This is a genomic window from Aquabacterium olei, from assembly GCF_003100395.1.
In the GTDB taxonomy this organism is placed as follows: Bacteria; Pseudomonadota; Gammaproteobacteria; order Burkholderiales; family Burkholderiaceae_C; genus Aquabacterium; species Aquabacterium olei.
The window spans coordinates 3568660-3625871 of record NZ_CP029210.1 but is presented as its reverse complement, the minus strand read 5'-3'; the positions used below and the strand labels follow the sequence as shown (position 1 = coordinate 3625871).

At 68.4% G+C, this 57212-nt stretch carries 51 protein-coding genes (2 of these 51 only partly in view); 21 read left to right on the top strand and 30 right to left on the bottom strand.

The window, feature by feature from the left end; genetic code table 11:
• Together DEH84_RS16275 and DEH84_RS16270 are read left to right on the top strand one after the other, a co-directional pair.
• Positions 1–880, top strand: the end of a protein-coding gene (locus DEH84_RS16275; RefSeq protein ID WP_109037834.1) for a type I restriction endonuclease subunit R. 2231 nt of this gene lie to the left of the window's left edge; only the last 880 of its 3111 coding nucleotides appear in the window; its start codon lies beyond the left edge, outside the window; the stop codon is at positions 878–880.
• The gene (locus DEH84_RS16270) at positions 880–1596 is read left to right on the top strand and encodes a M48 family metallopeptidase (protein WP_109037832.1); all 717 of its coding nucleotides are present in this window, start codon (positions 880–882) and stop codon (positions 1594–1596) included. The genes DEH84_RS16275 and DEH84_RS16270 overlap by 1 nt, the downstream gene beginning before the upstream one ends.
• Before the next feature lie 2 nt (positions 1597–1598).
• On the opposite strand, the gene DEH84_RS16265 is transcribed toward DEH84_RS16270, so the two are convergent.
• The 5 genes from DEH84_RS16265 to DEH84_RS16245 all read right to left on the bottom strand — a co-directional run bounded on the left by DEH84_RS16265 (position 1599) and on the right by DEH84_RS16245 (position 7986).
• Positions 1599–2393 (bottom strand): TniQ family protein, encoded by a 795-nt coding sequence (locus tag DEH84_RS16265; protein WP_245932623.1) that lies wholly within the window; start codon positions 2391–2393, stop codon positions 1599–1601.
• A gap of 628 nt (positions 2394–3021) precedes the next feature.
• Positions 3022–3756, bottom strand: coding sequence for a hypothetical protein (locus DEH84_RS16260; protein WP_218929737.1), 735 nt, complete (start codon positions 3754–3756; stop codon positions 3022–3024).
• 450 nt (positions 3757–4206) lie between these two features.
• Complete coding sequence (locus tag DEH84_RS16255) at positions 4207–5265, bottom strand: alpha/beta fold hydrolase (RefSeq protein ID WP_109037827.1); 1059 nt, start codon at positions 5263–5265, stop codon at positions 4207–4209.
• 25 nt (positions 5266–5290) lie between these two features.
• Positions 5291–6943 (bottom strand): flavin-containing monooxygenase, encoded by a 1653-nt coding sequence (locus DEH84_RS16250; RefSeq protein ID WP_109037825.1) that lies wholly within the window; start codon positions 6941–6943, stop codon positions 5291–5293.
• Positions 6944–7104: 161 nt separating this feature from the next.
• Positions 7105–7986, bottom strand: coding sequence for a helix-turn-helix domain-containing protein (locus DEH84_RS16245; RefSeq protein WP_109037824.1), 882 nt, complete (start codon positions 7984–7986; stop codon positions 7105–7107).
• A 383-nt stretch (positions 7987–8369) separates the two neighbouring features.
• On the opposite strand from DEH84_RS16245, the gene DEH84_RS16240 reads away from it, so the two are divergent.
• Entirely contained in the window at positions 8370–10670 is a 2301-nt protein-coding gene (locus tag DEH84_RS16240; protein WP_159099005.1) for a response regulator, read from the top strand.
• A gap of 7 nt (positions 10671–10677) precedes the next feature.
• On the opposite strand, the gene DEH84_RS16235 is transcribed toward DEH84_RS16240, so the two are convergent.
• Entirely contained in the window at positions 10678–11040 is a 363-nt protein-coding gene (locus DEH84_RS16235) for a DUF1428 domain-containing protein (protein WP_109037820.1), read from the bottom strand.
• 191 nt (positions 11041–11231) lie between these two features.
• Positions 11232–12554, bottom strand: a complete 1323-nt coding sequence (locus DEH84_RS16230; protein WP_109038458.1) for a cation:proton antiporter — start codon at positions 12552–12554, stop codon at positions 11232–11234.
• Positions 12555–12708: 154 nt separating this feature from the next.
• Here DEH84_RS16230 and DEH84_RS16225 point away from each other — a divergent pair, with 154 nt between their 5' ends.
• Both DEH84_RS16225 and DEH84_RS16220 read left to right on the top strand, forming a co-directional pair.
• On the top strand, positions 12709–14610 hold the full coding sequence (locus tag DEH84_RS16225) for a bifunctional metallophosphatase/5'-nucleotidase (protein ID WP_109037818.1): 1902 nt from the start codon (positions 12709–12711) through the stop codon (positions 14608–14610).
• Between the two features lie 26 nt (positions 14611–14636).
• Positions 14637–15512, top strand: a complete 876-nt coding sequence (locus DEH84_RS16220; protein ID WP_109037816.1) for a hypothetical protein — start codon at positions 14637–14639, stop codon at positions 15510–15512.
• On the opposite strand, the gene DEH84_RS16215 is transcribed toward DEH84_RS16220, so the two are convergent.
• The 12 genes from DEH84_RS16215 to mnmH form a co-directional block, all read right to left on the bottom strand.
• On the bottom strand, positions 15475–17991 hold the full coding sequence (locus DEH84_RS16215; protein ID WP_109037814.1) for a PAS domain S-box protein: 2517 nt from the start codon (positions 17989–17991) through the stop codon (positions 15475–15477). The two genes, DEH84_RS16220 and DEH84_RS16215, sit on opposite strands and share 38 nt — an antisense overlap.
• Before the next feature lie 179 nt (positions 17992–18170).
• Positions 18171–19904, bottom strand: a complete 1734-nt coding sequence (locus DEH84_RS16210; protein WP_245932622.1) for a bifunctional protein-serine/threonine kinase/phosphatase — start codon at positions 19902–19904, stop codon at positions 18171–18173.
• A 28-nt stretch (positions 19905–19932) separates the two neighbouring features.
• Complete coding sequence (locus DEH84_RS16205) at positions 19933–20745, bottom strand: formate/nitrite transporter family protein (protein ID WP_109037812.1); 813 nt, start codon at positions 20743–20745, stop codon at positions 19933–19935.
• A gap of 287 nt (positions 20746–21032) precedes the next feature.
• Positions 21033–22343 carry a nitrate- and nitrite sensing domain-containing protein gene (locus DEH84_RS16200; protein WP_109037810.1) on the bottom strand — a complete coding sequence of 437 codons (1311 nt, stop codon included), beginning with the start codon at positions 22341–22343 and terminating at the stop codon, positions 21033–21035.
• Between the two features lie 72 nt (positions 22344–22415).
• Positions 22416–22823, bottom strand: coding sequence for a GreA/GreB family elongation factor (locus DEH84_RS16195; RefSeq protein ID WP_109037808.1), 408 nt, complete (start codon positions 22821–22823; stop codon positions 22416–22418).
• Between the two features lie 74 nt (positions 22824–22897).
• Positions 22898–23023 carry a hypothetical protein gene (locus DEH84_RS19650; RefSeq protein WP_281262554.1) on the bottom strand — a complete coding sequence of 42 codons (126 nt, stop codon included), beginning with the start codon at positions 23021–23023 and terminating at the stop codon, positions 22898–22900.
• Between the two features lie 45 nt (positions 23024–23068).
• Positions 23069–23416, bottom strand: a complete 348-nt coding sequence (gene nirD / locus DEH84_RS16190; RefSeq protein ID WP_109038456.1) for a nitrite reductase small subunit NirD — start codon at positions 23414–23416, stop codon at positions 23069–23071.
• Between the two features lie 28 nt (positions 23417–23444).
• On the bottom strand, positions 23445–25970 hold the full coding sequence (gene nirB, locus DEH84_RS16185) for a nitrite reductase large subunit NirB (RefSeq protein ID WP_109037806.1): 2526 nt from the start codon (positions 25968–25970) through the stop codon (positions 23445–23447).
• 344 nt (positions 25971–26314) lie between these two features.
• Positions 26315–27211, bottom strand: a complete 897-nt coding sequence (locus tag DEH84_RS16180) for a putative selenate ABC transporter substrate-binding protein (RefSeq protein ID WP_109037805.1) — start codon at positions 27209–27211, stop codon at positions 26315–26317.
• Positions 27208–28929, bottom strand: a complete 1722-nt coding sequence (locus DEH84_RS16175; protein ID WP_159099004.1) for an ABC transporter permease subunit — start codon at positions 28927–28929, stop codon at positions 27208–27210. Before DEH84_RS16175 ends, DEH84_RS16180 begins: the two co-directional genes overlap by 4 nt.
• Positions 28904–29659, bottom strand: a complete 756-nt coding sequence (locus DEH84_RS16170) for a phosphonate ABC transporter ATP-binding protein (protein WP_109038455.1) — start codon at positions 29657–29659, stop codon at positions 28904–28906. The genes DEH84_RS16175 and DEH84_RS16170 overlap by 26 nt, the downstream gene beginning before the upstream one ends.
• The gene (gene mnmH / locus DEH84_RS16165; RefSeq protein ID WP_109037801.1) at positions 29649–30716 is read right to left on the bottom strand and encodes a tRNA 2-selenouridine(34) synthase MnmH; all 1068 of its coding nucleotides are present in this window, start codon (positions 30714–30716) and stop codon (positions 29649–29651) included. The genes DEH84_RS16170 and mnmH overlap by 11 nt, the downstream gene beginning before the upstream one ends.
• 45 nt (positions 30717–30761) lie before the next feature.
• On the opposite strand from mnmH, the gene selD reads away from it, so the two are divergent.
• The 7 genes from selD to DEH84_RS16130 all read left to right on the top strand — a co-directional run bounded on the left by selD (position 30762) and on the right by DEH84_RS16130 (position 37800).
• Positions 30762–31814: a selenide, water dikinase SelD gene (selD, locus tag DEH84_RS16160; protein ID WP_109037799.1), complete on the top strand. Its 1053-nt coding sequence runs from the start codon at positions 30762–30764 to the stop codon at positions 31812–31814.
• A gap of 43 nt (positions 31815–31857) precedes the next feature.
• Complete coding sequence (locus DEH84_RS16155; RefSeq protein ID WP_109037797.1) at positions 31858–32511, top strand: type 1 glutamine amidotransferase family protein; 654 nt, start codon at positions 31858–31860, stop codon at positions 32509–32511.
• Positions 32512–32525: 14 nt separating this feature from the next.
• Positions 32526–33425: an NAD(P)/FAD-dependent oxidoreductase gene (locus DEH84_RS16150; protein ID WP_109037795.1), complete on the top strand. Its 900-nt coding sequence runs from the start codon at positions 32526–32528 to the stop codon at positions 33423–33425.
• A 209-nt stretch (positions 33426–33634) separates the two neighbouring features.
• On the top strand, positions 33635–34729 hold the full coding sequence (locus DEH84_RS16145; RefSeq protein ID WP_109037794.1) for a phospholipase A: 1095 nt from the start codon (positions 33635–33637) through the stop codon (positions 34727–34729).
• 167 nt (positions 34730–34896) lie between these two features.
• Positions 34897–36027, top strand: coding sequence for an AraC family transcriptional regulator (locus tag DEH84_RS16140; protein ID WP_109037792.1), 1131 nt, complete (start codon positions 34897–34899; stop codon positions 36025–36027).
• Between the two features lie 152 nt (positions 36028–36179).
• Positions 36180–37034 (top strand): alpha/beta hydrolase family protein, encoded by an 855-nt coding sequence (locus DEH84_RS16135; RefSeq protein ID WP_109037790.1) that lies wholly within the window; start codon positions 36180–36182, stop codon positions 37032–37034.
• A gap of 28 nt (positions 37035–37062) precedes the next feature.
• Complete coding sequence (locus DEH84_RS16130; RefSeq protein WP_109037789.1) at positions 37063–37800, top strand: lipase secretion chaperone; 738 nt, start codon at positions 37063–37065, stop codon at positions 37798–37800.
• A gap of 36 nt (positions 37801–37836) precedes the next feature.
• Here DEH84_RS16130 and DEH84_RS19170 read toward each other — a convergent pair whose 3' ends face one another.
• The 4 genes from DEH84_RS19170 to DEH84_RS16115 form a co-directional block, all read right to left on the bottom strand.
• A complete protein-coding gene (locus tag DEH84_RS19170; RefSeq protein WP_159099003.1) occupies positions 37837–38013 on the bottom strand; it encodes a hypothetical protein in 177 nt (58 codons plus the stop codon).
• 24 nt (positions 38014–38037) lie between these two features.
• Positions 38038–38874: an OBAP family protein gene (locus DEH84_RS16125; protein ID WP_109037788.1), complete on the bottom strand. Its 837-nt coding sequence runs from the start codon at positions 38872–38874 to the stop codon at positions 38038–38040.
• Between the two features lie 66 nt (positions 38875–38940).
• Positions 38941–39387, bottom strand: a complete 447-nt coding sequence (locus tag DEH84_RS16120; protein WP_109037786.1) for an acyl-CoA thioesterase — start codon at positions 39385–39387, stop codon at positions 38941–38943.
• 38 nt (positions 39388–39425) lie between these two features.
• Positions 39426–40448 (bottom strand): AraC family transcriptional regulator, encoded by a 1023-nt coding sequence (locus DEH84_RS16115; RefSeq protein ID WP_109037784.1) that lies wholly within the window; start codon positions 40446–40448, stop codon positions 39426–39428.
• A 109-nt stretch (positions 40449–40557) separates the two neighbouring features.
• Between DEH84_RS16115 and DEH84_RS19500 the strand changes: the two genes are divergently transcribed.
• The 4 genes from DEH84_RS19500 to DEH84_RS16100 all read left to right on the top strand — a co-directional run bounded on the left by DEH84_RS19500 (position 40558) and on the right by DEH84_RS16100 (position 45895).
• Positions 40558–41601 (top strand): 2Fe-2S iron-sulfur cluster-binding protein, encoded by a 1044-nt coding sequence (locus tag DEH84_RS19500; protein WP_245932621.1) that lies wholly within the window; start codon positions 40558–40560, stop codon positions 41599–41601.
• Positions 41602–41643: 42 nt separating this feature from the next.
• Positions 41644–42840 carry an alkane 1-monooxygenase gene (locus tag DEH84_RS19495; RefSeq protein WP_245932620.1) on the top strand — a complete coding sequence of 399 codons (1197 nt, stop codon included), beginning with the start codon at positions 41644–41646 and terminating at the stop codon, positions 42838–42840.
• Between the two features lie 73 nt (positions 42841–42913).
• Positions 42914–44371, top strand: a complete 1458-nt coding sequence (locus DEH84_RS16105; RefSeq protein WP_109037782.1) for a flavin-containing monooxygenase — start codon at positions 42914–42916, stop codon at positions 44369–44371.
• A gap of 69 nt (positions 44372–44440) precedes the next feature.
• Entirely contained in the window at positions 44441–45895 is a 1455-nt protein-coding gene (locus DEH84_RS16100) for a SulP family inorganic anion transporter (RefSeq protein WP_109037780.1), read from the top strand.
• Positions 45896–45969: 74 nt separating this feature from the next.
• Here DEH84_RS16100 and rbp read toward each other — a convergent pair whose 3' ends face one another.
• Positions 45970–46323 (bottom strand): RNA-binding regulator, encoded by a 354-nt coding sequence (gene rbp / locus DEH84_RS16095; protein WP_109037779.1) that lies wholly within the window; start codon positions 46321–46323, stop codon positions 45970–45972.
• A 279-nt stretch (positions 46324–46602) separates the two neighbouring features.
• Positions 46603–47415 carry an exodeoxyribonuclease III gene (locus DEH84_RS16090; RefSeq protein WP_109037778.1) on the bottom strand — a complete coding sequence of 271 codons (813 nt, stop codon included), beginning with the start codon at positions 47413–47415 and terminating at the stop codon, positions 46603–46605.
• A gap of 15 nt (positions 47416–47430) precedes the next feature.
• On the opposite strand from DEH84_RS16090, the gene pyrE reads away from it, so the two are divergent.
• The 3 genes from pyrE to DEH84_RS16075 all read left to right on the top strand — a co-directional run bounded on the left by pyrE (position 47431) and on the right by DEH84_RS16075 (position 49778).
• Complete coding sequence (gene pyrE / locus DEH84_RS16085) at positions 47431–48108, top strand: orotate phosphoribosyltransferase (RefSeq protein WP_109037776.1); 678 nt, start codon at positions 47431–47433, stop codon at positions 48106–48108.
• A 63-nt stretch (positions 48109–48171) separates the two neighbouring features.
• Positions 48172–48924, top strand: a complete 753-nt coding sequence (locus tag DEH84_RS16080; protein ID WP_245932619.1) for a hypothetical protein — start codon at positions 48172–48174, stop codon at positions 48922–48924.
• Positions 48925–49043: 119 nt separating this feature from the next.
• Positions 49044–49778, top strand: coding sequence for a hemerythrin domain-containing protein (locus tag DEH84_RS16075; protein ID WP_109037774.1), 735 nt, complete (start codon positions 49044–49046; stop codon positions 49776–49778).
• 15 nt (positions 49779–49793) lie between these two features.
• Here DEH84_RS16075 and DEH84_RS16070 read toward each other — a convergent pair whose 3' ends face one another.
• The 5 genes from DEH84_RS16070 to gatC form a co-directional block, all read right to left on the bottom strand.
• Positions 49794–51170 (bottom strand): GAF domain-containing protein, encoded by a 1377-nt coding sequence (locus DEH84_RS16070; RefSeq protein WP_245932618.1) that lies wholly within the window; start codon positions 51168–51170, stop codon positions 49794–49796.
• Complete coding sequence (locus DEH84_RS16065) at positions 51167–51652, bottom strand: hypothetical protein (protein WP_109037772.1); 486 nt, start codon at positions 51650–51652, stop codon at positions 51167–51169. Before DEH84_RS16065 ends, DEH84_RS16070 begins: the two co-directional genes overlap by 4 nt.
• An 81-nt stretch (positions 51653–51733) precedes the next feature.
• Complete coding sequence (gatB, locus tag DEH84_RS16060; protein ID WP_109037771.1) at positions 51734–53212, bottom strand: Asp-tRNA(Asn)/Glu-tRNA(Gln) amidotransferase subunit GatB; 1479 nt, start codon at positions 53210–53212, stop codon at positions 51734–51736.
• A gap of 26 nt (positions 53213–53238) precedes the next feature.
• A complete protein-coding gene (gene gatA, locus DEH84_RS16055) occupies positions 53239–54795 on the bottom strand; it encodes an Asp-tRNA(Asn)/Glu-tRNA(Gln) amidotransferase subunit GatA (protein ID WP_109037769.1) in 1557 nt (518 codons plus the stop codon).
• Complete coding sequence (gatC, locus tag DEH84_RS16050) at positions 54792–55091, bottom strand: Asp-tRNA(Asn)/Glu-tRNA(Gln) amidotransferase subunit GatC (protein WP_109037767.1); 300 nt, start codon at positions 55089–55091, stop codon at positions 54792–54794. Before gatC ends, gatA begins: the two co-directional genes overlap by 4 nt.
• A gap of 384 nt (positions 55092–55475) precedes the next feature.
• On the opposite strand from gatC, the gene DEH84_RS16045 reads away from it, so the two are divergent.
• Together DEH84_RS16045 and mreC are read left to right on the top strand one after the other, a co-directional pair.
• Entirely contained in the window at positions 55476–56519 is a 1044-nt protein-coding gene (locus DEH84_RS16045; protein ID WP_109037765.1) for a rod shape-determining protein, read from the top strand.
• Between the two features lie 82 nt (positions 56520–56601).
• Positions 56602–57212, top strand: partial view of a rod shape-determining protein MreC gene (gene mreC, locus DEH84_RS16040; RefSeq protein ID WP_109037763.1) — the 5' portion only. Its footprint extends 349 nt past the window's final position; only the first 611 of its 960 coding nucleotides appear in the window; the start codon lies at positions 56602–56604; the stop codon falls past the right edge of the window.

Below are 57212 nucleotides of genomic sequence, written 5' to 3'. Positions count from 1 at the left end.
CGGCAACACCGAGATTGCTGATGATCTGAAGGCCCGTGAACCTCACCGTGTGGCGCTGTACAAGGCCGTGGTGGCCCTGGTGCGGGCCTTTGCGGGCATTGCCGATGAACTGGAGGCCGCAGGCTACACGCCAGAGCAGATCGAAAACCTGAAGGCCTTGCAGAAGCACTACCTGAACCTGCGAGAGATCATCCGCAAGGCATCGGGCGAAACGCTGGACCTGAAGCCCTATGAGGCGGACATGCGCCACCTCATCGACACCTATATCGAGGCCCAGGCGCCTCGAAAGATTTCGCCCTTCGATGGCATTGGCTTGCTCGACCTGATCGTGAAGACCGGCATTGCAGACGCGATTGCCGAGCGCCTGAGCGACATGAAGGGCAACCAGGAATCCATCGCCGAGACCATTGAGAACAACATTCGCAGCAAGATCCTGAAGGAACAGCTGACCGACCCGGCCTACTTCGCCAAGATGTCGGCCCTGCTGGACGAGATCATCCGCCTGCGCAAGGAAAGGGCCGTCGAGTACGAGGACTACCTGGCGCGTATCGCCGAGGTGGCCAAGAAGGTGAGCGCAGGCAAGGCCGACGACACGCCTCAGCAAGTGAAGACGGCGGGACAGCTAGCCTTGTACAACAACCTGAAGGACCATGTCGTCTCGGGCGAGGTTCAGCAGCCCGCGGTGCAGTACGGAGATGCCAACACGGCGTTGAACACGGCGATGCTGCTGGATGCGGCCATCAAGGCCAAGCGCCCTGACGGGTGGCGCGGTGTCGTGGCGAGAGAGCAGATGGTCAAGCAGGCGATGTTTGATGTGCTCAAGGACATCAAGGAAGTGAACCGGCTTTTTCCCATCGTGTTCGCGCAGAAGGAGTACTGATGCATGACGTGCTCGACCTGGGCGAGTTGCGCGCGGAGGTGACACGCAAGGCGATCAAGCATGTTCACTTGAGCGTGCTTCCTCCCGCGGGTAAGGTGCGAGTGGCCGCGCCCCAAGGAATGTCGCTGGATACCATTCGGCTGTTTGTCGTGTCGAAGCTGCCATGGATTCGCGCGCAACAACGCAAACTGCAGGCGCAGGAGCGGGAGACACCCCGCGAGTTCCTGAACAAGGAAAGTCATTACCTGTGGGGCAAGCGATATCTGCTGGAGATCAGTCATGCTGATGCAGCGCCTGCTGTGAGTGTCTCGCCTCGCAAGCTCACGCTTCAGATTCGACCTGGTGCAGGTCAGGCTCGCTGCGAAGAAGTGCTTGATGCGTGGTATCGGCAGCAGGTCAGGGACGCGGTGCCCGTACTACTTGCCAAGTGGGAGCCCTTGTTGCAAGTGAAGGCGCAGCGCGTGTTTGTGCAGCGCATGAAAACCAAGTGGGGTAGTTGCACGCCAGACGCGGGCTACATTCGGTTGAACACGGACTTGGCCAAGAAGCCGGTGGAGTGCCTTGAGTACATCGTGGTTCACGAACTGATGCACTTGATTGAGCCGACGCATAACGATCGATTCGTTGCGCTAATGGATCGATTCATGCCGGACTGGCAGCAGTTGAGGAAACAGCTGAACAGGCTTCCGGTGAGGCACGAGGACTGGGGCTACTGAAGCTACAGGCGCCCCTGGGAATCCGGGGCTCCTGCATGTTCGCAGTCCCAGCGTTCAGCCACGCCTTCTTTGTGATGCCCAAGCAGGAATCTCTTGAACGCCGTGAGGAGAATCAGCCCCGATTCAAGGTGATGCTGACTCATCGCCGCAATCGGGTCATACAGGAATTTTCCCGCGAGATCGTATGCCAAGAAGGCATCCGCCCAGTGGTGGCCGAGCCAGTAGCCTATGTCCATGTTGAAGGCGGCGATGTCCCCGCCATAAAGCGCGTGAGGCAGTGCCCACAGCTTTCTTCGATTGCCTATGCTGATCTCTGGAATGGGGGTGTGCAAGGCATCAACATAAAGCTTGCAGTAAGCGGCATAGCCTTCGCTGATAGGGGCGGCTTTACCGCTCGATGTTGCCGTTCCGTGGCAGTAAGGGCAAGGTTGCCCTGGCAAGAAAGGCGGGGGGGAGAAGAATGACTTTCCGCAATCTGGCTCGGCGCACCGGTCGTGCAGGAGTGTGTGGTGCTTCGTGCAGATGGCGACACCCTCGATCTGATGTTCACGCCGCCAGTGTCCGCAGCCAAAGTTCGTGATGTCATCTTGGACACATTGCGGGCACAGCTTCCGCAACATAGACCTCTGAATGAAGTCTTCTCGTAAGCTGAGATAACAGCAAGGATTTTGCCGCGCCAGAGCTTGGTATGCCGGGGCCAAGAGGCTGAGTCTCACCGGAGCCAGTGTGTGATGCAGGAGTAGTTCTTCCTCCGTGAGCGTGTTCCCGAAGACCTCTTGGGTCAGGATGCGCGGCATGCGCCAGTGCCATGTAGCCCTGGACTTCTCTCCCGACGCTGTACGTTGACTGGACACCGAATGTCCAGCCTGCGCAAAGGCGATCTGCAACGACGCGATGGTCGCGCCCCTCGGAAAGGTGGGAATCATGAGTGCTGACAGGGGCTTTTCAGACTATGTTTTGCGGCAGAAGCCGCCACGGACGGCGGACGGCAGCGTTTTTTTAAAACTTCGCAGCCCCCTGGGGTGACAAATAGTCATGCCCGACACTGGGAGGCGTCTTCAAGACTTTGTTATGCACTCCCTAGGGAGCTGATAACAAAGTATCGAACTTCGTCGTGACGGCCAAGTGCAGCGTGCTGGCAATTATCGAGCTCGTTCAATGCCAATTGTGAAGGCGTATGCGCGGCGCCCGCGGATGACTGTTTTGCGCGGGCTGTACTCCTCCGCAGCCGCTTGGGCGGTCGGCGTCAATGACTGTGAAAGGCTGGTTGCTGCCGTTCACGTTGGGCACCGCGTCTGGCAGCTCCCGACCCATTGCGGCCTTTCGCTACGCAAATCTCGTGGCCGCAAAGCGGACAGTAGTGCAACCCGATTCAGGTTCCTGCGCAACTGGCCCGCCCAATCTGTCGAGTTAAGGCCAGGGGGATCAACTGATCTCGACTTCAACCAAGTAGGCAGGCACGAACTTGTCTTCCTGCTGCAAGCCCGAAGTCATCTTAGACACGGGAATGTCGGTAATGTAGGTTTCGCGCACACGAGTTAACCTTGCGCCGCTCGCGAAAACAACTTCCTTCTCGTTGCCATGATCGCCTTCTTGGCTGTAGACGTACGCCTTAGTCTCAGGCTGCGTCACACGAACCACCATAAGGTCAACCCGGCCAGCGTCGAAGGCTTTCCCCCTCCATTCAGCATTCCTCAAGGCCACCTGGGGACAGAAGGATGTGGAGAAGGGACGAGAAGTGGTGAGCGTCGGGCTGTCGCCGGCCCAATGGCCGCCGTGGAACAACAACTGGCCCTCTGCGACCTCTACACCATGAGCTTTGATGGCCTCATCCGCAGATGCTAAACCGTCTTCCGAGAACTCACTTTGGTACGAACCAAGCGCCTCGGGCACATTCGGCGGCATCAAGTCGCGTAGGTCGCGATACTCGGCGCTCGTGTTGAGTGCAGCGTCGATATGGAACTCTAGGCCATTGTCAGCACGCACGCGGAGCATGCGGGTGGCTGCTTCAGTGTGCGTCGAAACCACTTCGATAAGCTTGTCCTTCACCTCAAGGGCGTCAATGATGGACATGCCATGGTTTTTGTGGAGATCCAATGCCTCCTCGCTGGTTGTCTTGCGTCTGGTCCAAAATTCGTACGGCGTGGCGAACACGTTCACGACGGCTGCATTCTTTCCCATTTCTCTTATCTACCCCCTCTTGGATTGGATGAAATTTTGACGTGCATTCATGTGCAGCCTGTTCCCTCCCACTAACGCAGATGCGTGAGCGCCTGGGGCAGAGCAACTCATGCTTTCAATAGTATGTGACGCTGGCGAGGCTCTCCGCCAAAGTCTGAAATAGACGCAGAGCGGGCGAAGTAATCCGTCGGAAAGCGGCCACTCAACATTGACCGTTTCTGGCCGGCAGCGGTCATAAGGCTTGTTGAGGCGACTGGCAGCAACCTCTGCAGTACGGTCGCTCACCGAGCGCAGCCAACTCAACGTTGACTATTGCAGTCGAGCATAAGTACTTCAATGCCCAACTCCGCTGTTGCGGACCCTACGTCAACAGCAGAGCGGGGCTCAACTCCGCGCCACTCAGGAGCCGCGCGGCTTGCGGCAAATGTGTCAGCCCAAGTCGGGCGCCGGCTCTGCCAGCAACGCCTTCAGATGGACATCGATCTGGCCGATCGCATCCGCGTCTGTGCCGAACAGCGCGAGGTGCCCATCCAGGCTGTCGATCGGCCTGAACGCGCTGTTGGGAATCAACTGCTGCTCGGCCTGGCAGTCGGACGGAGGGAAGAACATGTCGGTCGCGATGGGCATGACATAGGTTCTTGCGCGGATGCGCCCCAGCGCCGCAGCCTTGTCCCCGTCGGTGTGCCGGCTGATGTCGCCGCGCTGCCACTTCCACGCCATGCACAACAGGTTATTGGGGTCCATCGGGCCGAAGTAGCCGGTCATGAAGCCGTCCACGAAGGCCTGCACGGACTCGAAGCCCAGCACCCGATGGCGTCCACATCGAAAGAACTCGGTGCTCCAACCCATCACGGTCCAGAGCTTGGCGTGGCGCTTGAGGCCGGCTGCGACATCGGCCGGCGATTGATAGCGGCCTTCCTGGAAGCCCGGGTCGGTGGTGATGGCCTCGACCAGTGTTTCTGCGAAGAGAAAGTCGTGCTCGGTGTTGCAGGCCGTGCCGGCGATGGGGGCGGCGCGTTCCACCATGTCGGGGTAGCGCACGGCCCATTCGTAGGTCTGCTGGGCGCCCATGGAGCCGCCGACAACCAGCGCCAGGCGCCGTATGCCGAAGTGCTCCGTCAACAGGCGGTGCTGAGCACGCACATCGTCGCCGATGCGCACCTTCGGAAAGTTCGGCCCGCCCTGGTCACCGGTGGTGTTGTGCGGTGAGACAGACAGGCCGTTGCCAATCTGGTTGACCACGACGATGAAGTACTTGGTCGGATCCAGGGCGCGCCCGGGCCCGATGTAGACCTGCTCCATGATCTTGCTGGTGCCCGAGTACCACGTGGGGACCAGGATGGCGTTGTCCTTGGCCGCGTTGAGCTGGCCATGGGTGGCCACGGCCAGCTCGCAGTGCGGCAGCACGCCGCCCTCTTCGAGTTCCAGTCGCCCGATGTCGATCAGCTGAAAGGGGCCGTGGTTTTCTTGTGTGTAGTAGGTGTTCATGCTTGTCTCCGTGTGCGGGGGCGCTTCAGCGAATGTCGAAGCCGGGATAGCCGGTGCGTGCCAGTTCATCGCACTTCGCGTGGTAGGTGCCTGCCCCACCGATGTACGACACCAGGCGACGTGGCTTGCCCTCGACGTTCGAGCCCATGTACCAGGAGTCGGTCTTGACCACCAGCGTCTTGGCTGCGGTCTCATCGTGGTGCTGCACCCAGGCGTCCTCGAATTCCTGGGTCGCTTCGACCACGGTCTTGCCTTGCCTGCGCACGTGGGCAATGAAGTCGCTGATCCAGTCCACCTGCTGCTGCAGGCAGGTGGGCATGTTGCACAGCGCGGCAGAGGGGGCGAGCGGCGCGCCCGTGGTGAACAGGTTGGGATAGCCATGCACTTGAAGGCCCATGGCGGTGCGGATTTCCTGTGACCACTGCTCCTTCAGCGATCGGCCACCGCGGCCACGGATGTCGATGCGGCTGAGCGCACCGGAGCCCGCGTCAAAGCCCACGGCCAGCACGATGATGTCAACCTCGTGCACCTTGCCGTCGGCCGTCTGGATGCCTTCGGGCACGATGCGTTCGATCGGGGTCTCTCGGCAGTCCACCGCCTCGACGTTGGGCTGGAGGTACACCTCCAGGTACTTGTTTTCCAGCGGCACGCGGTGGGTGCCGAACCCGTAGTCCGTCGGGATCAGCAGCTTGCACAGATCCGGGCGGTGCTGGAGGCGTGCGCGCAACTTGGCGCGAACGAATTCCGACACTTCTTCGCTCACCTGTTCGTCGAAGAACATCTCGGAGAAGGACGCCAGCCACAGCGCCAGAGAGCCGTCGTTCCAGAACTTCTCCAGTATGGCCGTGCGCTCTTCAGGGGTCTTGTCGGCCCACGGACCGGCTTCGAAGTCGTAGTCGAAACCGGCAAAGGTTTCGCGCACCCGCTTCTTGAGCTGGTGGAACTGTGCGCCCCACTTGGCCCAGTCTTCAGCGCTGTACTTGGGGTTCTTCATCGGGAGCACGTACTGCGGCGTGCGCACGAAGACCTTCATCGACCCCACCTCGGGTGCGATGGTCTGGATGACCTGGATGCCCGTCGCGCCCGTGCCCACCACCGCCACACGCTTGCCCTTGAAGTCCACAGGCGTCTTGGGCCACAGGCCCGTGTGGTAGATCTCGCCCTTGAAGTCGGCCTGTCCCTGAAAGCGGTTCGTCAGGGGCGCGGACAACATGCCGCAACAGGCGATCAGGAACTGTGCCTCGACCTTCTCGCCCTGGTCGGTAGTGATGTGCCAGCGGTGGCTTGCTTCATCGTAGTGGGCCGAAGCAATACGGGTGTTGAACTGGATGTCCTTCTTCAAGTCGAGCTTGTCGGCGACATGGTTGAGCCAGCGCTCCGTTTCCGGTTGTGCCGGAAACCGCTCCGACGGTTGCCACGACTTGTACAGCTCCTCCGAGAACCAGTACTGGTAGATCTCGGCCTGGGAGTCGAAGCGCGCGCCGGGGTAGCGGTTCCAGTACCACGTGCCCCCCACGCCGGAGGCGGTGTCATACGCCCGCACCGACAGGCCCATTTCGCGAAGGCGGTGCAGTTGATACAGGCCGGCCACGCCGGCTCCGATGACGACCGCGTCGTAGCTTGCAACGGCGGATTCCGACTGGCCTTGTCCGGCCTTTTCCGAAGTGAGGGTGCCCATCTTGTCTCCTGTGACGTTCATGTGGACCGGCATGGCTGGCCGGCGAATTCGGTATCGCTGCCTCAGGAGAGGTCGTGCGCTACCGTGAACGAATCTTGGAGACGCCCGCTGTGCGGGTCTTGTCGATTTCGGGCGATTTCTTGTACCGGACGGTGATCCGGCTAGTCGCACTTCTTCAGTCGTGCCGGGGTGACGCCCAGCCGGGTACGGAAGACGCGCGTCATGTGCGCCTGATCCGCAAACCCGCAAGCAAACGCCACTTCCTTGATGGCCATCTGCCCTTGAGACAGAAGGCGACGGGCGCGTTCGACCCGTCGGTCCATCACATACGCATGGGCCGAGCGCCCGGTGGTCGACTTGAAGTGTTTGGTGAAGGTCCACACACCGAGCTCTGCCACCTTGGCCAATTGCTCGATGGTGATGCTCCCCTGCAGGTGCGCTTCGATGTACTCATCGATTCGGCGCAAACGGCCGGGCGAGAGCGCGCCCGACACGAGGCCGTCCTTGTACGTCACAGCAGCATGGCAACGCAGCAGGTGCACGGTGAGCTGCATGGCCAGCGCCTCTGCGTACAGCGCGCCACCCAATCCCTGCTGTTGGGCCTCGAGCGTGATTGCATCGGCGATGCTCGTGACGATCGGGTCCTGTGCGCTCAGCAGGTCACGGAGGCGTACCGCTGCGACCGGCCGATCCATGACGTCTGACGCCACCCGGCACATGAGCGCTTCTGACAGATAGGTGTGAGACACGTCGATGCACTGCGTCCAGTGCCAATGTGACGGCTCGCAGTGTGTCAACAGCGAGAAGACGCCCGGTTCACAGGCGGCCTTGCTCCACTTGCCGTCGAGGCAGCGCTCCATGGGCGTCTGACCCGACCGGTAGCGAACGATCATGACGTGGTCGATCGGAGGGATGGGCACGTCGAGGCCGGTGTACCGGTAGGAACGGTGCGAAACGTCCTTCCACCCGAGTCCGTCGCTCGCAGACAGGATGCGGCCGGGCACCCATTTGGGCAGGTCGGGAGGCGAGATCAGGACCGGCATCTGGATATGGTTCAAGAATGCGGCGTGCAAACATACCAGTGGAATCCTCAATAGGGTTAGCCACTAGCGCGGTGGGCTTTACGCCCCGGCGCACGTCCCTGCAAACCCGCAGCGGCCCGTCCCCCGATTTCTGTTAGAACGGGATGGTTGAGCACGCGGATGTAGCGCACGACTCGCCCTGACGATCGCCACGCGTCCCGGCGGGGTTCCATCGATCGACATGGTTCCAGATGCCGGCTCTCCCCTTCATTGCAGGTCTCTCGTCCGGCGCTTCGTGGCTTCGGCTTGGCGCCGTCCTGCTCGTGCTGGTTACCGGACTTGCATGGGGGCAGCCGGTGGCCACGTTCCCGGTGGGGGCTTCGTCAACCCGGTCCGCGCCGGCGGTGCTCATTCTTTCCGGCCTGCAGTACGGGTTGCCGGTTCCGGAGGCGCTGATTCGCGGCGCCGTGGCGGTGCTGCGTGAGCGGGGCGTCAGGCAGACCGACATCTACATCGAGCACATGGACCTGGGCCGCTTCAGCACCCCGGATCCGTCGCCGGCGGTGGCCGCGCTGCTGCAGCAGAAGTACGCGGGCAAGCACATCGGGCTGATCGTCGCGCAGAACCAGGCCGCACTGGACTTTCTGGCTGACGCCGGTTACGGGTTGCTGCCCCCCGGTTTGCCTGTGCTGGTCACGTTTGTGGGGGCGCCGCCCGCGCGGTGGCGTGGGGCGCCGCATCGGATCGTGCAGGTGAGCGACCAGTATGACGTGGCCGGCACGGTGCGCCTGGGCCTCACGCTGTTTCCGCGCACACGTCGGGTGGTCGTGGTGGCGGGCGTGGGGCGCCCCCAGGCCGCCCTGCCCACCGAGGTGGCGCAGGCGGTGGCGGCACAGGGCCATCGCGCCGAGGTCGAGGACACCGCGTCACTCGCCCATGAGGCCATGCTGGAGCGGGTGGCCACGCTGCCACCCGACACCCTGGTCGTGCTGGCGGCCTACTTTCAGGATCGGACCGGACGTTCCTTCGTGCCGGTGGCGGTGGCCGCAGAGGTCGCCAGGCGGAGCAACGCGCCGGTGCTCGCGCTGTACGACGCCCACATTGCCACCGGCCTGGTCGGCGGGTCGGTGCGGGTCACGGAGGCCGTGGGGCGGCGGGTGGGGGAAATCGGGGCAGACCTGCTGCGTGGTGCGCCGCCACCCGAGCCTGGGGCGCCGCTGTTGTCCGTGCTGCCCCGGCCGGTGTTCGACTGGGCCCAGGTGCAGCGCTGGCGAGGCGATCCCGCCCGCCTGCCGCCGGACACGGTGTTCCTGAACCGTCCGCACACGTTGTGGAGCGAATACCGACCCTTCGTCATGGCGTCCACAGCGACCATCGTGCTGTTGACCACGCTGCTGCTCGCGCTGGTCTACCAGAACCAGCGCCGCAAGCGGGCCGAGCACGCGCTGCGACGACATCAGCAGCAGTTGGAGACCCTGGTCGAGCAGCGCACCGCCCAGCTGGCCCAGGCCACGCGCACGGCCGAGAACGCGAGCCAGGCGAAGAGCACCTTTCTCGCCAACATGAGCCACGAGATCCGCACGCCCATGAACGCCATCATGGGCATGTCCTACCTGCTGCTCAGGACGGACATCGGTGCGCATCAGCGCGCCTACGTGCAGAAGATCCAGACGGCCAGCCAGCATCTGCTGGGGCTGCTCAACGACATCCTCGACTACTCGAAGATCGAGGCTGGCAAGCTGACGGTCGAGGACATCGAGTTCAGCTTCCAGCAGCTGCTGGACGACGTCACCGCGCTGATCGCCGACAAGGCGTCTGACAAGGGGTTGGCACTCGTCACGCACATCGACCCCCGCATTCCCGAATCGCTGGTGGGCGACCCATTGAGGCTGGGTCAGATGCTGGTGAACTATGCGAACAATGCGGTGAAGTTCACCGTCAGCGGCGAGATCGAGATCCGGGCGCAGATGCACGAAGAAACCGACCGCGAGGTGCTGTTGCACTTCTCCGTCCGGGACACGGGCATCGGGCTGACGCCGGCGCAATCGGCCGGGCTGTTCGAGCGCTTTCAGCAGGCCGACAGTTCCACCACGCGGCAGTACGGAGGAACCGGCCTGGGCCTCGCCATCACCCGGCAACTGGCCAGCCGCATGGGCGGCGAGGTGGGGGTCGACAGCACGCCGGGTGTGGGCAGCACGTTCTGGTTCACCGTCCGGCTGGGCAAGGGCGAGCAGGCGAGCCCGATGCCGCAGGCGCCGGGGGCCGCCATGGAGGGCGAGGCGGCGCCGCCCTCTCTGGTTGGCGCGTCGGTCTTGCTGGTGGAGGACAACGAGCTCAACCAGGAAGTCGCCCGAGCCTTGCTGGAGGGCGCGGGCCTGACGGTCGACCTGGCCAGCGACGGGCAGCAGGCCGTGGAGAAGGTGCAGGCCCGCGACTACGACCTGGTCCTGATGGACATGCAGATGCCCGGCATGGACGGGCTGGAGGCGACCCGCCGCATCCGCGCGAGCGATCAGCGGGCCGATCTGCCGATCATTGCGATGACGGCCAATGCCTTGGACACCGACCGCAAAGCGTGCCTGCAGGCCGGCATGAACGACCACGTGACCAAGCCGATCCATCCAGCGCATCTGCTGGACACGCTGCGGCAGTGGATCCGCCCGCGCCCCGGGGCGAGCGCTCACCGCCAGCCCGGCCCCGGCTGAGAACGCCTCAGCCCTTGGGTTCCGCGGTGTCGAAGATGGGCAGGAAGCCGCCGAAGACCATGCGCTTGCCGTCAAAGGGCATGTCGAGCTTTTCCATCTCGGGGTCTTCCATCATCTTCTTGTTGGCGGCATCGCGCACCTCTTTCGATGGCCATTCGATCCAGGCGAACACCACCGTCTCGTCCGGCTTGGCGGCCACCGCGCGCTTGAAATCCGTGACCTTGCCGTCGGGTACGTCGTCGCCCCAGCACTCGACCTGGCGCAGCGCCCCGCAGTCCTTGAATTTTTCGTGAAACTGCTGTGCGGCGGCGCGGTAGCGCTCGCGATCGCCAGAGGGCACGGGGATGATGAAGCCGTCGATGTAGCTCATGGTGCTTGCTCCTTCAGAGGGGGATGTGGATGGCACGCAGGCTCATGCAGTGAGCTTGTTCTGATGCCGGCGGGCGCACCGCTGCACCACCGGAGGGTGGCCGGTGCGTTCAAAAGCAGCATTCAGTGTCCAGTGCGCTGCTGACCCTGTCAACGCTGAGGGCGTGGATCACGCGGGTGACCCACGGGGTGTCATCGCCGCCGCGCCAGGGCCTGCTGGTACGCGCGCATGGCCGGTGTCGCCGACGATCCGTGCAACAGGACCGACAGGGCGATGGTGGCCAGCACCGCATCGGCGACTGCAGGCAACTCCCGCGTGTTGGCCCCGTGCGTCACCGCGAACATCAGGTAGTACATCGATCCCACGCCCCGCACCCCGAACCATGCTGCAAAGCGACGTTGTGCCGAGGTGAACACGGACCGCAGGGTGATCAGGTAGATGGCGACCGGACGCACCACGAAGATCAGACCCAGGGCCACCGGCAGGCTGAAGGCATCGAAGGTGGCCAGCGACAGCAGGCTGCCGATGATCAGCATCACCGCCAGTTCGGCAATTCTTTCGAGATCGAGCGTGAAATCGAGCACCTCTTTGGCCATGTAGGCCGAGGCCATCGCCGGGCTGGCCTGGGCCGACGGTCCCAGGTTCTCGACGCCATCGTCCGGCGTGCTGGCGAGGTCGACCTCCGTGCGCTCGTGCCGGTGGCTGTCGCTGTCCGTCCGTTCGAACTGGCGCATGGCCAGGCCGGCGGCGAACACCGCCAGAAAGCCGTAGGTGTGCAGCAGCAGCGCCAGACCGTAGGTGAGGGCAATCAGGCCGAGCGTGAAGAAGCTCTCCATGCCGAAGGCCTGGGATTGCTCGCGCCGCAGGTAGACGACGATGCGGCTGAAGAGCAGGCCGGTGAGCCAGCCCAGGGTCAGCCCACCGGCGGTGGCCCACACGAGGTCGACAGCGACCCAGTGCAGGCCCCAGCTGCCCAGGTCATGCAGGCGCATCAGGCCGAGGGCCAGCATCACCACGGGAAACGCGGCGCCATCGTTGAGCCCGCCTTCGCCGGTGAGGCTGAAGCGCAGGCCATCGTGGTCCTGCGGGTGAGCCACCTGCACATCGGAGGCCAGTACCGGGTCGGTCGGCGCCAGCACGGCGGCCATCAGCACGGCGCCCCCCAGCGACAGGCCCAGCCACATGCCGAGGCCGGTCAACAGCGCGATGGTCACCAGCATGGCGAGGGTGGCCATCAGCACGGGGGCGCGCCACAGGCCGTCTCGCAAGGGCACCCGCAGGCGCAGGCCCACGGCAAAGAGCGACACGAGCACGGCGATCTCGGTCAGCACCTCAAGCAGCGCGGCGTCGCGCATCAGATCCAGTCGGATGAAGCCGAGCCCGTGCGGGCCGAGCAGGTAGCCGCACAGCAGGTAGATGGCGGAGGTGCCCACGGGCAGCCTGCGCCGAAGCGTATCGGTCAGCCCGATGACCACCAGCAGCACGCCGATGACCAGGCACCATTGCATGAACATGAGGAAGCCGGGCAACCGGCATGCCCGAGGGGCGCCCGTGTGCCATGGTCTGTTCGGATCATGGTGCCCGTTGCGTTGGCCGACGGCGCGTCACGTCTCGTCTCTACGCTGTGCATCCGGTCCTGTTCCGTCATCGCCCCCTGAGGAAGCCCAGATGCGCACCACCCTGATCGCCGCCGCCGCGGCCGTCGCCCTGTTCGCGCCCGCCGCGTTCGCCCAGACCTGTTCCCCCGCCGACCCGTCGCCCACCGTGGTGCTCGGCACGGCCGATTCGGGCGTGCCGAACCGCCTGCTGCCGTCGGGCTGCAGCCTAGATGATTTGATCCAGGACGAGGTCCAGTGGGGCAGCCAGGCCGGCTTCCTGACCCACGTCTCCAACGTCACGTTCGGTCTGATGCGCGAAGGTCGCCTGAGCGTGACCGAGCGTGCCCGGCTGCTGCAGGCCGCGCAGGCCTCGAAGATCGGCACCACCATCACCGTCAAGGTGATCGGCTTCAACGATTTCCATGGCTACATCAAGGCCGGCGAGGGCTCGTCGAGCAACCCGGGCATTGCCCGCATGGCGACGCGCATCGACGAGCTGCGCGCGAAGAACCCGCTGAATGCCGTGGTGTCGGCCGGCGACATGGTGGGCGCCAGCCCGCTGACCTCGGCGCTGTTCAAGGACGAGCCGACCATCGAGGCCATGAACCGCATCGGCATCGATTTCAACGCCACCGGCAACCATGAGTTCGATGAAGGCAAGGCCGAGCTGCTGCGCCTCAAGCAGGGCGGCAACCACCCGACCGACCCGTACTCGGGCAAGGGCATGGACAAGGACCTGCGCGCCGATGGCGAATTCGCGGGCGCCCGCTTCGACTTCCTGTCGGCCAATGTGGTGGACACCGCCACGGGCAAGACCGTGTTCCCGGCCTATGGCGTCAAGCGCTTCCTGGGGCACCAGGTGGCCTTTGTCGGCATGACGCTGGAAGCCACACCGACCATCGTGTCGCCCGCCGGTGTGGCCGGCCTGCGCTTCGACGACGAGGCCGACACCGTCAATGCCCTGGTGCCCAAGCTGAAGGCCGAAGGCATCGAGTCCATCGTCGTGCTGATCCACGAAGGCGGCTTTGCCTCGGGCGGCATCAACGGCTGCACCGGCGTGTCGGGCCCCATCGTGGACATCGTCAAGCGCCTCGATCCGGCGGTCGACCTGGTGGTGTCGGGTCACACGCATGCGGCCTACAACTGCCTGCTGCCCAACAGCGCGGGCAAGCCGGTGCGGGTCACCTCGTCGGGCCAGTATGCGCGCAACCTCACCGACATCGACCTGGTGATCGACACGCGCACACGCGATGTGGTGTCGACCACGGCGAACAACGTGGCCACCGGCACGACCACCGCCGAGGCCGCCTACCTGACTGACCTGGTGGCGCATTACGACGCGCTCGCCGCCGTGCCCAAGGCCCGCCCGATCGGCGTGATCACCGCGGCCATCAGCCGCACCGCCAACGCAGCGGGCGAGTCGGTTCTGGGTGATGTGATCGCCGACGCGCAGCTGGACGCGACCGACGACGCCGGCTTCGGCGAGGCGGTGGTCGCGTTCATGAACCCGGGCGGCATCCGCGCCGACCTGCCCTACAACGCCGGCGGCATCGTGACCTATGGCGATGCCTTCACCGTGCAGCCCTTCGGCAATTCGCTGGTGACGATGACGCTGGACGGCCTGCAGATCCGCACGCTGCTCGAGACCCAGTTCGCCGGCTGCAACGGCCAGACGCAGGATCGCATCCTGCAGGTGTCGCGTGGCTTCAGCTACAGCTGGTCGGCCAGCGGCGCCTGCGGCGCGCGCGTCAGCGCCATCACGCTGAACGGCACGCCGGTGCAGCCCGCCTCGCGCTACCGCGTGACGGTCAACAGCTTCCTGGCCGATGGCGGCGACGGCTTTGCCGTGCTGCAGCAGGGCGAGGCCCGACTGGGTGGCGCGGTCGACACCGATGCCTTCGAGGCCTACCTGCAGGCCAACCCGGCCGGGGTGGCACCCGGGGCCCAGAACCGCATCACGCGCCTGCCCTGAGCGGCGCCATCACAGGAGAGACCGACATGACACGCAATGTGATGGCCGTGCTGGTGGCCAGCCTGAGCACCGGCCTGTTTGCGCCGGGCGCGCACGCCGTGCACCTGGAGCTGGTGGGGCTGGGCGACAGCCTCGACATGGTGCTGGCCTCGGCCCAGGTGGCGGGGCAGGTGCATGACCTGGTGCTCAGCGGCGCCCTTACCGACACGTCGTCGGCCCGCGAGCGTGCGATGGCTGGCGCCGGGGGGGCAACCCTGCCAGGGGGCAGTGTGGCCGATGGCGCCGAGGTCAGCTGGGACGGCGGGCTCTTCGGTGGTGAGGCGCCGAATGGCAAGGGTTACATCTCCACCTACACCTCGGCGAGCCTGACGGCCCAGGGGCCCCGGCCTCTGGCTTCGGAAGGCGCCGCGGTGTCCAGCGAGATGGCGCTGCTGAACATGCAGTGGCGCATCGTGGGCGACGAGGGCGAGCCGCTGGGCAGCCACGTGAAGCTGCACTTCGACGGGCTCGCCGAGATGTTCTCCCTCTCGGACATCGTCCAGGTGACGCCGGACGCGGGCAGCGTCAGCGGCCTGGAGATGAAGATCGGCGACACCACGGTGCTGAACGTGCTGATGTACCAGGGACAGCAGCCGCTGCAACTGACCTACGACGCCCGCGCCGGGGACCTGGTGACGGTGTCGGCGTTCACGCGGGTGATGCTCGATTCGACCTCGGGCGTGGCCCTGCTGGCGGGGCAGGGCTACGGCGGTGCGGCCGCGGTGTCCGGCACCCTGTCGGTGACCAGCGCGGTGCCGGAGCCGACGCCCAGCGTCCTGGCCCTGGTCGGTGCGCTGTGGGTGGGCGCGGCCGCGCGTCGCCGCGTCAGGAGCCGGCCTGCTGCTGTGCCTGCCGGCTCTTGAACGCACCCTTGGCCACGTACATGGCCCGGTCCGCGGTGTCGAGCAGGCGATGGGCATCGGTGCCCATGTCCGGCGCGAACGCGACGCCGAAACTGATCGTCACGGCGGCCTGCTGCCCGCCAGGCAGCGCGACCGGCTGGGCCACGACCTGCCGGGCACGCGCGAGGATCAGATGCACCTCCTCCGGTGAGGCCAGCTGCGTGAGCACCAGCACGAACTCGTCGCCCCCCAGGCGCGCGGCCGTGTCGTTGGCGCGGATGACGCCCTGCAGCCGGTTGGCCACCTCGCACAGCAGGCGATCACCGGCGTCGTGGCCGTGCCGGTCGTTGACCGCCTTGAAGCCGTCGAGGTCACCAAAGCACACGGCCACATGCTTGCCGTTGCGCGCCGTGCCGGCAATCGCCTGCTTCAGCCGGTCGAGCAGCAGGGCCCGGTTGGGCAGGCCGGTCAGGGCATCGTGGAAGGCCATTTCTTCCACCTTCTCCTGATACGCCTTCATCGCGGTGATGTCCTGCATCATCCACACCGATTCGCTTTCATCGGCCGTGAGCAGCGTGCCGCTCATGTCGACCCACAGGCGGCGCCCGTCCCGGGTCAGCATCTGCTCCTGCGTGCGGTAGATGCCGCCGTTGTGCACGATCGGATAGGCCTCGGTGGACACCCGCTGGAACGCGGTGGGATCGGCATACAGCATGGCGCTGTTCCTGCCGATCAGCTCGGCCAGCTCGTAGCCCGAGAGCTTCTCGAAGGCGCGGTTGGCCCACGTCACGCGCAGTGAAGCGATCTTGACGATGCCGACCATCTCGTTGTCCAGCATCAGGTGCTGCTGCCGGTTGGCCGCCTGCAGCGCCTGGCGGGTGCGGTGCAGCTCGGTCACGTCGATGATGACGGTGCGGCTGCGCAGGAACTGGCCCTGGTCGTCGTACAGCGCGGTCGCCATCACGCTGACGCGCCGGGTCTGGCCGTCTGCGGCCAGCAGGTCGAACTCTTCGGGGCCGAACTGGCCTTCGCGGATGAAGCGCGGATAGACCTCGGCGAAGCGGGCCTTGCCTTGCTCGGTGAAGAACTCGCGCGGGCTGCGGCGCCCGAGCAGGGCTTCCTTCGTTTCGCCGTAGATTTCGGCGGCCATGCGGTTGATGTCGACAAAGGTGCCCGACGCATCCAGCGAGTAGTAGCCGCAGGGCGCGTTCTCGTACAGGTCTTCCAGGTGGCGCTTGGACTCGGCCAGGCGCTTCTGCGCTTCCTGCCGCTCCGAGATGTCGTGCAGAAAGGCGGCGTACAGCGTGCCCCGGGTGGCAGACTGCAGCGTCGTGACCGTGACCTCGCACGGAAAGATGGTGCCATCGCGGCGCACCGCGGGGAGTTCGCGGCGCCGGTCCACCACGCGGGCGATGCTCGCGTCCTGCATGTCGGCCATGCCACGCCGATGGCGTCCGCGGTGGGCGGGCGGCACGACCAGTTCATCGAGCTGACGGCCGATGGCCTCCTCGCGCTGCCAGCCGAAGGTCCGCTCGGCCTGCCGGTTCCACTCCACGACCGCCCCCGACGCGTCCATGCAGATGTAGGCATCGTAGGCATTGGCCAGCACGGCGCGCAGTTCGGCGGTCCGCTCGGCCACGCGCTCTTCCAGCTGAGCGTGCAGTTCTTGCAGGTGCGCCTGGGCGCGGTGCCGCTCGGTGATGTCCTCCACCACCATGACGAAGTGGCGCGGGCGGTGGGCCTTGTCGCGCACCAGGGCCACGTTCAGCTCGCCCCACACCAGACTGCCATCCGGGCGGATGTAGCGCTTCTCGATGGTGAAGGTGTCCTGCTCGCCGTCCAGCAGGCGTTGGGCCAGCTGCAGCTCGGTGGCCGCGTCCTGGGCCGGGGTCAGGTCCTGCAGGTGCGCCTGCAGGAGCTGCTCGGGCGGGCGGCCCAACAGGGTGCACAGGGCGGGATTGAACCGGCGCAGGCGGCCCTCCAGGCTGACCACGGCGATGCCCACCGGCGCGTTGTCCATGATGATCCGGTGCAGCCGCGCCTGCTCGGTCGGGTCCGACTCGTGCAGCGCCGAGGCCACCAGGGGGGCCAGGTTGTCCAGCAGCCCGAGCTCTTCGATCGTGAACGCGCGCGGCTGCTGCGCCAGTGCCCACAGGGTGCCGATCACGGCGCCGTCGTCGCCCCGCAGCGGCACGGCCGCGCAGGCGCGCACGTCCAGCCAGGGCGCGTGCTGCCAGGCGGTCGCCACAGCGGGCTCCGTCCGCAGGTCGGCCACGGCAAAGGGATGAGGCCGTGCGGGGAAGTCGAGCGAGAGGTCGTCGGTTTGCGGGCCGTGCTCGGCCGAGACCACGCAGACGAGGTGCTGACCCTTGCCCTGTGGCAACGACACCGCCGACAGGGGAACCTGCAGCTGCCGGCAGACAAAGCCGGCAAAGCCGTCGAGCGTGGTCGCGCGTCCGGCAGGCGCGCGTGGCGGCGGACTGGTGGGGGGCAAGGCCATGGTGGGGCCAGGCGACGGGGGCGGCCGTCTCCCGGTCGGGGTACTGCAAAACGTGAGGCATCCATTGTGCGACGTTCAGGCGCGTGCAAAACGCCGATATCCCGCCAGATATGGTGCGACTTGTGCGGTGTGGCCGGATCTGCCGGCGGACGCCTGTCTGGAAAACCCAGGGGTGGCCCTCAGTGCCCGGTCAGGCGCAGGCCGAGCAGCACCAGACAGGTGGCGCCCAGCACCGCACTCAGCGTCTGCCAGAACACCACCGGATTGCGCTCGACCAGCGGCGGCGCGCGGTGGCCCAGATAGGACGCGCCCGGGGCGTGCAGGTCGTGCACGAACTCGGACAGCGCCTCCTGCCGCCGGGCCGGGTCAGGGTGCAGGGCGCGGCGCAGCACGGCGTCGAGCCAGGCCGGGAGATCCGGGCGCCGCTCGCGCAGTGGCACATAGCGCAGGCGCCGTGCATCGGCCGGGGTGCGCACGCGCGGCACCTGCAGCCCATAGGGCAGGTGCCCGGTCAGCATCTGGTAGCCCAGCACGGCCAGCGAGAACAGTTCGGACTGCGGGGTGCCCGCGCCCCCGGTGAAGTATTCGGGCGCGGTGTACTGCAGCGAGCCGGTGATGGCATCGGGGCGCGCAGCGACCGTGCCTTCGGTGAGGCCGGCCACATGCACCGAGCCGAAGTCGATGAGCCGCACCGTGCCCGTGCGGTCGAGCATGAGGTTCTCGGGCCGCAGGTCCTGGTGCAGCATCTCCTTGCGGTGAAAGGCCTGCAGCCCTTTGGCGATCTGCCCGAGCAGGTCGCGGACGGTGTCGAGGTCGGGCGCGGGGTGGTCGGTCATCCACTGGCTCAGTGTCTGACCCTCGACGTACTCCATGGCCACGTGCAGGTGCGTGCGGGGCCGGTCGGTGGCGCAGGGTTTGAGCACATGTGGGCTGTCGATGCGGCGCGCGATCCACTCTTCCAGCAGAAAGCGGTCCAGCAGCGCAGGGTGCTCGCGCAGTTCGGCCGCCGGTGTCTTGAGGGCCACCTGCCGTCCTGTGGCCTCGTCGATGGCCAGCCACACCTGGCTGCGCGCGCTGGTGTGCAGCTCGCGCACCAGGGTGTAGCCCTCGAACGTGGCCCGCGCCTGCAGCGGGGGCGGCCACTGCAGCGCGGCGCGTTGCGCCCCCAGCGGATGGGCGTCGGCCGCGGGCAGGGCCAACACGCGCACGAGTTGCACGGTCAGGTTGTCGTCGCTGCCGCGGGCCAGCGCCGTGTCGGCCAGCACGCTGGCGGCGGCGTCGAGGTCGTCAGGGTGGGCGACGAGGGCGGCGCGCACGGCCGCCGCATCCACGTGCTCCCACACGCCGTCGGTCGCCAGCAGGTAGACCTCGCCAGGTTCGGTGTCCCAGCTCCGGTAGTCGATCTCGACGGCGGGGCCGGCGCCCAGGGCCCGGCCGAGGTAGGTCTCGGTGGACGAGACGCGCACCCGGTGGTCCTCGCTCAGCTGCTCCAGCGCCTGAGGGTGCACCCGGTAGACCCGGGTGTCGCCCACATGCAGCAGGTGCGCCTCACGCCCCTTGAACACCAGCGCGCTGAAAGTGCAGACATAGCCGCGGTCGCGGTCGAAACGCGCGTCGGTGCGCTGGCTCTGTGCATGCAGCCACGAGTTCGTGGCCTCGAGCACACGCTGCCCGGCCCGACGCACCGACCACGCTTCCGACGTGCCGTAGTAGTCGTCCAGAAAGCCGCGCACCGCCGCGGCGCTCGCGATCTGGCTGACTGCGCTGCTGCCGATGCCGTCGGCCAGGGCGACCGCCACGCCCTTGGTCTGCAACAGCGGGCCTGTGGGCACGCAGGCGCCGTGGAAGTCCTGGTTCTGGGCCTTGCGGCCGGCGCGGCTGTGTTGCCCCACCGCCACCTGCAAGGCGCTCACCTCATGAGCCACTGCGTGCACCGCCGGCTCAGGCCGCCACGCGCTTCGGCGCCGTCTTGTAATGGGTCGAGTACAGCGTGGCGCCCACGAAGGTCAGGCCGCCCACCAGGTTGCCCAGTACGGTCGGGATCTCGTTCCAGATCATGTAGTCCATGAAGGTGAAGTTGCCGCCCAGCATCAGGCCCGAGGGGAAGAGGTACATGTTGACGATGCTGTGCTCGAAGCCCATGTAGAAGAACACGAGGATGGGCATCCACATCGCGATGACCTTGCCCGAGACCGAGGTCGACATCATGGCGGCGACCACGCCGGTGGACACCATCCAGTTGCACATCACGGCGCGCACGAAGAGCGTGAGCATGCCGGCGGCACCGTGTGCGGCGTAGCCCACCGTGCGGCCCTCGCCGATGTGCCCGATCTTCTGGCCGATGGCATTCGGCGCCTCGGTGAAGCCGTTGGTGAAGATGATGGCCATGAACACCGCCACGGTCATGGCGCCGGTAAAGTTGCCGACGAACACGAGGCTCCAGTTGCGCATGACGCCGCCCCAGGTGGCGCCGGGCCGTTTGTCGAGCACGGCCAGCGGGGCCAGGGTGAACACACCGGTCAGCAGGTCGAAGCCCAGCAGGTAGAGCATGCAGAAGCCCACCGGGAAGAGCAGGGCGCCCACCAGCGGGTTGCCGGTGTTGACCGACACCGAGACGGCGAAGGCCGCGGCCAGCGCGAGGATGGCGCCCGCCATGTAGGCGCGGATCAGTGTGTCGCGGGTGGACATCAGGAGTTTGGATTCGCCGGCGTCGACCATCTTGGTGACGAACTCGGTGGGAGCGAGGTAGGCCATGGGGCGTCCTTCCAGAAAGGGCAATCGGGTGCAGGGAACTCGTGGGCAAGAAAAAAGGCGTCCCTTCCATGCGCCGACCGTGAGGCCGGTGCAGGACGGGACGCCTTCATCCGCGTGTGAGGTGGGCCGGGCGGGTGCGCCGGCGCCGCGTCAGGCCGCCTTTGGCCTGAGGTGCACCGTCTGTATGCACGTTCTGTGCCGGAATGGTGCCGTGAAGCATGCCGCGATGTCGTGCACCGCATCGCCCGTTTCCGCCCCTGCGTGGTGCGCCACGTGGGGTGGTTCGATCACTTCTGGTGCATCGTGCCCGGTCGGGCGGCAAAGGCCAGGTCGGGCAGGGCGAGTGTGGCCTCGGCCACATCCAGCAGGCGGCGGTTGTGGTCCATGGCCGACTTCTGCAGCGCGCGGAAGGCCGCCTCTTCGGTCAGGCCCAGGCGCGACATCAGCGCCCCCTTGGCGCGCTCGATGATCTTGCGCTCGTGCAGCGCGCGGCGCGCGCTGTCCAGCTCGGCCTCCATGCTGGCCATGCGCGCCGACTGGGTCTGCAAAAGCTCGACCAGTGAGCTCATGGCTGCGCTGCCGGACGGGCTGGATGCATCCGACACGGCCGACAGCACCGGCGCCGCATCGGGCTGGCCGGGGGCGTTGAAGAAGCGGTCCACCGCGTGCGTGTGGGGCGGCGGGTTGTCACGCAGATGGCGCAGCAGCCCTTCGGAATCGTGCAGTGCCTGTTCGGCGTGCGCGATCTGGTCGGCACAGGCCTGCCGCAGCCCGCGCACCAGGTCGTCCTGCAACTGCCCCATGTCGGTGATGCGGGCGCTGCTGACGTCGAACCAGCTTTCGCTGAGCTGCGTGTCCAGCGCAGCGCCGGGGCGTGCCGTGCACAGCGTGCGGCGCAGCCGTTCCAGCTGGGCCACGGTGGGCGTGAGCTGGTGCTGCTGCCATTGCGCGCGCAGGGCGTCGTCGGCGAACTCTTCGAACACGCGCAGGCTGCGCTCCTGGGCGTCGATCAGGTGCACGATGCGCTGCTGTTCGGTGTCGTCGCAGGCGCCGGAGCCGAAGAGCTGCGCGCCCACGGCACGCTCCTGCCCGGCCGATTCCTTGCCCTGCACCAGATGGACATAGGCCACCAGCAGGCGCGAGATGGCCGGGTGGGCGGTGGCATCGGCCAGGTGAAAAACGAGCTCGACCAGCCCGGCGATGACGCGGCTGTACGCTGCCACGACATCGTGGGCCGAGGGCGCGCGCTGTTCGATGGCGGCCCGCAGCGCGCGCAGGGCATCGAGGTCGAGCATCACCCAGGCCATCAGCGACAGGCTGCGGGCTGACGCGCCGGCTTCCGGGTTCAGTTGCGCCGCAAAGAGCTCACGCAGCGCGGCTTCGACCGGCTGGGCCTGCGCCACGGCGGCCAGCCGCTCGGCGCCAAAGCGCTGCCCGCCCGAGGCGAGATGGAGGCTGGCCGCGCCCCGTTCGCGTTGCAGCGCGTGCACCAGACGGCCGATGACGTCGGCCAGGTCCACGCGGCCTGCGAGCTGGCGCAGGGCCTCGATCTCGAGTTGACGGGCGCGCAGGACGAGTTGGGAGACGGACAAAGGCATGGGACAGCGGGGCACGGAAGGCGGGCCCCGATTGTCGTCAATTTGAGCCCGCAACGGGGTCCTGCCTGGGCCTCAGAGGTGGAATTGCCCGGCCGCTTCGGGCTGGAAGGGGATGGCCGCGAGGACGGCCTGCCGCGGCACGCCATCGAGCCCCGTCCAGCGCACGGCCTCGCCGACGCGTTGCCCGATCAGGGCTGCGCCCAGCGGGGTCAGCACCGACAGCCCGTCGGGTGGGGTGTCGTGCGGGTAACTCAGCGTGACCTTGAGCGTGCGGCCATCTTCGTGGGCCAGCAGCACCACGCTCGAGCGCATGGTGACGACCTGTTCCGGAACGGCTTCGGGCGGCACGAGGTCGGCGAAGTCCAGGACTTCGTTCAGTTGCGTCCAGGTGGCGGGCGGGCAGGGTGCCGCGCGTTCAAGCAGGGCGGACAGGCGGCTGTGGTCGACTTCGGTGACCACGCGGGAGGCAGGGATCGACATACGGGTGCTCCGGGGATCGCGCGGAATGCCCGGAGACCAGTGTGCGCAGGATGGGGAAAGGGCGGTCGCCGGGCTCAGTGATGTGCGGCCGTGATCCGGGGCACCGTCCTGCAGGCGGGCACGTCGCGCGGGGGCACGCACGGGCCCACCACGGCGTGGCGGCCGGTGGTGCGTGCAGGGGCGTGGCGCAGGGCGGTCATGAACCCATTGTAGGAAGGATCGATGCCGCCCGCAAACGCCGGGTTTCAGGCGCAGCGCACCCGCACCCGCCCGCCTTCCACCTGCACGGCATGGGCCTGCACCGAGAGCGCAGGGTCTTCGAGGCAGGCGCCGGTCTCGAGGTCGAAGTGGTGCTTGTAGAGTGGCGAGGCGACGACCACCCGGTCGCCCAGGTTGCCGACCAGGCCACGCGACAGCACGCTGGCCCCGTTCTTGGGGTCGACGTTGTCGATGGCATGGAAGCGGCTCGCGCCCACGCGGAACACCGCGACGTGGCGGTCTCCGATGCGGGCGCACACGCCGGTGTCGGGCAGGATGTCGTCGACGGCGCACACGTCCGTCCAGGCGGTGGTGTCGGGGCGGGCTTGGATCATGTCGGTCAGCATGGTGTACTCGTTCGGCTCAGGCGGTGGTCGTGGGGGCGCCGTCCCGCTCGTCGGCGGTGGCCGGGCGGATCTGCCCGCGTTCCTTGACGAACACGATGCGCTCGTCGGGCACCTCGGAGTTGACGAAGGAGCGGAAGCGCTTGCGCACCTCGGGGTCGGTCACCGCGGTCTTCCATTCGCACTGGTAGGTGTTCACCACGTGCTGCATCTGCGCTTCGAGTTCGGCGCACAGGCCCAGCGAGTCCTTGATGAGCACGTCCTTCAGGTAGTCGAGCCCACCTTCGAGGTTTTCGCGCCAGGTGCTGGTGCGCTGCAGGCGGTCGGCGGTGCGCACGTAGAACATCAGGACGCGGTCGATCAGGCGGACCAGTTCTTCCTTGCTCAGATCGGACGCGATCAGTTCGGCATGGCGGGGCTTCATGCCGCCGTTGCCGCACACGTACAGGTTCCAGCCCTTCTCGGTGGCGATGATGCCGATGTCCTTGCCCTGGGCCTCGGCGCATTCGCGGGTGCAGCCCGAGACGCCGAACTTGATCTTGTGCGGCGCGCGCAGGCCCTTGTAGCGGTGCTCCAGCTCGACGGCCAGGCCCACCGAGTCGCCCACGCCGTAGCGGCACCAGGTCGAGCCGACGCAGCTCTTCACGGTGCGCAGGCTCTTGCCGTAGGCGTGGCCGGATTCGAAGCCGGCGGCAATCAGCTCTTCCCAGATCAGCGGCAGCTGCTCGACGCGGGCGCCGAACAGGTCCACACGCTGCCCGCCGGTCACCTTGGTGTACAGGCCGTACTTCTTGGCAACCTGACCCACGGCGATCAGGCCGTCGGGCGTGACCTCGCCGCCCGGCATGCGGGGCACGACGCTGTAGGTGCCGTCCTTCTGAATGTTGCCGAGGTAGTAGTCGTTGCTGTCCTGCAGGCGGGCGAGGTCCTTCTTGAGCACGAACTCGTTCCACACCGACGCGAAGATGGAGGCCGCGGTGGGCTTGCAGATGTCGCAGCCCAGGCCCTTGCCGTGGCGGGCCAGAAGCTCATCGAATGAGCGAATCTCGCCCACGCGCACCAGGTGGTAGAGCTCCTGGCGCGAGTAGGGGAAGTGCTCGCACAGGTGGTTGTTGACCGCCATGCCGCGCTTGGCCATCTCGGCCTTCATCACCTGGGTGACCAGGGGCACGCAGCCGCCGCAGGTGGCGCCCGCCTTGGTGCACGACTTCAGTTGCGCGATGGTGGTGGCGCCGTCGCCCACGGCCGCGCAGATCTGGCCCTTGCTCACGCTGTTGCACGAGCAGATCTGGGCGCTGTCGGGCAGGGCATCCGGGCCCAGGCCGGGCTTGGCCTTGCCGTCGCTGCTGGGCAGGATGAGGAACTCGGGCTCGGCAGGCAGCGTGATGCCGTTGAGCGCCATCTGCAGCAGCGTGCCGTATTCATCGGCATTGCCGACCAGCACCGCGCCCAGCAGCTTCTTGCCATCGGCGCTGACCACGATCTTCTTGTAGACCTGCTTGACCTCGTCCACGTACTGAAAGGAACGGCAGCCGGGCGTGCGGGCGTGCGCATCGCCGATCGAGGCCACGTCCACACCCATGAGCTTGAGCTTGGTGCTCATGTCGGCGCCGGTGAAGGCGGCCTCGGCCTCGCCGGCGATGTGGCGGGCGGCCACGCGGGCCATGTCGTAGCCTGGGGCCACGAGGCCGAAGGTCTGGTCCTGCCACGAGGCGCATTCGCCGATGGCGTAGACGTTGCGGTCGCTGGTGCGGCAGTGGTCGTCGATGACGACGCCGCCGCGCGGGCCGATGGCCAGCACGCACTGGCGGGCCAGTTCGTCACGCGGGCGGATGCCGGCGGAGAACACGATCATGTCGGTGTCGAGGTGGCTGCCGTCCTCGAACATCATGCGGTGGCGGTGCTCGGCGCCGTCCTCGATGCGCACGGTGCTGTGGCTGGTGTGCACGTGCACGCCGAGTTCCTCGATCTTGGCGCGCAGCACGCGGCCGCCCTGGTCGTCGACCTGCACGGCCATCAGGCGGGGCGCGAACTCGATGACGTGGGTCTCGAGGCCCATGTCGCACAGCGCCTTGGCGCATTCCAGGCCCAGCAGGCCGCCGCCGACGACGACACCGACCTGGGACTTCGCGCCCGAGGCCTTCATCTTGTCGAGGTCGTCGATGGTGCGGTAGACGAAGCAGTGCGGGCGGTCGCGGCCCGGGATGGGTGGCACGAAGGGGTTGGAGCCGGTGGCGAGCACCAGCTTGTCATAGGGCAGCACTTCGCCGTCGATGGTGGTGACGGTGTGGTGGCGGCGGTCGATGCTGGCGGCGCGGCAGGCCAGGCGCAGGTCGAAGCCGGTGCGCTCGAAGAAGCCGGGTTCGACCAGGGAGAGGTCTTCGGCGGTCTGCCCTGAGAAGTAGGCCGAGAGGTGGACCCGGTCGTAGGCGGGGCGGACTTCTTCGCACAGGACGGTGACCTGCGCGTCGCGCACGCCGGCTTCGGCGAGGCTTTCCAGGAATTTGTGGCCAACCATGCCATGGCCAATGACGACGATCTTCATGCGTGCTCCTGCGACGGGGGAGGGTGGGATAAGCGGCGGGCACCCTCGGTGGGGCCGACTCTTGTCCGCCGTCATTAGCGGAGACGAATGGGGGTGTGCGGGAGCGTCACTACTCGGGGCACACGGAGGGGTTTACGCAATATGTGTGCCGGGTGGCTTTGCCCTGGGAGAATGGGTGGACGAGGGGGGAGGCGTACCCGCGGTGGTGCGGCGTGCACGGATGTGGTGCGGCGAGCGGGCGCTTTTGCGAGGCAGCGCCGGCACGGAGACCGGCTGCGCCCTTCTTGGCCCCGCTTGGTGGCGGGCCACGGTCGCGGTAGCCTTACGCCACCAGCCAACAGCCGTTACTTCAGCAACCCCGTCGACCGCCCCACCTGCTCGATCACATCGAAGTCTTCGCCCTTGGCCGGCACGAAGCGCTTGGCCCCCTGCAGTGCCATCACCGCCTGGTCGGCCGGGTCGCTCGCCTCCAGCGTCATGAAGGCATTGGCGAACTTCTGCACCGTGGCCGGTGGCAGGTCCTTGCGGGCCGCCCACACATAGTCCACAAAGGCCGGCGTGGTCCAGATCGCCTTCACCTTGGTCTTGTCGAACTTGTCGCCCGCCACCAGCCGGTTCCACACCTCGATGTTCAGCGCACCCGCCTGCACCTTGCCCGACTCCACCATCTTCACCGTCGCATCGTGCGCCCCACTGTAGATGGGCGCGCCGGCGAAGTCCTTGTCCGCATCGATGTGGAAGCGCGTGCTCAGGAAGTGGCGCGGGAACAGGTGGCCCGAGGTCGAGCTCTTGGCGCCGAACGCAAAGCTCTTGCCGCGCAGCTCTTCCGGCTTGCTGATGCCCGAGGCCGTGTTGACGATGAACACGCTGTGGAACTCGCGGTCGATGTCGCGCATCACCACCGGGCGCGCGCCGGCCAGCACGCGGGCCTGCACGAAGGTGAAGCCGCCCAGCCAGGCGAAATCGACCTTGCCCGCAGCCAGCGCCGACACGGCCGCGCCGTAGTCGATGACCGGCACATAGACGACCTTGACGCCCAGGTGCTTCTGCAGGTGGTCGATCAGCGGCTGGTACTTGCGGGCCAGCTCGGTGGGGTTCTCGTCGGGGATGCCCGAGACGCGGATCACGTCCTGAGCCTGCGCCTGCGCGATGGCAGGCAGCAGCGGCGCGAGGGCCAGCGCGGCCAGGGCAGCCAGCGTGGTGCGACGGGGACGGACGGATGGCGAAGACGGGTGGCTCATGGTGTGAGGCTCCGGGTTGAGGATGAAAGGGGGACGGGCAGGTGCGCTTCGGGTGCGCAGCCGGGCAGCGGCAGGCGCGTGCCATCGCCGCGCAGGATGCGGGCGCGCACGCGGTCGCCCAGGGCGTCCACAGCGGCCACCAGCAGCAGCATGGTCAGCAGCAGCACGCCCAGGTCATGCAGGTGGAACAGGCTGATGGCGGTGTTGAGTGCGTCGCCGATGCCGCCAGCGCCCACGAAGCCGACCATGGCCGTGGCACGCACATTCACTTCGAAACGGTAGAGCGTGAGCGCCGCCAGCCGGGCCTGCACCTGGGGCAGCACCCCGAACAGGAAGGTGGCCAGCGTGCCCGCGCCCAGGCTCTGCAGCGCGGCGGGCGGGCCGGGCTCGGCCTCTTCCAGCACGTCGGCAAACAGGCGACCCATCACGCCGATGTTGTGCACGGCAATCGCGAGGATGCCGGCCAGCGGGCCCCCGCCCACCCACACCACGAAGACCAGGGCCAGCGTCAGCTCGGGCATCACGCGGGTCAGCTGCTGCACCACCCGGCTCAGCGCGGCGGCCAGCGGGCGCAACCACCGTCCGATGCCGCGCGGCCGGGGCGGGTCGGGCAGGTAGCTGCCGGTGCTCAGCCGCGCTGCGCCCAGCGGCGCCAGCACGAAGGCCAGCGCGGCCGACAGCAGCGTGGCCACCCAGGCCATCAGCAGCGTGTCGCCAATCTGGCCCGCGGCGGTCTTCAGAAAGGCCAGGTCGATTGCCAGCGTGTCCATGCGCGGCATGAGCGCCAGGCCGGCGCCCGAGAACAGGTCGGCCCACGGCACGTCGAGCCGCACCCAGGCCCACAGCGTGCCGGCGGCGCTCAGGCCCAGCGTCCAGCCGATGGCGGCGCGGCGCAGGCGGTTGCTCAGCAGCTCGAGCGCGACCACGAAGGCCAGCACGGCGAGCAGCGTCGTGGCCAGCTTGTCGTACTGGAAGTAGCGCAGACTCAGCGCGATCTCGCTGCCCAGGCCACCCGCGCCCACCACGCCCAGGATGGTGCCGATGCGGATGTTGCACTCCAGGCAGAACAGCGCGTAGCCCGTCCACTGCCGGCCCACCTGGGGCAGCACGGCGTGCAGGAACAGCGCCCAGCGCGAGGCGCCGGCGGCCCGCAGGGCCTGAACCGGGCGCGGGTCCACGGCTTCGGCCAGTTCGGCAAACAGCTTGCCGATGTTGCCGCCCACCGTCAGGCCGATGGCCAGCACCGCCGCGCCCGGGCCCAGGCCCAGCAGCTGCACAAACAGGTAGGCCCACACGATCTCGGGCACCGAGCGGCCCACGCCCAGCAGCACGCGCGCGGCGCTGCGAGTGGCCGCCAGCCCCGTGCGCGCCCAGGCGGGCGGGCCACGCGGCGGGTCGTCCAGCTCGGGCACGCGCGTGGCAAAGAAGGCCAGCACCGTGCCCAGCAGCGCGGCCAGTACCGTGCCTAGGATGCCGATCAGCAGGCTTTCGACCGAGAGGTCGAGCACGCGGGCCAGGAAGTCGGCCGACAGGTCTGGGTGCGCAAAGCCCGACAGGATCTCGCCGGCATTGCGCAGCCCGTCGGCGTCGAGCAGGCGGCGCAGGTCGGCGCCGGTCAGCGACAGGCACAGCAGGCCCGAGAGCGCGATCGCCAGCCACCCCGCAAAGCGCCACCTGGCTTGGCGCCGCGCGTCAGAGACGCTCGTCACTGCCGGCATAGAGCTGTTCCAGGCGGGCCTCGGTGGCATCCTCGGGGGCGCAGTCGAACAGGATGTCGCCGCGGCGCAGGCCGATGACCCGGGTGCAGTCGCGCCGTGCGATGTCGAACCAGTGCGTGCAGAACACCAGCGTCATGCCGCGCTGGCGGGCCTGTTCGGTGATGAGCCGCGTGACGGCCTTGGCCGTGTGCGGGTCGAGCGAGGCGGTGGGCTCGTCGGCCAGCAGGATGTCGGGCTCGGCGATCAGGGCGCGGGCAATGGCCACGCGCTGCATCTGCCCGCCACTGAGTGCGCTGGCCGGGGCCCACTGGTGCCCCCCCATGTCGAGCGACTGCAGCAGCGTGGCCACGCGCGCCGATTCCAGCGGCCACAGGGCCGCGGCCAGCGTGCGCCACCACGGCCAGTGCGGCAGCAGCCCGGCCACCACATTGCGGTGCACCGTCGCCTGCGGCACCAGCAGGTTCTGCTGCTCGACGATGCGGCAGCGGGCGCGGTGGCGCTGCAGCGCGCGCCAGCCCATCGCGTCGAGCGCCACGCCGTCCACCCGCACGTGGCCCGCCGTGGCGCGCAGCGCGCCGGCCATCAGGCGGATCAAGGTGGACTTGCCGGCGCCGCTGGGGCCGATCAGGGCGATGCGCTCACCGGGCTGCACGCGCAGGCTGATGTCGCGCAGCACAGGCTTGCCGCCCCACTGGCGGCTGACGCCCTCCAGTTGAAGCTCAGCGGACATCGTCGTTCACCTCGACGGCCAGCACGGCGGCGGCCAGGGCGTCGATGCCCGCCTCGTCCAGCGTGTCACCCGGCACCGTCTGGCGCTGCGGCCAGCGGTGGAAGTGCTGGCTTTGCGAGCGGGCGTACTGCGGGTCGTAGTGCAGGCGGGCCAGTTCGTCGAACAGGGGCGGCAGCTCGCCGGCCAGGGCCCACTTCTGCCAGCGGTCGATGGTTTCGTTGCCCAGCAGCGGGCGCAGCGGGTCGATCCGGCGCGCGAGCAGCGCCGGGTCGTCGCCCAGGTAGGCGTAGTCGCGCAGCAGAAAGGCGAGCCGCGCCTCGAACGGCACGCTCAGCTCGATGCAGGGGCTGGCGCGCATGCGCTCGATCAGCGGCGCGGGCAGGGCGATGCGGCCGATGCGGCGGCTTTCGGCTTCCACGTAGATGGGCCGGCTCAGGTCGAGGCGTTCGAGGTGTTCGACGAGCTGCGTGTCGAACGCCTTCTGCGAAGGCTGTGGCTGGCCGGGCATGGCGCCGAGCAGCGAGCCCTTGTGGCAGGCCAGGCCCTCCAGGTCGAGCACCTGCGCGCCCTGGGCGGCCATCGCGTGCAGCACGCGCGTCTTGGCGCTGCCGGTGGCGCCGCACACCACACGCAGGCGCAGTTGCGCACACTGCCGATCGAGCACTTCCAGCACGTGGTGGCGCCAGCGCTTGTAGCCGCCGGCCAGTTGCTGGGCGTCCCAGCCCACCAGGCGCAGCCAGGTCACCATCGAGCCGCTGCGCATGCCGCCGCGCCAGCAGTACACCAGCGGCTTCCAGTTGGCGGGTTTGTCGGCCAGCTGTTCGCGCAGGTGCTTCGCGAGGTTGGCGGCCACCATGGCGCCCCCCACACGGCGGGCTTCGAAGGCGCCCTGCTGCTTGTAGATCGTGCCCACGATGCAGCGCTCTTCGTCGTCCAGCACCGGCAGGTTGATGGCCCCTGGGATGTGATCCAGCGCGAACTCGGCGGGCGAGCGGGCGTCGATCAGGCAGTCGAATGCATGGCGGTCCTCGACGCGGACCGGACCGCGTGCGCTCATGCGGGGGCCCCCGCTGGCACAATCGCCTCGTACTTCTGTTGACCGATGATGTCCATTGCGCTGACCCAGTTCTCTCACGGTGGCGGCTGCGGCTGCAAGATCGCCCCGGGCCTCCTGTCCGAGATTTTGTCACGGGCCCCCCAGGGCCTCGTGCCGCCCGAGCTCATGGTCGGCCTGGAGACCAGCGACGACGCGGCCGTCTACCGGCTCAACGACCAGCAGGCATTGGTGGCCACCACCGATTTCTTCACCCCCATCGTCGACGACCCGCGGGATTTCGGTCGCATTGCGGCCACCAACGCGCTGTCGGACATCTATGCCATGGGCGGCACGCCCATCATGGCGCTGGCGCTGGTCGGCATGCCGATCGCCAAGCTGCCGCCCGAGGTGATCGGCCAGATTCTGGGCGGTGGCGCCGAGGTGTGCCGGGCGGCGGGCATCCCCATCGCCGGCGGGCATTCCATCGACCTGCTCGAGCCGATCTACGGCCTGGTGGCCCTGGGACTGGTGCACCCTGACCGCGTGCGCCGCAATGCCGATGGCCGCGCGGGCGACGTGCTGGTGCTGGGCAAACCGCTGGGTGTGGGCGTGCTGTCGGCCGCGCTCAAGAAAGGGCGGCTGGATGAGGCAGGCTATGCACAGATGATCCGCCACACCACGCAGCTCAACCGGGTCGGTGTGGCGCTGGGCGCGCTGCCCGGTGTGCACGCGATGACGGACGTGACGGGCTTCGGCCTGGCCGGCCACCTGCTCGAGGTGTGCCGCGGCTCGGGGCTGGATGCGCAGGTGACGCTGTCGCAGCTGCCGTTGATCGAGGTGGCCGCCGGCTTTGCGCGCGAAGGCATCGTGACCGGGGCGTCGGGCCGCAACTGGGCGGCTTATGGCGCCGAGGTGAACTGGCCGGCCCACGCCCAGGCCTGGCAACAGGCCCTGGTGTCCGACCCGCAGACCAGCGGCGGCCTGCTCGTGAGCTGCGCGCCCGAGGCCGTGCCCGCCGTGCTGGCCGCCATGCAGGCCGAGGGCTGTGGCGAGGCGGCCGTGATCGGCACGCTGGCCGCCCCCGCGCAGGCCGGCGCACCCCGCCTGCATTTCGCCTGACACGCACCGGCCCGATGGGCACGGCCTTTGCCGGCCCATCGGCATGGCCCGTTCTGTCCACCTTTTCGTCTACGACGGCTTTGCCGACTGGGAAGCCGCCTTCGCCGTGGCCGGCATCCAGCAGCCGGCCTTTCAGCGTGCCCCCGGGCGCTACACCGTGTGCACGGTGGGGCTGAGCCAGTCGCCTGTGCGTTCGATGGGCGGCGTCGCGGTGCTGCCCGACCAGCTGCTGGACACGCTGTCGCCTGCCGACAGCGCCATGCTCATCCTGCCTGGTGGGCTGGGATGGGAAGAGGGGCAGCACATGGCGGCCGTCGAGGCAGCGCGGCGCTTTCTGGCGGCCGACGTGCCGGTGGCCGCCATCTGCGGGGCCACGGCAGGGCTGGCGCGGGCGGGGCTGCTCAATGGGCGCCGGCACACCAGCAACGCGCTGGCCTACCTCAAGGGGGTGCCCGCCTACGAGGGCAGCGACCGTTACGAGGCGCAGCCAGCCTGGCGTGACGGGCCCCTGATCACCGCGGCCGGGATGGCGCCGCTCGAGTTCGCGCGCGAGATCTTCCGCTGCCTGGATCTGTACGACCCGCCGGTGCTCGATGCGTGGTACGACCTCTACCGCACCGGGCACTCCGAACACTACGCCCGCATGCAGCAGGCGGCCGAGGCCTCGGCCGACGTGGCCGCCGAGCGCGCGGGCTGAATCGGGGCCCCGCCATGGACCCCGTGAGCCAGCCCCCGGTCGACTGCGTCATCGTGGGCGGCGGGCCGGCCGGGCTCACGGCGGCGATCTACCTGGCGCGCTTCCAGCGCACGATCCGCGTGCTCGACAGCGGGGAGGCCCGCGCGCTGCGCATCCCGCGCTCGCACAACGTGCCCGGCTTTCCCGATGGCATCGCGGGGCCCGAGTTGCTGGCGCGCCTGCGGGCGCAGCTGCTGCGCCAGGGCGGGGCCGTGACCGGGGCACGGGCCACCGGGCTGGCGCATCGCGACGACCTCTTCATGGTGCACGTGGGCGGGCTGCGATGGCCTGCGCGCCGGGTGCTGCTGGCCACCGGCGCGCGCGACCGCGAGGTCGAAATTCCCGGACTGCGCGCCGTTCGCTCGGTGGGTCTCCTGCGCGAGTGCCCCATCTGTGACGCGCACGAGCACCGCGGCCGTCGCATCGGCGTGATCGGCTGCAGCCCGCACGCGGTGCGCGAGGCGTTGTTCTTGCGGCATTTCAGCGAAGACGTGCAGCTCTTGCCGATTCGCCCGTCCGACATCCTCGCGCGCGAGGACTTCGAGTCGCTGCAGGCGCGCCAGATCGGCTGGCGGCCGGGGGGCATCCACCATGTCGAGCACCGCAGCGGGCGGCTGCAGGTGCACCGCGTGGTCGGTGAGCCCCTGACCGTGGACGTGCTCTACGCCGCCCTGGGTTGCCAGCCGGCAGCCGACCTGGGCCGCGCCGTGCAGGCGCAGTGCGAGGCGGGGGGCAACCTGGTCATCGACACCCGGTGCCAGACCACCTGCCCGGGCCTCTTTGCCGCGGGCGATGTGACCAGTGGCCTCGACCAGATCGTGGTGGCCATGGCGCAGGGCGCGGTGGCGGCGACGGCCATCCACAACAGCCTGTGAAGGCGCCGGGCCAGGCGGATGGCCCCACGATTCCGGGGGAACCGACCGCGCGTGTCACACCACGCGGCGCGCTCTGCCCGACACTGTGTGCCACCACAAGCGACAGAGGGGATGCAGGCATGCAGGACACGGCGCGGGCCACAGGATGGCCGGGGCAGCGGCGCAGCGCGACACCGCGCGCAACGGGGCAAAGGCACGCGGGGCGATGGATGTGGGGGCTGCCGCTGGCGCTGGCGGCCGGTGGCGCACTGGGCACCCCGCCTTCGCAGTGTGCCCGCCTGCCCGATGACGCGGCCCGCCTGGCCTGCTATGACGCGGTCTTCCGCCTGGGGCCACAGCCGGCGCCCGGTGTGATGCCGGCTGCGGCGGCTGCACCGGCCCCGGTGGGCGCGAGCGAGCCCGCTGCACCGGCTGCAGCGGCCCTGCCCGGGGTGCCGCCGGAACGCCAGCCGCTGGATCTGGCCGAGGCGCCGCCTGCTGCCACCCTGTTCGACAAGGCCTGGGAGCTGACGCCCGCCGAGAAGCGCGGCACCTTTGCGGTCAAGACCTACCTGCCCAACTTCGTGCTGCCGATGCACGTGAGCTCGCGCGTCAACCGGGCGCCGGGCTCGCCGACGCGCGGCACCACACCCGCCCGCATCGACTACAAGCCGGTCGAGGTCAAGGTGCAGGTCTCGCTGCGCACCAAGGTGGCCGAAGGGCTGCTGCTGCCCGATGCCGACCTGTGGTTTGCCTATACGCAGCGCTCGCTGTGGCAGCTGTGGAACGGCCGCGAGTCGGCCCCGTTCCGCAGCACCGACCACGAGCCCGAGATGATCTACGTGGTGCCCATGAGCCAGTACCTGCCCGCGCTGCCCGGCGGCTGGCGCTGGCGGATGACGCAGGTGGGGCTGCTGCACCAGTCGAACGGCCAGAGCGATGCGCTGTCGCGCAGCTGGAACCGCAGTTACGTGAGCGCCGCCTTCGACAACGGCCCGTACGCGCTCACGCTGCGCATGTATCGCCGGCTGAAAGAGGACGCCCGCAACGACGACAACCCTGACATCCAGCGCTACCTGGGCAATGCCGAACTGGTGGCCTCGTGGCTGGGCGGCCCGTCAACGGTGTCGCTGGCGTGGCGCACCCGGCTGCCCGAAGGCCGACGCGGCGCCTGGCAGTTGGACTGGACGCACCCGGTGCACCGGGACAAGCCCGCCGGCCTGCGCTGGTACGTGCAGCTGTTCTCCGGATACGGCGAGACGCTGCTCGACTACAACCACCGGCAGGACAGCCTCGGCGTCGGTCTGTCGCTCTTCCAGTTCTGACGCGTCACGCGACTGGCGTGCAATGATCCCCGTTCAGGCAGGGGATGGTTGACGTCACGGGTGCGGCAGCAATACTGCGCAGGCCACGTTGTGCCTGTCGTCGCCTCGTCCGGGGGGCCGTCTGCGCACGCGGCGAGCAAACCATAAAACCAGGATGAGACGCGCGGATGCTGCAGACCTGCGGTGTGCCGTCGGGGGAGGACGCGGGCGCCCCCGGCCAGGAAGCCAGCCCGTTCTTCATTGCCTTTGCCGGGGACCGCTGTCTGTCGCCATCGCGGCTGGCCACCCTGGTGGGGGCCATGCAGGAAGTCGGTGTGCCGATCGGTGCGCTGCTGGAGGGCACGGGCCTGAGCCCCGGGGCAGTGGCCGACCCCGCCACGCTCACCTCGTGCGCGCAGTTCATGCGGGTCAGTCGCAACGCCTTGCGGCTCAGCGCCCGCAGCGACCTGGGCCTGCTGGTCGGCACGCGCCTGCGCGCGTCCAGCTATGGCATGTATGGCTACGCCCTGCTGTGTTCCGAAACCGTGGCGCAGATGTGGGACCTGGCGGTGCGCTGTCATCCCCTGTCCGGCGGCATGCTGCCCTTGCACTGGGGGCGTGAAGGGGCGCATGCCGTCTGGACCTTCCCCACCCGCGCAGCCTTTCCGTGGGCCGATGTGGACGAGCGGCTCTACCGCTTCATGATCGATCTGCAGCTGGCGGCCCACGTCACCATCGGCAAGGACGTCATGGGAGACTGGTTCCTGCCCGAGTGGGCCGAGTGCACCGGGCCCCGGCCACCGCATGCCGACGCGCTGCGTGACCGCCTGGGCTGCGAGGTCCGCTTCGGCGCGGCACGCAATGCGCTGGTCTTTCCCGCCGCCTGGCTCACGCGCTCGCCGCAGCTGGCCAACCCCATCACCGCCAGCCACATGGCACAGCACTGCATGCGCCTGATGGACGAGCTGCGCCGGCGCGCGGGCGTCACGCGCCAGGTGTGCGACGAACTGACGCGCACGCCCGGCCGCTTCCCCGACATCGAGACCGTGTCGCAGCGGCTGTGCATGTCGTCGCGCACCTTGCGCCGCCGCCTTGAGGACGAGGGCGTGACCTACAGCGAACTGCTTGCCAGCGTGCGCAAGAGCCTCGCCTCCGACTACCTGCTGTCGACCCGCATGGGCTCCGACGACATTGCGGCGGCGCTCGGCTTCAGCGACGCCGAAAGCTTCCGGCATGCGTTCAAGCGCTGGACGGGGCTGACGCCACGGGCCTTCCGCGAGCGCGCGGGCGGGCGCGCCGCGGTGGCCCAGCCCCTGTGACATCTGGATGCAGGCTGGCCGGCGCGATCCGCTTTCTGTCCGGATCCACCATTCACGTCGGCGGGGTGCGTCTGCACAGTGTCGGTGCGCCGGCCACCCTCCCTCGGGGGCGGCGCGCTTCGACAACCTGGCTCCATCAAAAAGGGATCCCCATGAACGCACCGCAGAACCGGCTTCGTGCCCTGTCCGCCTGTGCCGCTGTGGCACTGGCTGCCCTCGCTCAGCCCGCCCTCGCGCAGACGACCGCACCCACCTCGTCCAGCCTGAACGCCACCGCCGGCCCCTACAGCGTGTCGACTTCGTCGGTCACGCTGCCCGTGGGCTTTGGCGGCGGCACCGTCTACTACCCCACGCAGACGGGCAAGTACGGCGTCATTGCGATCAGCCCCGGCTTCACGGCCACGCAGAGCAGCATCGCTTGGCTGGGCCGCCGTCTGGCCACCCACGGCTTCGTGGTGCTGACGATGAACACGCTGACCACGCTCGACCAACCCGCCAGCCGCGCCAACCAGCTGATGGCCGCGCTGAACTACGTGCTGAACTCGTCGCCCTCGGCAGTGCGCAGCCGGGCCGATGGCACGCGCACGGCGGTGGCCGGGCACTCGATGGGGGGCGGCGGCTCGCTGATTGCCGCGCGCGACTACCCGACGCTCAAGGCCTCGTATCCCATGACGCCGTGGAGCCCGACATCGAACTTCTCGACCGTTCGGGTGCCCACGATGATCATCGGGGCCGATGGCGACACGATCGCACCGGTGGCGACCATGTCGCGGGTGTATTACCAGAACCTGCCGTCGACCACGTCGAAGGCCTATGGCGAGCTCAACAACGCGACGCACTTCGCGCCGAACATGACCAACACGCCGATCGGGCGCTATGCGGTGACGTGGATGAAGCGCTTCGTCGACAGCGACACCCGCTATTCGCCGTTCCTGTGCGGTGCGCCGCACCAGGCGTACGCCACGTCGCTGGTCTTCGACCGCTACAGCCAGAACTGCCCGTACTGAGCGCAGCCCTCGCACAGAAAGGCCTCTCATGATCATCATGACTGCCAGCCCGCACGGCGGGCGACGCGTGGCGGGCGGGCTGGTGCTCGCCGCCCTCACGGTGGCCGGGGTGGCCTTGCTGCTGCGCGGGGGGGAGCCGACGCCGGCCGCGCCCCAGGCCGTCGTACAGGGCGGCACCGTGGCCCAGGCCGGAGGGGCGGCTGGCCCGGGGGGCACGCTGTGGCCCCAGGGGCCGGAGCCGGGCTTCACGGTGTCGGCTGGGCGCCCGGCCCCGGCCGGCGAGGCCACGCCTCTTGAGCCCGTCGGCCGATTCCGGGCCGATGCACAGGGGGCGCTGGTGCTCGACACCGACACCCTGCGCACGCTGGAACAGGTGCTCGCCTTTCGCCGTGACCGCCCGGTGGCCGAGGCGGCCCGCGAGGCCACGTCGGCGCTGCCCGAGCGCGCGCAGGCCCAGGCCATCGAGCTGGCCGAGCGTTATGGTCGCTACGAGCAGTCGCTGCGCCAGGTGGTGAGCCCCGAGCGCGCGCCGCAGTCGGTCGACGAGATGGCGGCCGACCTGCAGGCCTTGCAGGCACAGCGACAGCAGTGGTTTGGCGAGGCTGCGGCCCGTCAGCTCTTCGGGGCAGACGAGGCGGTGACGGCGCGGCTGATCCAGCTGATGCGCGAGGACACCGCACCGGCGGCCTCGCTGGAGGAGCGGGCCATGCGTGCCCAGGCCCGCTACAGCGCCGAGCAGGCCGCCGCGGCCCCTGCCGCGCGGTGATCGCCCCAGGATGGCCCCGTGCGGGCGTGAGCGCGGTCAGCGGTCGATCGCGCGGAGGGATCGCCCGGTCACGGCGGCATCCAGCTCGGTCACCCGGTCGGTGCCCCACTCCCGGTCCAGGTCCTTCAGGCGTTGCGCGATGGCGGGCGGGCCGGCCTGCGCCATCTGCAGCAGGGTGCGCACGGTCTGGTCCTCGATGCGGTGCGTGGTCACGGCAGCGGTCAGGGTCGGCGCCAGTCAACGTGGCGCGCTGGCGGCGTCGGGCACGGGCTGGCCCGAGGGCGCCACAGCCCGGCTGTCCACCACGCCGGGGATCGGGCCGGTGTCCCGCGGGAAGGCGCCCAGCAACGCGTCCACGCCTTCCTGCGGCTTGGCGAGCTGCTGCAGGTCGGCCCGTTCCCGCCGCCGCTCGGTGCTTTGCTGGCGCAGGCGCTGATCCCGCTGCAACAACAGGCCCGGGATGATCTCGCCATCGCGGTTGAACGACCACGCCAGCCGCGGCTCGCCCATGGGCAGGGCGTCGCCCGGGATGCCGAAGGCGCCGGTGTGCCACACATGCCAGGTCTTGCCGTAGCTGTTGACCTTGTCGCGCATCAGCGCCTTCTCGGCCGCACGTGGGATGCCCGGCGCGATCAGCTGGCCCGAGAGGATCTCGCCGTTGTGCGGATGCCAGTAGCGGCGCTCGCCCTCGGGCAGGCGCAGGAAGAGCTTCTCGGAAATGATGTATTCGATGCCGGTCAGGTTGGCGGTGCGCGCGGCACTGTCGAACAGGGCGCACTGCGCAAAGTCTTCATTGACCTGGCGGCAGAAGTGGTGCGCTTCCACCTGGTGTGCCGGGTCGTCCTTCATCGGGTGGAAGCCGTTGAGGTAGATGTCCAGCGCGCCCACGGGAGCGTGGGTCTGCAGCGCCCGGGCGCCCAGCTCGAGCGCGCGGGTGCGCCGGGTCTTGTCGGCCCCGGGCGGCTGGGCGTCGGCCGTGATCTGGGCCAGCGTGGGGGCGGGCAGGGGGCCGAATGCCAGCGCCAGACAGCTGGCGGCCAGCACGCGGTGGGCCGGGAAGGGCGATCGTCTCATCGGGGGCCTCGTGCGGGGATCGTGGTGCCGCGCAGGCGGCAAGCCCCGTGCCCGCGGGCCCGCCGCTCAGGCCGGCTTCAGCACGGCCGGTGCATAGGTCTGCAAAAAGCGTTCTGGCATGCGGCGCACGCGGCCCTGCTCGATGTCCACACACACATAGTGCGTGCGCCCGCGAAACACCGTGGCGCCGTCCGCCGCGCGCACGAACTGGAAGGCGCGGTGCAGCGAGAGCTTGTCCACGCCGGTGATCCACGTCGCCAGCAGCAGGTCTTCGCCCAGCCGGGTGGCCTGCAGGTAGGTCAGCTCGTGCTGGCGCACCACCACGCCGTGGCCCAGCTCCGCATACTGCGCCGGGCCCAGGCCCAGCGCCACCGAATGCGCCCAGGCCACGTCCTCCAGCCACTTCAGGTAGACGACGTTGTTGGTGTGGCCCATCAGGTCGATGCAGCTCGCATCGACGCGCAGGGGCAGGGTGAACGGATCCGGGTGATCCCAGGTGGGGGCAGCAGACATGGGTGACAACGGACGGACAGGGACCGTCGATGATGCCATCACATGCCCGTGCGCTCGGCGGTCTGTGCCGCCTGGTAGGCCGAGGGCGCCACGCCTTCCCAGCGCTTGAACGCCCGGCGGAAGTTGGCGGGGTCGGTGTAGCCCAGGTGGAAGGCGATGTCCTGCAGCGTCAGCTGACCGGCCTTCATGTGCTGCACGGCCAACCGGTGGCGGACTTCATCGAGCAGCCGCGCAAACGTGGTGCCTTCATCCTGGAGGCGCCGGTGCAGCGTGCGCGGCGTCATGTTGAACAGCCGCGCGGTCACCACCAGCGACGGAAACCCGGTCGGTTTGTCGAGCAACAGGCGCCGCACCCGGTTGCTCATCGACGCCTCGGCGTCGCGGCGATCCAGTTCGCGCTGGCAGATGCGGGCCGCCTCCTCGAAGCTCGCCGGGTCCGCCGTGCTCAGCGGGCGGTCGATGTCGGCCAGCGGCAGCACCAGGCCATGCCAGCCGGCGCCGTAGCGCACCTCGCAGCGGAACATCGATGAAGCGAGCGCCGCGTGGGCCGGCGCGGGCCCGTCGAAGCACACCTGGCGCACCGCGCAGGCCCCCAGGGTGATGTGGTCGATCAGGTTCTTGACCGTCAGCATCACGGCCTCGATCACCAGCTGCTCCAGGCCGTCCAGCGGCCGTGCCGGCTCGATCTGCACCTGCACGGTGTCAGCCACCACCGCATGGCGCACGGTCACCAGCGTGGTCCGCACGGGCACGAAACGCTCGAACAGCACCAGTGCCTGGCGCAGCGTGCTGCTGTTCAGGGCGGCGTAGCCCAGCATGCCATGCGTGTTGATGCGCAGGCGCTCGCCCACCAGCAGGCCGAGTGCCGGCTCGCCCGTGCTGGCGTGCGCGTCGCTGAGCAGGGCATGGAAGGCGGGATAGGGCAGGGCGCCATCGGCCTGAGCCAGCCACACTTCATCCAGCCCGTGGCGTCGCAGCCAGGCGGGCACGTCCATGCGCATGCCGGCCAGCAGGTCGGCGATCAGGCGCAGGTACTGAACGGGCAGGGCAAAGTCGGCCATGGGGCGCGATTGTCAAAAAATGACCTGTGGATGTCAATCCGCGCCCTGTGCAGCGAGGGCGCCGATTTCTACGATCCCGGCATCCCCAAGCCCTCTCCGTCGACACCCCATGCTGTCCCTCGTCACCCGCCTGTTGGCCCCCAAGGGGCCGGTCACGGCCCACATCAACGCCCGCCCCGTGGCCGTGGCGCCGAAGGAAACGCTGCTGCAGGCGGCACTGCGCGAGGGCATCGCCTTTCCGCACAGCTGCCGCGTCGGGGGCTGTGCCACCTGCAAGTGCAGGCTGGTGTCCGGCAAGGTGCGCGAGCTCACGCAGAGCGGCTACATCCTGTCCGACGAGGAGCTCGACCAGGGCTACATCCTGGCCTGCCAGGCGGTGCCGCAGACCGATGTGCGCATTGAGGTCGACCTGTCGGCCCTGCCGGCGCGCCGACAGATCGGGGGCCGCATCGTTGGCCAGGAGCGCCTCACGCACGACATCGTGCAGTTGCGGGTGCAGCTCGACGAGGCGCTGGCCTACAAGGCCGGTCAGTTCGCCGACCTCACGCTCGACAGCCTGCCCGGCGTGGCCCGCAGCTACTCCTTTGCGACGCCCGTGCAGCCGGATGCGCAGGTGAGCTTCTTCGTGCGCAAGGTGCCGGGCGGGCGTTTCTCGACCCTGGTGGTCGACCACGACCTGAGCGGCCAGCGCCTGACGGTGCACGGCCCGGGCGGCGACTTCTGGCTGCGGCCGGCCGACGCACCGCTGGTGCTGGTGGCCGGCGGCAGCGGTCTGGCGCCCATGCTCGCGATGCTGGCCGATGCGCGGGCGCAGGGTGTGGCGCGCCCCGTCACGCTGCTGTTCGGCGCCCGCCTGCAGGCCGACCTGTATGGCATGGCGGCCATCGAGGCCTTCGCCCGGAGCTGGCCGGCTCCCTTCCGCTTCGTGCCGGTGCTGTCGGCCGAGACGCCGGGCAGCACCTGGCTCGGCGCCCGCGGGCTGGTCACCGACTTTCTGCCCGATACCGTGCTCCCCGGCGCCCACGCTTACCTGTGCGGCCCGCCGCCCATGGTGGACACCGCGCGCGCGGCATTGCTGCGCCAGAACGTGGCCGACGCCGACATCCACGCCGACCGCTTCACGACGCTGTACGACCGTCCGCAGGCCGCCTGAGCCCGGGCCCGCCATCCCACACCCAGAACACGGAGACGCTCCATGGCCCTCTTCCACTACCTCAAGTACTTCCTCTTCCACGCCATCGGGCTCATGTCCCTGGCCTTCATCCTCGCGGGGGGCGCGTGGGTCACCGGCGGGCTGCTCACGGTCCTCGTCATCTACATGGTGGGCGATGCGGTCTGTGGTGACGACACCGCCACGCCCGTCTTCCGGCACCCCGGCATCCTGACCTTCCAGCTCTGGATGGCCCTGCCGCTGCTGGCGCTGATCGTGTTTGCCGCCGTGTGGTCCGTCAGCCCCGGGGATCCGCTGGGCTTCGGGGCGGCCCTGACCGGCCTCACCGGGTATGACGTGCTGGCCGCGCGCGCGGGCACCTTCTGGGCGCACCACGTCTCCACCATCCTGCTCACGGGCCTGATGATCGGCATGGTGGGCACCATCACCGCCCACGAGCTCACGCACCGCACCTGGGATCCGGTCTCGATGTTCATCGGCCGCTGGCTGCTGGCCTTCAGCTTCGACACCATCTTCTCGATCGAACACGTCTACGGCCACCACCGCTACGTGTCCACCATCGACGACCCGGCCACCGCGCCGCGCGGCCGCAACGTGTACTTCCATGTGGTGGCCTCCACCATCAAGGGCAACGTGAGCGCGTGGCGCATCGAGCGCCGCCGCCTGCAGCGCACCGGGCAGGCCGTGTTCGGCCCGGGCAACGCCGTCCTCCGCGGGCACCTCATGAGCTTGCTGCTCGTGGCCGTGGCCGGTGCCATCGGTGGGTGGGCGGGCGCGGCTTTCTTCGTGGCCTGCGCGCTGTGGGGCAAGGCCCTGCTCGAGATCGTCAACTACATGGAACACTACGGCATGGTGCGCGACCCGAAGACACCCGTGCAGCCCCGCCACTCGTGGAACACCAACAAGCGCATCAGCTCGTGGTCGATGTTCAACCTCACGCGCCACTCGCACCACCACGCGCAGGGCGAGGTGCCCTACCAGGACCTCAAGCCTTTCCCCGATGCGCCCATGATGATCAGCGGCTACCTCACCACCATCGTCGTGGCCATGATCCCGCCGCTGTGGCACCGCCTGATGACGCCCAAGGTACTGGACTGGGATCGCCGTTACGCCACGCCCGACGAGCGCCGCCTGGCGGCCGAGGCCAACGCCCGCAGCGGCATCCCGGCGCTGATGGCGCAGGTGTCGGCGCCGGCCAACCGCAGCGCGCAGACCGCCTGACGCGGCAAGCCCCGCACCCGGGGGCGGGTTTTCATTCTGACAATGACCGTGGTCAATTGCGCACAATGCCCCCATGCAGTACCACACCGCCCTCATCATCGGCAGCGGCTTCGGCGGCCAGGCTGCCGCTGTCAACCTGCGCCGCATCGGCATCGAAGACTTCCTGATCCTCGAGCGCCGCCCGTGGATGGGCGGCACCTGGAGCCAGAACAGCTATCCCGGTGCCGCGGTCGACGTGCAGTCGCCGCTGTACTCGCTCTCGTTCGAGCCCTACCCGTGGACGCAGATGTTTGCCGAGCAGCACGAGCTGGTCGAGTACACCAACCATGTGCTGGCCAAACACGGCCTGCGTGACAAGACCCGGCTGGACGCCAACGTCACCCAGGTGCAGTGGGACGAGGCCCGCCAGCTCTGGCAGGTGGACACCGAAGCAGCGGGCCGCTTCGAGGCCAAGTACGTCATCAACGCCTCGGGCCCGCTGAGCACGCCCGTGATCCCGAACTTCAAGGGCCGCGACACCTTCCAGGGCCGCAGCTTCCACACCAACGCCTGGGACCACGGCTACGACCTCCAGGGCAAGCGCGTGGCCATCATCGGCAGCGGCGCGAGCGCCGCCCAGGTCATCCCGGCCATCGCCCCCGAGGTGGGGCAGCTGCACGTCTTCCAGCGCACCCCGCACTGGGTGCTGCCGCGACCCGATCACACTTTCTCGCGCTTCGAGCGCGCGCTGCTGAAGAACCGCGTCATCTACAAGGCGCTGCGCACCGCCATCTACTGGGGCCTGGAGAGCCGCATCATCGGCTTCAAGTACTCCAAGACCATGCTCAACGTGGTCGCCCAGCAGGCCGCCCTCAAGCACATCCGCCGGCAGATTGCCGATCCGAAGCTCCGCGAAGCCGTCACGCCCGACTACACCATCGGCTGCAAGCGCATCATCCTGTCGAGCACGCTGTACCCGGCGCTGTGCCGGCCCAATGTGCAGCTGCACCCGAAGGACGACGGCATCGCCGAGATCAACGCGCGTGGCATCCTCACGGCCCAGGGTCAGCAGATCGACCTTGACCTGATCGTGTACTCCACGGGCTACGACGCCACCGACGGGGTTGTTTCCTACCCCGTGATCGGCAAGGGCGGCCAGACCCTGCAGGGTTTCTGGGCCGATTACCCGCGTGCCTACCTGGGCACCGCCATGCCCGGCTTTCCGAACCTGTTCATCGTCACGGGGCCCAACACCGGCATCGGCCACACCTCGGCCATCTTCGTGATCGAGGCGCAGATGGAGTACATCCGCCGCGCCATTGCAGCCACCCAGAAGCAGGGCGCGAAGGCCATCGAGGTGAAGGCCGAGGCCGAGGCCGACTACACCGCCATGATCCATCGCGAGATGACGCAAACGGTGTGGCACGCAGGCGGCTGCAACAGCTGGTACAAGAGCAAGAGCGGGCGCGTGATCGCCATGTTCCCCGGCTTCAGCTTCACCTTCCGCCAGCTGGCCCGGGCCTTCAAGCCCGCGCACCACCGTTTCAGCTGAATACCCGGGGCTGTACCATCGCGGTCCCGCGGCCGGCCGGCTGCGGTGTCCCTGCGGATGGATCCCCTCATGAACGTCAGACACCTGCGGGCCGACGTGCTCGCCGGCATCACCACCTCGTTTGCGCTCGTGCCCGAGTGCATCGCCTTCGCGCTGGTGGCCCACCTCCATCCGCTGATGGGGCTGTACGGCGCCTTCATCCTGTGCACGATCACGGCGCTGTTCGGCGGCCGGCCCGGCATGGTCTCGGGCGCGGCGGGCTCGATGGCCGTGGTCATCGTGGCCCTGGTGGTGCAGCACGGCGTGCAGTACCTGCTGGCCACGGTGCTCATGTCGGGGCTGATCATGCTGGCGTTCGGGCTGCTCAGGCTCGGCAAGCTGGTGCGCATGGTGCCGCACCCCGTCATGCTGGGCTTCGTCAACGGGCTGGCCATCGTCATCGCCACCGCCCAGCTCGAACACTTCAAGCACGATGGCGTCTGGCTGACCGGCACACCGATGGCGCTGATGGTCGGCCTCGTCGTTGCGACCATGGCCGTGGTCTATCTGCTCCCGCGCCTGACCCGCGCCGTGCCGCCTGCCCTGGTCGCCATCGTGGGCGTGGGGCTGGCGGTGTCGGCGCTGGGCCTGCCCACGCGCACGCTGGGCGACATGGCCCACATTGCGGGGGGCCTGCCAGTGTTCGCCTGGCCCGACTTGGCCTGGAACTTCGACACGCTGAAGACGATCGCGCCCTATGCGGTGCTGATGGCCATGGTGGGCCTGCTGGAGACCCTGCTGACGCTCAACCTCACCGACGAGCTCACCGAAAGCCGTGGCGACCCTGACCGCGAGTGTGTGGCCCTGGGCGGCGCCAACATCGTCTCCGGGCTGTTCGGCGGCATGGGCGGCTGCGCCATGATCGGCCAGACCGTCATCAACCTGCGATCCGGCGGACGAGGGCGCCTTTCGGGCGTCGTGGCCGGCGTCATGGTGCTGCTGTTCGTGCTCTTCCTGTCGCCGCTGATCGAGCGCATCCCGCTGGCCGCGCTGGTGGGCGTGATGTTCGTCGTGGCGCAGCAGACCTTTGCGTGGGCCTCGCTGCGCGTGGTCCGCAAGGTGCCGCGCAACGACGTGCTGATGATCGTGCTCGTCACCGTGATCACCGTGCTGACCGACCTGGCCACCGCCGTGCTGTGCGGCATCGTGCTGGCCGCCCTCGATTTCGCGTGGCAGCACGCCCGCGCACTCTATGCCGACAGCCACACCGAGCCCGACGGCAGCAAGCTGTACCGGGTGCACGGCACGTTGTTCTTCGCGTCGGTCACGCCCTTCCTGCAACAGTTCGATCCGGCCGGCGATCCGCCCGAGGTCACGCTCGACTGCGCACACCTGAGTTTCGTCGACTATTCGGCCATCGAGGCCCTCAGGACCCTGCGCGAGCGCTATGCCCGCGCGGGCAAGCACCTGCGCGTGGTGCACCTGTCGCCGCGCTGCCGTCAGCTGCTCAAGCGGGCCGGTGTGGCGCCAGGCAGCGCGGTCTGAGGCGGATGGGCCGCGGCCCGGACGAAAAAAAAACCGACTCAGGAGAGCCGGTCTTTCACTGGAAGCGACGGGGCTCAGTAGCGACCGCCACCGTAGCCACCCGTGCCGTAGCCCACGTCCGCACGCTTGGTGGCGGTGTAGCCCGCGGCGCCGTAGCCGCCCGCGCTGCTGCCCTTGTCTTCGCGGGGACGCGCCAGGCTGACGACAATCGAGCGCCCATCGACGGACATGCCATTCAGCCCGGTGATGGCGGCCTGGGCCATTTCGGCCGAGCCCATTTCCACGAAGCCGAAGCCCTTGGAGTTGCCGGTGTCACGGTCTGTCATGACCTTGGCCGAGGCCACACGGCCGAACTCGGCAAAGTTGCTTTTCAGGCTGTCGTCGGTCACGGAGTAGGGCAGGTTGCCCACGTAGATCTTGCTGCTCATGGAAGAGCCTTTCTGGATGAGGTGCACCGTCACGATGCGGGTGTGCGAAACGCGTCCGCAGCAACGGGGTGTGGGAACGGATCTGCGGTGCGCAGGTCCTTCGGCACGGGGGGAGGGCCGGCTTGCGCATGGGGCTGCCGGCCTGAGTGAGGTGGACCGAGCGAGGCGGCAGGGGCCGCAGTCGGTCGGACGTGGCGCAGGCTCAGGGGCCTGCGCAAGCGCACTTTATATCACCAAATAATATTTTCAGTAAGAAATATTATTTCTGGTTTTAAGCGATCACAGGCTGAAGTCGTAATCCACCGTCAGCGGGGCATGGTCGCTGAACCACTGGTCCTTGTAGACGCTGGCGGCGCGGGCGGTTTCGGCCAGGGCCGGCGTGGCCAGGTGGTAGTCGATGCGCCACCCCACGTTCTTCGCCCGGGCCTGGCCGCGGTTGCTCCACCATGTGTAGCAGGCGTCGGTCGTGTCCGGGTGCAGCCGGCGGTACACATCGACCAGCCCGGCGCCCCCGGCCGGGTCCAGCAGCGCCGTCATCCAGGCGCGCTCTTCCGGCAGAAAACCCGAGTTCTTCAGGTTGCCCTTCCAGTTCTTCAGGTCGGCTTCCTTGTGCGCGATGTTGACGTCACCCACCAGGATGAACTCGCGCTCGGCGCGCAGCCGCGCCAGGTGCGGCGCGATCATGTCCAGAAAGCGGTACTTGGCCGCCTGGCGTTCGTCGCCGCTCGAGCCGCTCGGGAAGTAGCAGCTGATCAACGAGAGCTTGCGCCCCGGCTTGTCGAAGCGCAGTTCCACCCAGCGCCCCTCGGCGTCGAACTGCGTGGTCACATCGTGCGTGCCCAGGCCGATCAACACGTCCGACGGTTCGTGGCGCGTGTAGATGCCCACGCCCGAGTAACCCTTCTTCTCGGCGTGGTGGAAATGGCCCTGCATGCCCGCAATCGTGCGGAGTGCCGGCGGCATGTCGTCGGCGTGGACCTTCAGTTCCTGCACGCCCATACAATCGGCCGACACCGATTCTGCCCAGGGCACCAGGCCCTTCGTGGCCGCAGAGCGGATGCCATTGACGTTCAGAGAGACCAGACGAAACACGAGACACCATCCATCATGAGCACCACCCTTTCGAACGACTCTCTGGCCCAGGATTTCGTGGCCTTCGCGGTGCAATCGCAGGTGCTGCGGTTCGGGGAATTCAAGACCAAGGCAGGGCGCCTGTCACCCTATTTCTTCAATGCCGGCCTGTTCGACGACGGCGCCAAGCTCGGCCGTCTGGCTGAATTCTATGCACGCCGGCTGATCGCGTCCGGCCTGCAGTTCGACATGCTGTTCGGCCCGGCCTACAAGGGCATCACGCTGGCGGCTGCCGTGTCGATCGAGCTGGCCCGTCTGGGCCACAACAAGCCCTTTGCCTACAACCGCAAGGAAGCCAAGGACCATGGCGAGGGCGGCACCCTGGTGGGCGCGCCCGTGCAGGGCCGCGTGCTCATCATCGACGACGTGATCTCGGCCGGCACCTCGGTGCGCGAGTCCATCGAGCTGATCAAGGCGGCCGGCGCCACCCCCTGCGGCGTGACGATCGCACTGGACCGCCAGGAAAAGGCCACGGCCAACGGGCAGGATGCTGCCGAAAGCGCCGTCCAGCAGGTCGAACAGCACTATGGCCTGCCGGTGGTGGCCATTGCCACCCTGCGCGACCTGCTGCAGTACCTGGGCGCCCAGTCCGACCCGGCGCTGTCCGCGTTCCACCCGGCGGTGGAAGCCTATCGTCAACGCTACGGCGTCTGAGCCACCGATGGTGGCAGACTGATGTGGCCGCCACCGGCGGTCTGCGTCATGATGGAGTCCGTGATGAGCCCGATTGCCTTTCGCCGTTCCGTGTCCCGCGTCCGCGCCCTGTGCGGCGACGCCGGCGTGCGCGGGCAGGGGCGCCGGCTGGGCCTCGTCGCCCTCACGCTGGCCGCCCTTGCAGGCAGCGGCCCGGTCGCGGCGGCGGCCTCCGGGTCGGGCATCTATTCCTGCATCGACAGCGCCGGGCGCCGTTACACCTCCGACCGGCCGATTCCGGAATGCCTCGACCGCGAGCAGCGTGTGCTCAACCGGGATGGCTCCCAGCGGCAGGTGCTGCCCCCGCGGATGAATGCCGAGGAGCGCGCGGCCGAGGAAGAGCGCCAGCGCCAGCGCGCGCAGGCCGAGGCCGCCCGCAAGGATGCCATCCGGCGTGATCGCAATCTGGTGCTGCGTTATCCGAACGAGGGCGCCCACCAGCGCGCCCGCGAAGGCGCGCTCGACGACCTCCGCAAGGCCATTGCCTCGTCCGAGCGCCAGGTGGCGCAGTTGCAGGACGAGCGCAAGGGCCTGATGGCCGAGGCCGAGTTCTACAAAGGCAAGCGCATCCCGGTCAAGCTGAAGTCCCAGCTTGATGCCAACGAGGCGCAGCAGCAGGCCCAGCGCGACATCATCCTCAACCAGCAGGCCGAGATGGGGCGCATCAACGCGTTCTACGACACCGAGCTGGCGCGCCTGCGCAAGCTGTGGGCGGGCGCCGCGCCCGGGTCGCTGGAGGCCGATGCGCCGAGCGCCGCTGCCTCGGCCGGCCGCTGACCGGCGCCGGGCTGCGATCCGATCCCTTAGTGTTTTCTTAAGGTTGCGCTAGCAGAGTCTTAGCAGCGCGCCGGGGCGTGCCTTTCTAAGCTGGGCTCTCCATTCACAGGAGAGCCGACATGCCCCATCACCCCCACGCCGAAGCCCAGGCCACCCCCCGTCTGGATCTGTACGCCCCCATTCACAAGGCCTTGCGCGCCTGGATGTTCGACACCGTGATGAGGGTCGGGCGCACCGACGGCCTGGATGCCGAGGGCCTTCAGCAGACCCTGTCCCGGGTGGCGTCGCTCCTCGCCGTCTGCGAGAGCCACATCCACCACGAGCAGGTCTTTCTCCATCCCCTGCTGGAGCAGGGCCGCCACAATGCGGCGCAGGCGGCCGACCAGGCCCACGCCGGTCATGCCCGCGACATCGCGCGCCTGCGCAGCCTCGTCAGCCAGGTGCGCGAATCCAGCCCCGCCGAACGGGATCCCATGCTGATGACGCTGTACCGCGCGCTGTCGGTGTTCGTGGCCGAGAACCTCACGCACATGCACTGGGAAGAGACGGTGCACAACGAGACGCTGTGGGCCTGCTACACCGACGCGCAGCTGATGCAGGCCCACGATGCGCTGGTGCAGAGCATCACGCCGCAGGAGATGGCGGAAACCTTGCGCCACATGCTGCCGGCGCTCGCGCCGTGCGAGCGCCTCGGCATGCTCTCCGACATGCGCGCCAAGATGCCCCCCGGTGCGTTCGAGGGCATTCTGGCCCTGGCTCACGAAGTGCTGAGCGTCCACGATGCGGCAGCCGTGCTGCAGGGCCTCGGGCTCCCGCTCCATCTGCCTGCGGTCCGCGCACCGGCGCACGGATGACCTCGTGGCCGACCCTCAGCCGCGCTCGATGAGGTCCAGTTCGGCCTGAACGTCCAGCCGGAAACGCCCCCTCCCGGTCTTCACGATCTGGATGGGGACCTCGCGCTCGGCCAGGCGCCGCTGCAGCAGGATCAGCCGGGCCTCCAGGTTGTCTGCCACATCGGGCAGCCCCAGGCTGGCATCCAGGCGCAGCTCGCGGTTGCTGAAGTCCTGTCGCCCCTCCTGATGCCAGCAGCGCAGCAAACGCCACAGGATGGCGCCGGCCACGCCCTTGATCAGGTAGTCCTGGTCCACGAACACGCTGTGCGTGTGCGGGTGGTGGTGCACGCTGATGCGCGGGGCGCCCTCCGGCGTGATCGGCGCCGAAGCGGTGGGTGGCGGGCCGCCCACCGTGGCCTCGTCCGGGGCCGCCTCCATCGGCTGCAGCAGCGACAGCGCCAGGGCCAGGGGCGCGGCCACCGAGACCAGGGCGTCTTCGTCGTCGTGGCTGAAGTGCTGGTCCTCGGTGCTTTCGGCCATCAGCACGCCGACCACCCGCCCCATGAGCTTGAGCGGGACGGCCAGCTGGCTGCGCGGGGCCGCCAGGCCGGGCAGGGGGATTTCTTCGCGCAGGCCGCCATCCAGCCCCACGTCCTCACTGCGTTGCCGGATGGCGCGTGCGTAGGTCTGGGACATGGCCATGTGCCCGATGCGGATGGGCACGCCCTCGCGCGCCGCGATGCCCGCCACGCCCTGGCCCAGCGGCACCTCCGCCCCCACGCCCGATGTCTCGTAGCCCAGGCTCGCCACCGTGTACAGGCTGTGCTGCTGCGGGTCGATCAGCAGGATCATGCTGTGCTCGATGCGCAGGTGGTCCCGCATGGCAGCCAGGGTTTCGTCGAGCAGCGTCGCCATGTCGTGACAGGCGCTCAGCCGGTCCATCACGGCGCGGGTGCCGGCCCCGATGTCGCACCGGGGCGCGGGCGCCTGCAGCGTCTTGCGCCCCGGGATCATTTCCACCGACTCGACCTCATAGAAGTCGGCGCCCTGCAGGTGATAGACCTTTTCCATGCCGCAGTGCGCGGCGATGCCGGCCAGCTTGGCCTTCATCCGCTCGAAGACGGGGCCGGCGTGCTCGGTGCGCAGGTAGCGCAGCTGCAGCCGCACGCCGGCCGCGGTGTAGGGGTCGTCGACCGTGACCGCACACCGCCGTGTGGCGAGGATGTTCTCGCGACTGCGGTTGAAGAACTGGAAGGACAGGGCCACGTGGGCCTCGTCCACGTACTCCACCTGCGACAGGTAGCACAGGTGCGGCACGCCCTCGGCCGACACCGTGCACATCGTGGCGGGGATCACGCCCTCGAACATCCGGCGCAGCCCGCCGAGCGTGATGGCCTGCGTGCCGGGGCTCACGCGTGCACCTCGATCGGGCGGCCCGCGCCGGGGCCGGGGCTCTGGTTCCAGGCCCCATAGGGCGTGAAGGTGACGGCGTGCAGGCGGTCCGGGCTGTCGACATCGAGCCAGGCCGATGCGAACACCTCGTCGAACCCGAAGGGGCGGATCTCCGTGACGAAGCGCAGCTTGTGTTCGCGTCGGTGCAGCCAGTCTTCGGGCTGCGCCGGCGACACCGCCGCGTCCCGCCCCTTGATCTGCACGGTCCTGTGCGTGGTGGGCTGGCACAGCACCACGGCCACCTGGGGCACCTCGCGAATGGCGTCCAGCAGGGCGTCCGCCGCGGGCGAGGAGAGCAGCACCGACAGGCGGTGGTCGGGCTCGACCCGGATGGCCAGCGCCCGGTTCAGCAAGGGCAAGCCTTGCGCCGTGCGGCCGCCGAGGTGGATCGACAGGCCGATGCGCAGGTAGTCCAGCAGGTCGGGGTGAAGGGGGCGGCTCACGCGCAGGTCCGGTGAGGGGGATGGCCGATTCTGGAGGAAAGCCGGCCCCCTCACAACGCGCGGCCACCCCGCGTCGGGGGATCAGCCCGCCAGCTTCTTCTTCAGCAGCTCATTGACAGCCGCCGGGTTGGCCTTGCCCTTGGTGGCCTTCATGGCCTGGCCCACCAGCGCGTTGAAGGCCTTCTCCTTGCCGGCGCGGAACTCCTCCACCGACTTGGCGTTGGCCGCCAGCACCTCGTCGAGGATGCGCTCGAGCTCGCCGGTGTCGCTCATCTGCTTGAGGCCCTTGGCCTCGATCAGCGCGTCCACCCGGGCCACATCGTCGCCCGCACCTTCGCCGTTCCACAGCGCATCGAACACCTGCTTGGCGCCGGCGTTCGAGATCGTGCCGTCGCTGATGCGGCCGATCATCGCGGCCAGCAGCGCGGGCGACACGGGCGACGCATCCAGCGTCTGCTCGGCCGCATTCAGCCGGCGCGAGACCTCGCCCATCAGCCAGTTCGACACCAGCTTCGGCTGACCGCAGGCCTTGGCCGCCGTCTCGAAGAAGGCGCCGAAGGCCTTGGACTGCGTCATCATCGTCGCGTCGTACTCGGGCAGGCCGTAGTCCTTCACGAAGCGCTCGGCCATCACGCGCGGCAGCTCGGGCATCGTCGCCTTCACGCGCTCGACCCACTCGGGGGCGATCACCAGCGGCGGCAGGTCGGGGTCCGGGAAGTAGCGGTAGTCGTGCGCGTCTTCCTTGGTGCGCATGGCCCGCGTCTCGCCCGTGTCCGGGTTGAACAGCACGGTGGCCTGCTGGATGGCGTAGCCGTCCTCGATCTGGTCGATCTGCCAGTTGATCTCGAAGTCGGTGGCCTGCTGCAGGAACTTGAAGCTGTTGAGGTTCTTGATCTCGCGGCGCGTGCCCAGCGGGCCGCCCGGCTTGCGCACCGACACGTTCACGTCGCAGCGGAACGAGCCTTCCTGCATGTTGCCGTCGCAGATGCCCAGCCACACCACCAGCGCGTGCAGTGCGCGCGCGTACTCGGCGGCCTCGGCGCTGCTGCGCATGTCGGGTTCGGTCACGATCTCCAGCAGCGGCGTGCCGGCGCGGTTCAGGTCGATGCCCGACGACTTCTCACCGTTGAAGCCGGCGAAGTCCTCGTGCAGCGACTTGCCTGCGTCTTCTTCCAGGTGGGCGCGCACCAGGCGCACCGTGTGGGGCTTGTCGCCCACGAAGAAACTCACCGTGCCACCCTGCACGACGGGGATCTCGTACTGGCTGATCTGGTAGCCCTTGGGCAGGTCGGGGTAGAAGTAGTTCTTGCGCGCGAAGATCGAGCGCGGCGCGATGTGCGAGCCGACCGACAGGCCGAACGCGATCGCGCGCTCGACGGCGCCGTGGTTCATCACCGGCAGCGTGCCGGGCAGGGCCATGTCCACCGGGCAGGCCTGGGTGTTGGGCTCGGCGCCGAAGCGGGTCGAGGCGCCCGAGAAGATCTTCGATTGCGTCGAGAGCTGGACGTGGGTTTCGATGCCGATCACGACCTCGTAGCCACGGACAAGAAGGGAACTCATGGTGTGTGTCTCGCTGGGCGTTCGGGTCAGGCCAGGGCGGCGGGCACGCGCTGGTGCCAGTCGGTCACCTGCTGGAAGGCGTGGGCCGCGTGCAGCAGGCGGGCCTCCTGCCAGTAGTTGCCGATCAGCTGCAGGCCCACGGGCATGCCGTGCTCACCGAAGCCGCAGGGCACGCTCATGCCCGGCAGGCCGGCCAGCGAGGCGGGCAGCGTGAAGATGTCGGCCAGGTACTCGGCCACCGGATCAGTCTGTGAGCCAGACGTGGTTGCGATCGGGCGGGCCACCGTGGGCGCCACCGGGCCGGCGATCACGTCGCACTGCTGGAAGGCGGCCTGGAAGTCGTCGGCAATCATGCGGCGCAGCTTCTGGGCCTGCAGGTAGTAGGCGTCGTAATAGCCGTGGCTCAGCACATAGGTGCCGATCATGATGCGGCGTTTGACCTCGGCGCCGAAACCTTCGGCGCGGGTCTTGCAGTACATGTCGTTCAGGTCGCTGTATTTGGCCGCGCGGTGGCCGAACTTGACGCCGTCGTAGCGGCTCAGGTTGGACGAGGCCTCGGCCGGCGCAATGATGTAGTACACCGGGATCGACAGCTCGGTGCGCGGCAGGCTGATGTCGACCAGCGTGGCGCCCATGGCTTCGAGCTGGGCCAGTGCGGCGCGCGTGGCGGCCAGCACGCCGGCTTCCACGCCCTCGCCGAAGAATTCCTTGGGCACGCCCACGCGCAGGCCGGCCAGCGGGCGGGCCTTGTCGGCGAGTTCGGCCGACAGGGTCAGCGCGGCGAGGTCCTTGCCGATCACGCCGGGCTGATTGGCGGCCAGGCTGCCGTCATGCAGTCGCACCTGCTCGGCGCTGGTGGCATCACGCGGGTCGAAGCCGCTCATGGCATCCAGCATCAGCGCGCAGTCTTCGGCGGTGCGGGCCATCGGGCCTGCCTGGTCGAGCGACGAGGCAAAGGCGATCATGCCGTAGCGCGAGCAGCGGCCGTAGGTCGGCTTGATGCCGGTGATGCCGGTCAGCGCCGCGGGCTGGCGGATCGAGCCGCCGGTGTCGGTGCCGGTGGTGGCCGCCACCAGGCGCGCGGCCACGGCCACGGCCGAGGCGCCCGACGAGCCGCCGGGAATGCGGCTGGTGTCCCACGGGTTGCGAGCCACGCCATAGGCCGAGTTCTCGTTGGCGCCGCCCATCGCGAACTCGTCGCAGTTGAGCTTGCCCAGGTTCACCACGCCGGCGGCCTTGAGCCGGGCCACCACGGTGGCGTCGAACGGGCTCTGGTAGCCCTGCAGCATCTTCGAGGCGGCGGTGGTGGGCTGCCCTTCGGTCACGAAGATGTCCTTGTGGGCGATGGGCACGCCGTCCAGCCGGCTCAGGGCCTGGCCGGCCGCGCGGCGGGCGTCCGACGCGGCTGCGGCGGCCAGGGCGCCCTCGGCGTCGACGTGCAGGAAGGCACCCAGCTGGGTGTGCGCGGCAATGCGGTCGAGCGCGTGCTGCGTGAGGGCCACGGAGGTGGTCAGGCCGGCGGCCAGGGCATCGGCCTGACGGGCCAGGGTCAGGTCGTGCAGTGCAGTGGAAGCGGCGGTCATTCGATCACCTTCGGAACCAGGAACAGGCCGCCGTCGCGGGCGGGGGCGTTGGCCATGTTGGCCTCGCGTGCGTCACCTTCGGTGACCGCATCCTCGCGCAGGCGCAGGGTCACGTCCTGGATGGCAGACAGGGGGGTGTACAGGGGCGCGACACCGGAGGTGTCGACGGCGCGCATCTTCTCGACGATGGCGAAGAAATCATTGAGCTGCGTGAGCATCGCAGCCTGCTCGTCGTCGCGCAGTTCAAGGCGCGCGAGCTGGGCGATGCGGCTGACGTCGGTGGGGGTCAGGGCCATGGGTGCTGTCCAGGTTCTCGAATGGATGGCCGACCGCCGGCGGCGTGTCGCGCTGCACAGACGGGGTCATGCCTGTGTGCAAGTGCAAGCACGCGTTTCCGCACCCCTTCGAGGGCGGCAAAGGCGGGGCCTTGGGGTATTATCCTAGGTTATCCACAAGCCACGTTTCTGCAGGGAAAGCGGGTCGCGTGTTCTTCACAAAAGAGCCCGGCCGGAGACGCGCAGAAAGGTGGCCTGGGGGAAGCTTTCATGACGCGCAGCCGGGGTCTTCGGACACAGGCTGCGCGTGTCGTTTTCCGAGGGGCTGCGCTGTCCGCCTGCCGCCGCACGTGAGTCCGCCGTGCCGCCCGCAGGGATGCGCCGCCCGCGCTGGAGCCCTGATTCATGTATTCCATGTTCCGCAAGTACTTCTCGACCGACCTGGCCATCGACCTGGGTACCGCCAACACGCTGATTTATGTGCGTGACAAGGGCATCGTGCTGGACGAGCCGTCGGTGGTGTCCATCCGCCACGAGGGTGGACCCAACGGCAAGAAGACCATCCAGGCCGTGGGTGCCGAGGCCAAGGCCATGCTGGGCAAGGTGCCCGGCAACATCGAGGCCATCCGCCCGATGAAGGACGGCGTGATCGCCGACTTCACCGTCACCGAGCAGATGCTCAAGCAGTTCATCAAGATGGTGCATCCGCGCTCGGTGTTGAAGCCGTCGCCGCGCATCATCATCTGCGTGCCCTGCGGCTCGACCCAGGTCGAGCGACGCGCCATCCGTGAATCGGCGCTGGGCGCCGGCGCCTCCGAGGTCTACCTGATCGAAGAGCCCATGGCCGCGGCCATCGGTGCCGGTCTGCCCGTGTCGGAAGCCTCTGGCTCGATGGTGGTCGACATCGGCGGCGGCACCACCGAGGTCGGCGTGATCTCGCTGGGCGGCATGGTCTACAAGGGCTCGGTCCGCGTCGGCGGCGACAAGTTCGACGAGCACATCATCAGCTACATCCGCCGCAACTACGGCATGCTGATCGGCGAGCCCACGGCCGAAGCCATCAAGAAGGAAATCGGCAGCGCGTTCCCGGGCTCCGAGGTCAAGGAGATGGAAGTCAAGGGCCGCAACCTGTCCGAAGGCGTGCCGCGCAGCTTCACCATCTCGTCCAACGAGATCCTCGAAGCCCTGACCGACCCGCTCAACCAGATCGTCTCGGCCGTGAAGAACGCGCTGGAGCAGACCCCGCCCGAACTGGGCGCCGACATCGCCGAGCGCGGCATGATGCTGACCGGCGGCGGCGCGCTGCTGCGCGATCTGGACCGCCTGCTGGCCGAAGAAACCGGCCTGCCCGTGCTGGTGGCCGAAGACCCGCTGACCTGTGTGGTGCGCGGTTGCGGCATGGCGCTCGAGCGCATGGAGCGCCTGGGCAGCATCTTCACCTCGGAGTAATTCCCGCTTGGCGCAGGCGGAAGGCGCAGGCATCCTGCCGCATCCCCGTTTGCCGACGCCTTGCCCGGGTTGAGCCGCCGACATGCCCCTGGCCACGCTGGACCGCACGCCGCCGCCCTTCTTCAAGCAGGGGCCGTCGGCGTTCACGCGCCTGATGTTTTTTGCTGCGCTGGCTGTTTTCCTCATGGTGGCCGACGCCCGCTGGCAGATGACGCAGCCGCTGCGTGCGCTGGTGGCCACCGTGCTGCACCCGGTGCAGGAGGTGCTGCTGGCGCCCTCGCGCTGGTGGGACGGCGCCAGCCAGTATCTGGCCGGCGTCGATGAAGCCAGGCGCACGCAGGCCCGCGCCGAACTGCTGCTGGCAGCCCAGTCCGAGCGTGTGACCCGCATGAGCCAGCTCGAACGCGAGAACGACCGCCTGCGCGCGCTGCTCGAACTCCGTCCGCGCATCGAGGTCGGCACCCGCGCCGCCGAAATCCTGTACGACGCCCCCGACCCCTACACCCGCAAGGTCGTCATCGACCAGGGCAGTCGCCATGGCGCGGTGCTGGGCTCGCCCGTCATCGACGAGACCGGGGTGCTGGGGCAGGTCACGCGGGTCTACCCGCTCACATCCGAAGTTACGTTGGTGACGGACAAGGACGCGGCCGTGCCGGTGGTGAACGTGCGAACCCGGCAGCGGGGCGTGGCTTA

Coding starts and splice junctions, on each gene's coding strand:
- selD (WP_109037799.1), top strand. CDS start 30,762: ATGATGTCCATTGCGCTGACCCAGTTCTCTCACGGTGGCGGCTGCGGC.
- DEH84_RS16140 (WP_109037792.1), top strand. CDS start 34,897: ATGCTGCAGACCTGCGGTGTGCCGTCGGGGGAGGACGCGGGCGCCCCC.
- gatB (WP_109037771.1), bottom strand. CDS start 53,212: ATGAGTTCCCTTCTTGTCCGTGGCTACGAGGTCGTGATCGGCATCGAA.
- DEH84_RS16105 (WP_109037782.1), top strand. CDS start 42,914: ATGCAGTACCACACCGCCCTCATCATCGGCAGCGGCTTCGGCGGCCAG.
- DEH84_RS16080 (WP_245932619.1), top strand. CDS start 48,172: ATGAGCCCGATTGCCTTTCGCCGTTCCGTGTCCCGCGTCCGCGCCCTG.
- DEH84_RS16265 (WP_245932623.1), bottom strand. CDS start 2,393: ATGCCGCGCATCCTGACCCAAGAGGTCTTCGGGAACACGCTCACGGAG.
- pyrE (WP_109037776.1), top strand. CDS start 47,431: ATGAGCACCACCCTTTCGAACGACTCTCTGGCCCAGGATTTCGTGGCC.
- DEH84_RS16195 (WP_109037808.1), bottom strand. CDS start 22,823: ATGTCGATCCCTGCCTCCCGCGTGGTCACCGAAGTCGACCACAGCCGC.
- DEH84_RS16180 (WP_109037805.1), bottom strand. CDS start 27,211: ATGAGCCACCCGTCTTCGCCATCCGTCCGTCCCCGTCGCACCACGCTG.
- DEH84_RS19500 (WP_245932621.1), top strand. CDS start 40,558: ATGCTGTCCCTCGTCACCCGCCTGTTGGCCCCCAAGGGGCCGGTCACG.
- nirD (WP_109038456.1), bottom strand. CDS start 23,416: ATGATCCAAGCCCGCCCCGACACCACCGCCTGGACGGACGTGTGCGCC.
- DEH84_RS19495 (WP_245932620.1), top strand. CDS start 41,644: ATGGCCCTCTTCCACTACCTCAAGTACTTCCTCTTCCACGCCATCGGG.
- DEH84_RS16215 (WP_109037814.1), bottom strand. CDS start 17,991: ATGGCCTTGCCCCCCACCAGTCCGCCGCCACGCGCGCCTGCCGGACGC.
- DEH84_RS16205 (WP_109037812.1), bottom strand. CDS start 20,745: ATGGCCTACCTCGCTCCCACCGAGTTCGTCACCAAGATGGTCGACGCC.
- DEH84_RS16120 (WP_109037786.1), bottom strand. CDS start 39,387: ATGTCTGCTGCCCCCACCTGGGATCACCCGGATCCGTTCACCCTGCCC.
- DEH84_RS16155 (WP_109037797.1), top strand. CDS start 31,858: ATGGCCCGTTCTGTCCACCTTTTCGTCTACGACGGCTTTGCCGACTGG.
- DEH84_RS16270 (WP_109037832.1), top strand. CDS start 880: ATGCATGACGTGCTCGACCTGGGCGAGTTGCGCGCGGAGGTGACACGC.
- DEH84_RS16235 (WP_109037820.1), bottom strand. CDS start 11,040: ATGAGCTACATCGACGGCTTCATCATCCCCGTGCCCTCTGGCGATCGC.
- DEH84_RS16045 (WP_109037765.1), top strand. CDS start 55,476: ATGTATTCCATGTTCCGCAAGTACTTCTCGACCGACCTGGCCATCGAC.
- DEH84_RS16245 (WP_109037824.1), bottom strand. CDS start 7,986: ATGCCGGTCCTGATCTCGCCTCCCGACCTGCCCAAATGGGTGCCCGGC.
- DEH84_RS16135 (WP_109037790.1), top strand. CDS start 36,180: ATGAACGCACCGCAGAACCGGCTTCGTGCCCTGTCCGCCTGTGCCGCT.
- DEH84_RS16125 (WP_109037788.1), bottom strand. CDS start 38,874: ATGAGACGATCGCCCTTCCCGGCCCACCGCGTGCTGGCCGCCAGCTGT.
- DEH84_RS16255 (WP_109037827.1), bottom strand. CDS start 5,265: ATGAACACCTACTACACACAAGAAAACCACGGCCCCTTTCAGCTGATC.
- DEH84_RS16145 (WP_109037794.1), top strand. CDS start 33,635: ATGTGGGGGCTGCCGCTGGCGCTGGCGGCCGGTGGCGCACTGGGCACC.
- DEH84_RS16075 (WP_109037774.1), top strand. CDS start 49,044: ATGCCCCATCACCCCCACGCCGAAGCCCAGGCCACCCCCCGTCTGGAT.
- DEH84_RS16225 (WP_109037818.1), top strand. CDS start 12,709: ATGCGCACCACCCTGATCGCCGCCGCCGCGGCCGTCGCCCTGTTCGCG.
- DEH84_RS16130 (WP_109037789.1), top strand. CDS start 37,063: ATGATCATCATGACTGCCAGCCCGCACGGCGGGCGACGCGTGGCGGGC.
- DEH84_RS16230 (WP_109038458.1), bottom strand. CDS start 12,554: ATGTTCATGCAATGGTGCCTGGTCATCGGCGTGCTGCTGGTGGTCATC.
- gatC (WP_109037767.1), bottom strand. CDS start 55,091: ATGGCCCTGACCCCCACCGACGTCAGCCGCATCGCCCAGCTCGCGCGC.
- DEH84_RS16115 (WP_109037784.1), bottom strand. CDS start 40,448: ATGGCCGACTTTGCCCTGCCCGTTCAGTACCTGCGCCTGATCGCCGAC.
- DEH84_RS19650 (WP_281262554.1), bottom strand. CDS start 23,023: ATGACCGCCCTGCGCCACGCCCCTGCACGCACCACCGGCCGCCACGCC.
- DEH84_RS16250 (WP_109037825.1), bottom strand. CDS start 6,943: ATGGGCACCCTCACTTCGGAAAAGGCCGGACAAGGCCAGTCGGAATCC.
- gatA (WP_109037769.1), bottom strand. CDS start 54,795: ATGACCGCCGCTTCCACTGCACTGCACGACCTGACCCTGGCCCGTCAG.
- DEH84_RS16100 (WP_109037780.1), top strand. CDS start 44,441: ATGAACGTCAGACACCTGCGGGCCGACGTGCTCGCCGGCATCACCACC.
- DEH84_RS16175 (WP_159099004.1), bottom strand. CDS start 28,929: ATGCCGGCAGTGACGAGCGTCTCTGACGCGCGGCGCCAAGCCAGGTGG.
- rbp (WP_109037779.1), bottom strand. CDS start 46,323: ATGAGCAGCAAGATCTACGTGGGCAACCTGCCCTACTCCGTGACCGAC.
- DEH84_RS16220 (WP_109037816.1), top strand. CDS start 14,637: ATGACACGCAATGTGATGGCCGTGCTGGTGGCCAGCCTGAGCACCGGC.
- nirB (WP_109037806.1), bottom strand. CDS start 25,970: ATGAAGATCGTCGTCATTGGCCATGGCATGGTTGGCCACAAATTCCTG.
- DEH84_RS16200 (WP_109037810.1), bottom strand. CDS start 22,343: ATGCCTTTGTCCGTCTCCCAACTCGTCCTGCGCGCCCGTCAACTCGAG.
- mnmH (WP_109037801.1), bottom strand. CDS start 30,716: ATGAGCGCACGCGGTCCGGTCCGCGTCGAGGACCGCCATGCATTCGAC.
- DEH84_RS16170 (WP_109038455.1), bottom strand. CDS start 29,659: ATGTCCGCTGAGCTTCAACTGGAGGGCGTCAGCCGCCAGTGGGGCGGC.
- DEH84_RS16150 (WP_109037795.1), top strand. CDS start 32,526: ATGGACCCCGTGAGCCAGCCCCCGGTCGACTGCGTCATCGTGGGCGGC.